Annotated in this window: 62 protein-coding genes, 1 pseudogene and 1 other annotated feature (2 of these 64 running past the window's edge); of the genes and pseudogenes, 35 read left to right on the top strand and 28 right to left on the bottom strand. The window is 40.6% G+C overall.

Translation table 11 applies throughout. The annotated features are described in order from the left end of the window. The 5 genes from C5N92_RS03865 to nfuA all read right to left on the bottom strand — a co-directional run. On the bottom strand, positions 1-450 hold the 5' portion of the coding sequence (locus C5N92_RS03865) for a TonB-dependent hemoglobin/transferrin/lactoferrin family receptor (RefSeq protein ID WP_111749545.1). It extends 1,710 nt beyond the left edge of the window; the window shows 450 of its 2,160 coding nt (coding positions 1-450); the start codon lies at positions 448-450; its stop codon lies beyond the left edge, outside the window. Positions 451-509: 59 nt separating this feature from the next. Then, positions 510-1,313 carry a heme ABC transporter ATP-binding protein gene (locus tag C5N92_RS03860; RefSeq protein WP_111749544.1) on the bottom strand — a complete coding sequence of 268 codons (804 nt, stop codon included), beginning with the start codon at positions 1,311-1,313 and terminating at the stop codon, positions 510-512. After that, positions 1,310-2,302 (bottom strand): FecCD family ABC transporter permease, encoded by a 993-nt coding sequence (locus tag C5N92_RS03855; RefSeq protein ID WP_111749543.1) that lies wholly within the window; start codon positions 2,300-2,302, stop codon positions 1,310-1,312. The genes C5N92_RS03860 and C5N92_RS03855 overlap by 4 nt, the downstream gene beginning before the upstream one ends. After that, complete coding sequence (locus C5N92_RS03850) at positions 2,302-3,138, bottom strand: heme/hemin ABC transporter substrate-binding protein (RefSeq protein ID WP_111749542.1); 837 nt, start codon at positions 3,136-3,138, stop codon at positions 2,302-2,304. Before C5N92_RS03850 ends, C5N92_RS03855 begins: the two co-directional genes overlap by 1 nt. Positions 3,139-3,321: 183 nt before the next feature. After that, positions 3,322-3,903, bottom strand: coding sequence for a Fe-S biogenesis protein NfuA (nfuA, locus tag C5N92_RS03845; protein WP_111749541.1), 582 nt, complete (start codon positions 3,901-3,903; stop codon positions 3,322-3,324). A gap of 418 nt (positions 3,904-4,321) precedes the next feature. Between nfuA and C5N92_RS03840 the strand changes: the two genes are divergently transcribed. From C5N92_RS03840 to mnmA, 9 genes are all read left to right on the top strand, one after another. Next, positions 4,322-5,668, top strand: coding sequence for a Na(+)-translocating NADH-quinone reductase subunit A (locus C5N92_RS03840; RefSeq protein WP_111749540.1), 1,347 nt, complete (start codon positions 4,322-4,324; stop codon positions 5,666-5,668). Positions 5,669-5,672: 4 nt separating this feature from the next. Further along, entirely contained in the window at positions 5,673-6,911 is a 1,239-nt protein-coding gene (locus C5N92_RS03835) for an NADH:ubiquinone reductase (Na(+)-transporting) subunit B (RefSeq protein ID WP_111749539.1), read from the top strand. Then, on the top strand, positions 6,904-7,680 hold the full coding sequence (locus C5N92_RS03830; protein ID WP_111749538.1) for a Na(+)-translocating NADH-quinone reductase subunit C: 777 nt from the start codon (positions 6,904-6,906) through the stop codon (positions 7,678-7,680). The genes C5N92_RS03835 and C5N92_RS03830 overlap by 8 nt, the downstream gene beginning before the upstream one ends. Continuing rightward, on the top strand, positions 7,680-8,303 hold the full coding sequence (locus C5N92_RS03825; RefSeq protein WP_010786252.1) for an NADH:ubiquinone reductase (Na(+)-transporting) subunit D: 624 nt from the start codon (positions 7,680-7,682) through the stop codon (positions 8,301-8,303). The genes C5N92_RS03830 and C5N92_RS03825 overlap by 1 nt, the downstream gene beginning before the upstream one ends. 1 nt (position 8,304) lies before the next feature. Then, on the top strand, positions 8,305-8,901 hold the full coding sequence (nqrE, locus tag C5N92_RS03820; RefSeq protein WP_111749537.1) for an NADH:ubiquinone reductase (Na(+)-transporting) subunit E: 597 nt from the start codon (positions 8,305-8,307) through the stop codon (positions 8,899-8,901). 12 nt (positions 8,902-8,913) lie between these two features. After that, positions 8,914-10,146: an NADH:ubiquinone reductase (Na(+)-transporting) subunit F gene (nqrF, locus tag C5N92_RS03815; RefSeq protein ID WP_111749536.1), complete on the top strand. Its 1,233-nt coding sequence runs from the start codon at positions 8,914-8,916 to the stop codon at positions 10,144-10,146. Positions 10,147-10,381: 235 nt separating this feature from the next. Beyond that, the gene (locus tag C5N92_RS03810; RefSeq protein WP_111749535.1) at positions 10,382-11,449 is read left to right on the top strand and encodes an FAD:protein FMN transferase; all 1,068 of its coding nucleotides are present in this window, start codon (positions 10,382-10,384) and stop codon (positions 11,447-11,449) included. A gap of 8 nt (positions 11,450-11,457) precedes the next feature. After that, positions 11,458-11,712: a (Na+)-NQR maturation NqrM gene (nqrM, locus tag C5N92_RS03805; RefSeq protein WP_111749534.1), complete on the top strand. Its 255-nt coding sequence runs from the start codon at positions 11,458-11,460 to the stop codon at positions 11,710-11,712. A gap of 3 nt (positions 11,713-11,715) precedes the next feature. Then, positions 11,716-12,867, top strand: a complete 1,152-nt coding sequence (gene mnmA, locus C5N92_RS03800) for a tRNA 2-thiouridine(34) synthase MnmA (protein ID WP_111749622.1) — start codon at positions 11,716-11,718, stop codon at positions 12,865-12,867. Positions 12,868-12,915: 48 nt separating this feature from the next. Here mnmA and pfkA read toward each other — a convergent pair whose 3' ends face one another. The 4 genes from pfkA to C5N92_RS03780 form a co-directional block, all read right to left on the bottom strand. Beyond that, on the bottom strand, positions 12,916-13,881 hold the full coding sequence (gene pfkA / locus C5N92_RS03795) for a 6-phosphofructokinase (protein ID WP_111749533.1): 966 nt from the start codon (positions 13,879-13,881) through the stop codon (positions 12,916-12,918). Positions 13,882-14,010: 129 nt separating this feature from the next. Beyond that, positions 14,011-15,207 (bottom strand): aminotransferase class V-fold PLP-dependent enzyme, encoded by a 1,197-nt coding sequence (locus tag C5N92_RS03790; RefSeq protein WP_111749532.1) that lies wholly within the window; start codon positions 15,205-15,207, stop codon positions 14,011-14,013. Continuing rightward, positions 15,204-15,875, bottom strand: a complete 672-nt coding sequence (locus C5N92_RS03785; protein WP_111749531.1) for a thermonuclease family protein — start codon at positions 15,873-15,875, stop codon at positions 15,204-15,206. Before C5N92_RS03785 ends, C5N92_RS03790 begins: the two co-directional genes overlap by 4 nt. Positions 15,876-15,940: 65 nt before the next feature. Next, positions 15,941-17,260, bottom strand: coding sequence for an MFS transporter (locus tag C5N92_RS03780; RefSeq protein ID WP_111749530.1), 1,320 nt, complete (start codon positions 17,258-17,260; stop codon positions 15,941-15,943). Between the two features lie 393 nt (positions 17,261-17,653). Here C5N92_RS03780 and rpsF point away from each other — a divergent pair, with 393 nt between their 5' ends. From rpsF to rplI, 4 genes and pseudogenes are all read left to right on the top strand, one after another. Next, a complete protein-coding gene (gene rpsF, locus C5N92_RS03775) occupies positions 17,654-18,031 on the top strand; it encodes a 30S ribosomal protein S6 (RefSeq protein ID WP_035492165.1) in 378 nt (125 codons plus the stop codon). Beyond that, a pseudogene (gene priB, locus C5N92_RS03770) lies at positions 18,018-18,381 on the top strand (primosomal replication protein N). Before rpsF ends, priB begins: the two are co-directional and overlap by 14 nt. After that, positions 18,356-18,583, top strand: a complete 228-nt coding sequence (rpsR, locus tag C5N92_RS03765) for a 30S ribosomal protein S18 (protein WP_005598105.1) — start codon at positions 18,356-18,358, stop codon at positions 18,581-18,583. Before priB ends, rpsR begins: the two are co-directional and overlap by 26 nt. An 18-nt stretch (positions 18,584-18,601) precedes the next feature. Beyond that, positions 18,602-19,051, top strand: a complete 450-nt coding sequence (gene rplI / locus C5N92_RS03760) for a 50S ribosomal protein L9 (protein ID WP_111749528.1) — start codon at positions 18,602-18,604, stop codon at positions 19,049-19,051. Between the two features lie 144 nt (positions 19,052-19,195). Here the strand turns inward: rplI and lolE are convergent, their stop codons facing one another. Both lolE and lolD read right to left on the bottom strand, forming a co-directional pair. Further along, positions 19,196-20,446, bottom strand: a complete 1,251-nt coding sequence (gene lolE, locus C5N92_RS03755) for a lipoprotein-releasing ABC transporter permease subunit LolE (RefSeq protein WP_111749527.1) — start codon at positions 20,444-20,446, stop codon at positions 19,196-19,198. Beyond that, a complete protein-coding gene (lolD, locus tag C5N92_RS03750) occupies positions 20,446-21,132 on the bottom strand; it encodes a lipoprotein-releasing ABC transporter ATP-binding protein LolD (RefSeq protein WP_111749526.1) in 687 nt (228 codons plus the stop codon). The genes lolE and lolD overlap by 1 nt, the downstream gene beginning before the upstream one ends. Before the next feature lie 118 nt (positions 21,133-21,250). Here lolD and C5N92_RS03745 point away from each other — a divergent pair, with 118 nt between their 5' ends. From C5N92_RS03745 to eno, 3 genes are all read left to right on the top strand, one after another. Further along, positions 21,251-21,589 carry a carboxymuconolactone decarboxylase family protein gene (locus tag C5N92_RS03745; protein ID WP_111749525.1) on the top strand — a complete coding sequence of 113 codons (339 nt, stop codon included), beginning with the start codon at positions 21,251-21,253 and terminating at the stop codon, positions 21,587-21,589. Beyond that, positions 21,589-21,960, top strand: coding sequence for a rhodanese-like domain-containing protein (locus tag C5N92_RS03740; protein ID WP_111749524.1), 372 nt, complete (start codon positions 21,589-21,591; stop codon positions 21,958-21,960). Before C5N92_RS03745 ends, C5N92_RS03740 begins: the two co-directional genes overlap by 1 nt. Before the next feature lie 215 nt (positions 21,961-22,175). After that, positions 22,176-23,486: a phosphopyruvate hydratase gene (gene eno, locus C5N92_RS03735; protein WP_111749523.1), complete on the top strand. Its 1,311-nt coding sequence runs from the start codon at positions 22,176-22,178 to the stop codon at positions 23,484-23,486. A gap of 65 nt (positions 23,487-23,551) precedes the next feature. Here eno and C5N92_RS03730 read toward each other — a convergent pair whose 3' ends face one another. Then, the gene (locus C5N92_RS03730; RefSeq protein ID WP_111749522.1) at positions 23,552-23,893 is read right to left on the bottom strand and encodes a helix-turn-helix domain-containing protein; all 342 of its coding nucleotides are present in this window, start codon (positions 23,891-23,893) and stop codon (positions 23,552-23,554) included. A gap of 154 nt (positions 23,894-24,047) precedes the next feature. On the opposite strand from C5N92_RS03730, the gene C5N92_RS03725 reads away from it, so the two are divergent. The 3 genes from C5N92_RS03725 to C5N92_RS03715 are packed head-to-tail and all read left to right on the top strand — an operon-like array spanning position 24,048 to position 26,483. Then, complete coding sequence (locus tag C5N92_RS03725; RefSeq protein WP_111749521.1) at positions 24,048-24,653, top strand: transferrin-binding protein-like solute binding protein; 606 nt, start codon at positions 24,048-24,050, stop codon at positions 24,651-24,653. A 48-nt stretch (positions 24,654-24,701) separates the two neighbouring features. Then, positions 24,702-26,009, top strand: a complete 1,308-nt coding sequence (locus C5N92_RS03720; RefSeq protein WP_111749520.1) for a porin family protein — start codon at positions 24,702-24,704, stop codon at positions 26,007-26,009. A gap of 60 nt (positions 26,010-26,069) precedes the next feature. Further along, positions 26,070-26,483 carry a DUF2251 domain-containing protein gene (locus tag C5N92_RS03715; RefSeq protein ID WP_111749519.1) on the top strand — a complete coding sequence of 138 codons (414 nt, stop codon included), beginning with the start codon at positions 26,070-26,072 and terminating at the stop codon, positions 26,481-26,483. 24 nt (positions 26,484-26,507) lie between these two features. Here C5N92_RS03715 and C5N92_RS03710 read toward each other — a convergent pair whose 3' ends face one another. From C5N92_RS03710 to C5N92_RS03695, 4 genes are all read right to left on the bottom strand, one after another. Further along, the gene (locus tag C5N92_RS03710; protein ID WP_111749518.1) at positions 26,508-27,266 is read right to left on the bottom strand and encodes an iron ABC transporter ATP-binding protein; all 759 of its coding nucleotides are present in this window, start codon (positions 27,264-27,266) and stop codon (positions 26,508-26,510) included. Then, positions 27,263-28,207: an iron chelate uptake ABC transporter family permease subunit gene (locus C5N92_RS03705; protein WP_111749517.1), complete on the bottom strand. Its 945-nt coding sequence runs from the start codon at positions 28,205-28,207 to the stop codon at positions 27,263-27,265. Before C5N92_RS03705 ends, C5N92_RS03710 begins: the two co-directional genes overlap by 4 nt. Next, entirely contained in the window at positions 28,197-29,153 is a 957-nt protein-coding gene (locus tag C5N92_RS03700; protein WP_111749621.1) for an ABC transporter permease, read from the bottom strand. The genes C5N92_RS03705 and C5N92_RS03700 overlap by 11 nt, the downstream gene beginning before the upstream one ends. A gap of 70 nt (positions 29,154-29,223) precedes the next feature. Continuing rightward, positions 29,224-30,126: a siderophore ABC transporter substrate-binding protein gene (locus C5N92_RS03695; protein ID WP_111749516.1), complete on the bottom strand. Its 903-nt coding sequence runs from the start codon at positions 30,124-30,126 to the stop codon at positions 29,224-29,226. A gap of 200 nt (positions 30,127-30,326) precedes the next feature. Between C5N92_RS03695 and adk the strand changes: the two genes are divergently transcribed. From adk to artM, 11 genes are all read left to right on the top strand, one after another. Further along, entirely contained in the window at positions 30,327-30,971 is a 645-nt protein-coding gene (gene adk, locus C5N92_RS03690) for an adenylate kinase (protein ID WP_111749515.1), read from the top strand. 152 nt (positions 30,972-31,123) lie between these two features. Then, positions 31,124-31,255, top strand: a sequence feature (His leader region). A 28-nt stretch (positions 31,256-31,283) separates the two neighbouring features. Continuing rightward, positions 31,284-32,879, top strand: coding sequence for an ABC transporter substrate-binding protein (locus C5N92_RS03685; protein ID WP_111749514.1), 1,596 nt, complete (start codon positions 31,284-31,286; stop codon positions 32,877-32,879). A 141-nt stretch (positions 32,880-33,020) separates the two neighbouring features. Beyond that, a complete protein-coding gene (locus C5N92_RS03680) occupies positions 33,021-34,616 on the top strand; it encodes an ABC transporter substrate-binding protein (protein ID WP_111749513.1) in 1,596 nt (531 codons plus the stop codon). A 104-nt stretch (positions 34,617-34,720) separates the two neighbouring features. Next, positions 34,721-35,725 carry an ABC transporter permease subunit gene (locus C5N92_RS03675; RefSeq protein WP_111749512.1) on the top strand — a complete coding sequence of 335 codons (1,005 nt, stop codon included), beginning with the start codon at positions 34,721-34,723 and terminating at the stop codon, positions 35,723-35,725. Between the two features lie 283 nt (positions 35,726-36,008). Further along, positions 36,009-36,902, top strand: a complete 894-nt coding sequence (locus C5N92_RS03670; RefSeq protein ID WP_111749511.1) for an ABC transporter permease subunit — start codon at positions 36,009-36,011, stop codon at positions 36,900-36,902. Positions 36,903-36,911: 9 nt separating this feature from the next. Continuing rightward, the gene (gene dppD / locus C5N92_RS03665) at positions 36,912-37,889 is read left to right on the top strand and encodes a dipeptide ABC transporter ATP-binding protein (RefSeq protein ID WP_111749510.1); all 978 of its coding nucleotides are present in this window, start codon (positions 36,912-36,914) and stop codon (positions 37,887-37,889) included. 173 nt (positions 37,890-38,062) lie between these two features. Beyond that, complete coding sequence (locus tag C5N92_RS03660) at positions 38,063-39,043, top strand: peptide ABC transporter ATP-binding protein (protein ID WP_111749509.1); 981 nt, start codon at positions 38,063-38,065, stop codon at positions 39,041-39,043. 147 nt (positions 39,044-39,190) lie between these two features. Continuing rightward, the gene (artP, locus tag C5N92_RS03655; RefSeq protein WP_111749508.1) at positions 39,191-39,925 is read left to right on the top strand and encodes an arginine ABC transporter ATP-binding protein ArtP; all 735 of its coding nucleotides are present in this window, start codon (positions 39,191-39,193) and stop codon (positions 39,923-39,925) included. A 31-nt stretch (positions 39,926-39,956) separates the two neighbouring features. Then, on the top strand, positions 39,957-40,682 hold the full coding sequence (locus C5N92_RS03650; RefSeq protein WP_111749507.1) for a transporter substrate-binding domain-containing protein: 726 nt from the start codon (positions 39,957-39,959) through the stop codon (positions 40,680-40,682). A gap of 5 nt (positions 40,683-40,687) precedes the next feature. After that, positions 40,688-41,359 (top strand): arginine ABC transporter permease ArtQ, encoded by a 672-nt coding sequence (gene artQ / locus C5N92_RS03645; protein ID WP_111749506.1) that lies wholly within the window; start codon positions 40,688-40,690, stop codon positions 41,357-41,359. Beyond that, positions 41,359-42,042 (top strand): arginine ABC transporter permease ArtM, encoded by a 684-nt coding sequence (artM, locus tag C5N92_RS03640; protein ID WP_111749505.1) that lies wholly within the window; start codon positions 41,359-41,361, stop codon positions 42,040-42,042. The genes artQ and artM overlap by 1 nt, the downstream gene beginning before the upstream one ends. 34 nt (positions 42,043-42,076) lie before the next feature. Here artM and nudC read toward each other — a convergent pair whose 3' ends face one another. Then, complete coding sequence (nudC, locus tag C5N92_RS03635) at positions 42,077-42,838, bottom strand: NAD(+) diphosphatase (RefSeq protein WP_111749504.1); 762 nt, start codon at positions 42,836-42,838, stop codon at positions 42,077-42,079. A gap of 190 nt (positions 42,839-43,028) precedes the next feature. Here nudC and purD point away from each other — a divergent pair, with 190 nt between their 5' ends. Further along, entirely contained in the window at positions 43,029-44,318 is a 1,290-nt protein-coding gene (gene purD / locus C5N92_RS03630) for a phosphoribosylamine--glycine ligase (protein WP_111749503.1), read from the top strand. Between the two features lie 36 nt (positions 44,319-44,354). Here purD and uvrD read toward each other — a convergent pair whose 3' ends face one another. After that, complete coding sequence (gene uvrD, locus C5N92_RS03625; RefSeq protein ID WP_111749502.1) at positions 44,355-46,547, bottom strand: DNA helicase II; 2,193 nt, start codon at positions 46,545-46,547, stop codon at positions 44,355-44,357. Positions 46,548-46,753: 206 nt separating this feature from the next. Here uvrD and C5N92_RS03620 point away from each other — a divergent pair, with 206 nt between their 5' ends. Continuing rightward, on the top strand, positions 46,754-47,257 hold the full coding sequence (locus C5N92_RS03620; protein ID WP_238138386.1) for an OmpA family protein: 504 nt from the start codon (positions 46,754-46,756) through the stop codon (positions 47,255-47,257). A 52-nt stretch (positions 47,258-47,309) separates the two neighbouring features. On the opposite strand, the gene C5N92_RS03615 is transcribed toward C5N92_RS03620, so the two are convergent. Continuing rightward, on the bottom strand, positions 47,310-47,522 hold the full coding sequence (locus tag C5N92_RS03615) for an HP1242/YdcH family protein (protein ID WP_111749500.1): 213 nt from the start codon (positions 47,520-47,522) through the stop codon (positions 47,310-47,312). 177 nt (positions 47,523-47,699) lie between these two features. On the opposite strand from C5N92_RS03615, the gene C5N92_RS03610 reads away from it, so the two are divergent. Then, positions 47,700-48,419, top strand: coding sequence for a pyruvate formate lyase-activating protein (locus tag C5N92_RS03610; RefSeq protein WP_111749499.1), 720 nt, complete (start codon positions 47,700-47,702; stop codon positions 48,417-48,419). Beyond that, the gene (locus C5N92_RS03605) at positions 48,419-49,357 is read left to right on the top strand and encodes a LacI family DNA-binding transcriptional regulator (protein ID WP_111749498.1); all 939 of its coding nucleotides are present in this window, start codon (positions 48,419-48,421) and stop codon (positions 49,355-49,357) included. Before C5N92_RS03610 ends, C5N92_RS03605 begins: the two co-directional genes overlap by 1 nt. On the opposite strand, the gene C5N92_RS03600 is transcribed toward C5N92_RS03605, so the two are convergent. The 9 genes from C5N92_RS03600 to C5N92_RS03560 form a co-directional block, all read right to left on the bottom strand. Beyond that, the gene (locus C5N92_RS03600) at positions 49,354-49,974 is read right to left on the bottom strand and encodes a LysE family transporter (protein ID WP_111749497.1); all 621 of its coding nucleotides are present in this window, start codon (positions 49,972-49,974) and stop codon (positions 49,354-49,356) included. The two genes, C5N92_RS03605 and C5N92_RS03600, sit on opposite strands and share 4 nt — an antisense overlap. A gap of 1 nt (position 49,975) precedes the next feature. Further along, positions 49,976-50,446 carry a phosphatidylglycerophosphatase A family protein gene (locus C5N92_RS03595; RefSeq protein ID WP_111749496.1) on the bottom strand — a complete coding sequence of 157 codons (471 nt, stop codon included), beginning with the start codon at positions 50,444-50,446 and terminating at the stop codon, positions 49,976-49,978. Further along, a complete protein-coding gene (gene thiL / locus C5N92_RS03590; protein WP_111749495.1) occupies positions 50,443-51,417 on the bottom strand; it encodes a thiamine-phosphate kinase in 975 nt (324 codons plus the stop codon). Before thiL ends, C5N92_RS03595 begins: the two co-directional genes overlap by 4 nt. An 18-nt stretch (positions 51,418-51,435) precedes the next feature. Then, positions 51,436-51,849 (bottom strand): transcription antitermination factor NusB, encoded by a 414-nt coding sequence (nusB, locus tag C5N92_RS03585; RefSeq protein ID WP_111749494.1) that lies wholly within the window; start codon positions 51,847-51,849, stop codon positions 51,436-51,438. Positions 51,850-51,920: 71 nt separating this feature from the next. Then, the gene (gene pilQ, locus C5N92_RS03580; protein ID WP_111749493.1) at positions 51,921-53,210 is read right to left on the bottom strand and encodes a type IV pilus secretin PilQ; all 1,290 of its coding nucleotides are present in this window, start codon (positions 53,208-53,210) and stop codon (positions 51,921-51,923) included. Between the two features lie 9 nt (positions 53,211-53,219). Then, positions 53,220-53,618, bottom strand: a complete 399-nt coding sequence (locus tag C5N92_RS03575) for a hypothetical protein (RefSeq protein WP_111749492.1) — start codon at positions 53,616-53,618, stop codon at positions 53,220-53,222. 8 nt (positions 53,619-53,626) lie between these two features. After that, entirely contained in the window at positions 53,627-54,142 is a 516-nt protein-coding gene (locus tag C5N92_RS03570) for an ATPase (protein WP_111749491.1), read from the bottom strand. 8 nt (positions 54,143-54,150) lie between these two features. Then, positions 54,151-54,663: a hypothetical protein gene (locus tag C5N92_RS03565; RefSeq protein WP_111749490.1), complete on the bottom strand. Its 513-nt coding sequence runs from the start codon at positions 54,661-54,663 to the stop codon at positions 54,151-54,153. Beyond that, positions 54,639-55,328 carry a type IV pilus biogenesis protein PilM gene (locus C5N92_RS03560; protein WP_111749489.1) on the bottom strand — a complete coding sequence of 230 codons (690 nt, stop codon included), beginning with the start codon at positions 55,326-55,328 and terminating at the stop codon, positions 54,639-54,641. Before C5N92_RS03560 ends, C5N92_RS03565 begins: the two co-directional genes overlap by 25 nt. A gap of 127 nt (positions 55,329-55,455) precedes the next feature. Between C5N92_RS03560 and C5N92_RS03555 the strand changes: the two genes are divergently transcribed. Continuing rightward, positions 55,456-55,931: the 5' portion of a penicillin-binding protein 1A gene (locus tag C5N92_RS03555; protein WP_111749488.1), read on the top strand. 2,128 nt of this gene lie beyond the right edge of the window; 476 of the gene's 2,604 nt are visible here — the first part of the coding sequence; the start codon lies at positions 55,456-55,458; its stop codon lies beyond the right edge, outside the window.

Here is a 55,931-nt window from a genome sequence, read left to right as displayed (position 1 = left end):
CGGTTCAAGGGTCGAAAAATCCACTGCCCCAGAGAGTGAACGGTAAGATCCACCATATTGAACCTGTGCAGAGCGCAGTGATGTCGGCTCTACACTGTTTGCGCCGCCAAAATCTAAACCAAGAGACGTGAGTAGTTTATTTTCTTGGGTTTCAGGTAAAGGAATGCCGTCAACGCTGCTAGCAACACGGTTGCCCTGTAAACCACGAATGTTAATGCCGTCATTGCCTGAACGAGTGCGTTGTAAGTCATTAACCTGAACATCAAGCTGATTAGCCAGCAAGTCTTTGACATCTTTGGGTTGCTGTTGCTCAATCTGCTTTTTATTGATGGTTGCACGCTCCTGTGTTCCAACAACTTCTACCGCTTCTAAGGTTGTTGGTTGATTCGCAAAGGCGTAGGCAGAACAAATGGCGGTAACAAAAATAGCGAGTTGTGTTTTTTTACTCATAAGATCTCCTTGATAAATTATGCTTAAATGTGTTTGTAACCTTCGTCTATAACCACGTTTTAGTAACAAAATTGAAACTGTGGGGTTTGGGTTGCGTAGTGGGGCAGGGTCTTAATTTCTGCCTTATACCACCGTTGAATTTGCGTTTCGGTCAGCACTTCATGGGGGGTGCCTTGCGCTTGAATCTGTTTTTCTGCCAACAGCAGAATGTGATCGCCATAAAGGGACGCAAGGTTAAGATCGTGCAAAATACAAAACACGGTCAGCCTTTTTTCATCGCAAAGCTGTTTCATCAAACGTAAACAGTGTTGCTGATGATAGAGATCAAACGCAGATGTCGGCTCATCAAGAAAAAGGAGCTTACCTTGCATATCCGCAGACCAAAGTTGTAATAAGGCTCTCGCCAGTTGCGTGCGTTGCTGTTCACCGCCTGACAGTTGGCGATAGGCTTTTTGGCGTAGCGATTGGCAATCGGTGAGCGTGATAACCGTTTCAAGCCACTGTTCCACTTCTTGCTTACGGCGGTGATAGCCCCCCATGCGAATGACATCTTCTACAGAAAAAGGGAAGTTAAGTTGGCTATGTTGTCGCATAACCGCTCGCTGATGAGCCAACTCTGTAGCAGAGTAGTGCTGAATCGGCTTTTGATGAAACTCGCATTGCCCTTGTTCTGCTTTTAAGTAGCCTGACAAAATGCGTAATAACGTCGATTTCCCTGCACCGTTCGGACCAATTAACACCGTGAGCTTGCCTTGTGGAATCGCAAAATTGAGATCGTGTAAAATCGTCTGTTGTTGCAAGCGGTAGCTCAAGTTTTTGACGTGTAACAAGCGGTCAGATTCAGTCAATTTTTTGCAAATCATCGGTTCTCTTCCTTGTAACGAATCACTAACCAGAGAAAATAAGGTGCGCCAATTAAACTGGTCAGCATACCGACAGGTAGTTCGGCAGGGGCAATAATGGTTCGGGCGATAGTGTCGGCAATCAGCAATAAAATAGCGCCACATAAGGCAGATGCAGGCAGAACCCAACGATGATCTGCGCCTAATTTAAAGCGGACAAGGTGCGGAATGACTAAACCGATAAAACCAATCGCCCCGCTGACTGCCACGGCAGCTCCCACCAATAACGCCCCGAGTAGAATCAGTTGCTTTTTTAAACGAATCACGTTAACGCCCAAATAGTGCGCTTCTTCATCGCCAAGCTGTAGTAAATTCAACTGTTTTGCCAGTAATAGCGAGTAACAAGCGGTCGGTAAAATGACCAATGTTGCAACAAGGACAGGCTTCCACTGTGCCTGTCCAAGGCTTCCCATGGTCCAAAGGCTGAACTGGCGTAGCTGTTGATCGTTGCTTAAATAGGTCAAAACACCCACGGCAGCAAAGCACAAGGCATTAACGGCAATTCCAGCCAGTAATAATTTATTCACCGAAGCCTGTGAGCGATAGCTCAAGGCGTAAATTAAACTTGAAACGATGACACTGCCGATAAAGGCAGCAACCATAGTGCTGTAAAGGGCAAATTCTTTGGGTAATAAACTCGGGATTAAGATAGATAACCCTACGGCAAGTGCTGCGCCACTGTTTACGCCGATTAGTGCGGGATCTGCCATCGGATTATGAAATAGCCCTTGGAATAAAGTGCCTGATAAAGCCAGTGCCAAGCCGACGATCATCGCCAATAAAATTCTCGGCAAACGGATATTGAGCCAAATTTGCCACTGGCTTTCATGAATTTGGCTCTGCCAAAGATCTTGCCAAGTGAGCGATAATGCGCCGATATTGGACGTAATTAGAACCGTAAGGCAGAGTAAAATCAGCGTGCCAATTAACCAAACAGGGCGGTTTACCATTATTTTTTCACCTGTTCAGCTGCTTGACGAAGAGCTAATAAGGCTTTTGGCGTAGTTAGCCCAAAGGACATAAAGGCAATATCGTCCACAATCACAAGCTGCTTGTTTTTACCTGCATTGGTGTGGGCAATACCAGGGAGATCCCAAACTTTGTCTATTGAACCTAAGCCTTTCACGCCTAAATGGGTCATCACAATTAAATCAGGATTGGCGGAAATGACGCCTTCTTGTGAAATCGGCACAAAGCGAACATGGCTACCCATCGCATTTTTTGCGCCGATTAATTTAATCGCTTCATCGGCAACGGTATCTTTACCCGCCACGGTTTGATTGGCTCCTGCACGATTTAGCACAAACAGAATACGCACATCGAGCGGTGAATTCGGAACGGCATGAAGTTCATTGGTAAATTTTTGCGCTAAAGTGACCGCTTGTGTTGGTTTACCAAGGCTTTCTCCGACTTTTTGAATTTTCTCCAACACGCTTTCGGCGTTGTATTTGAACGGAATGGTATCTACTTTGATACCTGCAGATTTCAACTGCTCAAGCACGATAGACGGCTGCGCCACTTCGCTGGTAATGACTTTCGTTGGTTTTAACGCCAAGATCCCTTCTGCATTGAGCTGACGCATATAACCCACATCAGGCAAGGCATTGACTTCTTTTGGGATCATGCTCGTGCTGTCTCTACCAACGAGATATTGTTGTGAATCTAATGCATAAATAATTTCAGTCACATCGCCGCCAATGCTCACAATACGCTCTTGTGCATTGGCTTGAACCTGAAACAGAGTGAGAATAGAACAAATTGAAAGTAGTTTTTTTGCGAATTTCATTTTAATCTCCAACTTGAATTTATGTTATTGATAATAATTCGCAATAAGTTTTTGTTCAAGATTTTTATGTTAAAAAAATGAAAAAAGGAAGTGTTGTGGAGAAAATAGGTGTAAAAAAGCGGTCAGATCTGACATAAAATTTGCAAAATTTTTGCCGAATCTGACCGCTTATAGAAAAGAAAATTAGTAGTAAGAGTGTTCGCCGTGTTGGTGCTCGGTCACATCTTTTACGCCGACTAATTCATCAGGGAATTGGGCAAGAAGTTGTTTTTCGATCCCTTCTTTTAAGGTGACATCCACCATAGAGCAACCGTTACAGCCACCGCCAAATTGTAGCACCGCATATTTGTCTTCCGTCACTTCAATTAACGTGACACGTCCGCCATGGCTTGCCAGTTGTGGATTGACTTGAGTTTGAATCACATAGTCCAAACGCTCAATAAAGGGCGCATCATCTGCCACTTTTCGCATTTTTGCATTTGGTGCTTTTAAGGTAAGTTGAGAACCCATTGGGTCGGTTACGTAGTCAATTTCAGCTTCATCTAAGAATGGTAAGCTCACATCATCAATAAAAGCAGAGAATTGCGCAAATTTGATTTCGGTATCCGTTTCTTCTACAGCGTTTGGCGGGCAATAAGAAACGCCACATTCAGCGTTTGGTGTACCGGGATTAACGACGAAAATACGGATGTTTGTGCCTTCTTCTTGCTGATCAAGCAATCTGCGGAAATGGCTCTGTGCCGCATCTGAAATAGTAATGTTCATTTTTTAGTCATATTCAAATTGTGAGTAATGTAGCTATTCTATCCCTATCCTGATTTTTTGACTAGCATCAAATTTGCTTGAATATAGAATGTTAATAAAAGGTGAGAAAATGAACGATAGATTCTATGATTAAGTAAAAAATAAGCAGAAAAAATATTCAAATTTGATTTGGTTCAAGTTTTTATGGGGTAAATGTTAAAAAAATGTGCTTAAACTAGCAATAAAGGGGCTTTTTCGGGTAGAATGCCATGTTTCTTTTATCTTGAATAATCCAAGATAAAACTCGATTTGAGAACTTAATGTAGTGGTCAAATGTAAGTGGGGGAATTCAACGTTTATATTTGATGTAGCTACGCCTCAATATAGCGATTGCAGTTTCTGCAGTCATTCTTTTAACCCAACTAGTAGTGCAAACAATATGATTACAATTAAACAAGGCTTAGATCTTCCTATTGCTGGGAAACCTGAGCAAGTAATCCATAACGGCAATACCGTTAGTGAAGTTGCTGTGCTTGGCGAAGAATATGTGGGTATGCGCCCTTCAATGAAGGTGCGTGAAGGTGATGTGGTGAAAAAAGGTCAAGTGCTTTTTGAAGACAAAAAGAACGCTGGCGTAGTATTCACTGCTCCTGCAAGCGGTACGATTGTTGCAATTAACCGCGGTGAAAAACGTGTTCTTCAATCTGTCGTGATTAAAGTCGAAGGTAGTGAGCAAGAAACTTTTGCTCGTTATGATGCTCAAGCGCTTTCATCATTAACTGCAGAGCAAGTTAAGCAGAATTTGGTTAACTCAGGTTTGTGGACAGCGTTCCGTACTCGTCCATTCAGTAAAGTACCTGCATTAGATGCAGTTCCTTCTTCTATCTTTGTTAATGCAATGGATACCAATCCATTAGCAGCGGATCCTGAAGTGATTTTAAACGAATATAAACAGGATTTCGTTGATGGCTTAACAGTATTAAGTCGTTTATTTGAAGGTCAAAAAACGATTCATCTCTGCCGTGCGCCAGACAGCAATACACCAATCGCTGAAGTGGCAAATGTAAAAGTAACATCTTTTGCAGGTCCTCACCCAGCAGGTTTAAGTGGTACACATATCCACTTTATCGATCCTGTATCTGCGACGAAAAGTGTATGGTATTTGAACTATCAAGATGTGATTGCTATCGGTAAATTATTTACGACAGGTGAGTTATACACAGGTCGTGTGATTTCTTTAGCAGGTCCACAGGTGAAACAACCTCGCTTAGTGCGTACACAACTTGGTGCAAACCTTTCTCAATTAACTGCAGGTGAACTAGCAGAGGGTGAAAACCGTGTGATTTCAGGCTCTGTGTTAAGCGGTGCGAAAGCAGTTGGTGTTCACGATTATTTAGGTCGTTACGCATTACAAGTTTCTGTGATTGCAGAAGGGCGTGAGCAAGAGTTCTTAGGTATGATTGCCCCATATTCACACAAATTCTCTATTACTCGTACTGTGTTAGGTGCGTTTAGTAGGAAATTGTTTAACTTTACCACAGCGGTTAATGGTAGTGAGCGTGCAATGGTGCCAATCGGCTCTTATGAGCGTGTAATGCCGTTAGATATTTTACCAACATTGTTGTTACGCGACTTAGCGTCGGGTGATACTGATTCTGCTCAAGCACTAGGCTGTTTAGAGTTAGATGAAGAAGACTTAGCGTTATGTACCTTTGTCTGCCCAGGTAAAAACAACTATGCACCAATGTTGCGTGCAGCGTTAGATAAGATCGAGAAGGAAGGTTAATCAAATGGCTTTAAAAGATCTTTTTCATAAAATGGAACCTGCTTTCCAGAAAGGTGGAAAGTATGAGAAATGGTATATTCTGTTTGAAGCAGCTTATACTATTTTCTATAGTCCAGGTACAGTAACTCAAAAAGATGCTCACGTTCGTGATGCGATTGACTCTAAACGTATGATGTTAATCGTGTGGTTGGCATTGTTCCCAGCAATGTTCTACGGTATGTATAACGTGGGTGCTCAATCAATCCTTGCATTAGGCGTGGGTGACTTTACCCAAAACGTAGCTCAAAACGTGGCAAATGACTGGCACTTTGCATTAGCAAATGCATTTGGCGTGTTATCACAAGATGCTGGCGTATTTGGCAAAATGTTAATCGGTGCGATTTTCTTCCTACCAATCTACTTAACCATCTTTGCAGTAGGTGGTTTCTGGGAAGTGCTATTCGCAATGGTGCGTAAACATGAAATCAATGAAGGTTTCTTCGTTACTTCTATCCTTTTAGCATTAATCGTTCCGCCAACATTACCATTATGGCAAGCAGCATTAGCAACAACCTTTGGTGTTGTAGTTGCAAAAGAAGTCTTTGGTGGTGTAGGTAAAAACTTTATGAACCCAGCGTTAGCAGGTCGTGCGTTCTTATTCTTCGCATACCCAGCACAAATTTCGGGTGATTTAGTTTGGACTGCAGCAGATGGCTTCTCAGGTGCAACAGCACTTTCTCAATGGGCAGTCGGCGGTCAAGCTGCACTTAAACACGTTGCAACAGGCGAGACTATTACTTGGATGGACGCATTCTTAGGTAACATTCCTGGTTCTATCGGTGAAGTATCAACTGTCGCATTAATGATCGGTGCTGCGATTATTGTATTTGCTCGCATTGCGTCTTGGCGAATCATTGCTGGTGTAATGATCGGTATGGCATCAATGGCAACGGTATTCAACCTAATCGGTTCAGATACTAACCCATTATTCTCTATGCCGTGGCACTGGCACTTAGTGTTAGGTGGTTTCGCAATCGGTATGTTCTTTATGGCAACCGACCCTGTATCTGCAGCCTTTACCAATAAAGGTAAATGGTGGTACGGTATCTTAATCGGGGTGATGTGTGTGATTATTCGTGTGGCAAACCCAGCGTACCCAGAAGGTATGATGTTAGCGATTTTATTTGCTAACTTGTTTGCTCCAATCTTCGACTACTTCGTGGTTCAGGCTAACATCAAACGTAGGAAGGCACGCAATGGCTAAGTTTAATAAAGATAGCATTGGCGGAACACTTACCGTCGTGGTTTTATTAAGTTTAATCTGTTCTCTTATCGTGGCAGGTTCTGCGGTGTTGTTAAAATCGGCACAGGAAGAACAAAAAGCCCTTGATAAACAGAAAAACATTTTAAGTGTTGCTGGTTTATTACCTGAAGGCACGAAGAAAAGCGAAATTAAAGATATTTATGTGAAAAACATCGAATCTAAAATCGTTGATCTTGCCACAGGTGATTATGTTGAAGGCGTAGCGAATTTTGATGCAAAAGCAGCTGCAAAAGATCCAGCTCAAAGTATCGCTATCAATCCAGCAGATGATAAAGCAGGTATCAAAGTTCGTGCAAAATATGCAGAAATTTACCTTGTAAAAGATACAAATGGACAAGTAAATCAAATCGTACTCCCATTCTACGGAACAGGTTTATGGTCTGTAATGTATGGCTTTGTCTCTGTTGAGCCAGATGGCAATACAATCAAAGGTATCACTTACTACGAACACGGTGAAACACCGGGACTTGGTGGTGAAATTGAAAACAAACGTTGGCAACAAAACTTCGTGGGCAAAAAATTACAAAATGCTCAGGGTGAATCTGCAATTCGCATTGCAAAAGGTGCTTCAGCTGATAAAGATCACGGTATTGATGGCTTATCAGGTGCAACACTCACCTCTAACGGTGTTGATGGTTCATTCAAATACTGGTTTGGTGCGAACGGCTTTGGTCCATATTTAGCGAAATTAAAAGCGGGGACTAACTAATGGCAAGCAATAAACTTAAAGATCTCTTGTTATCACCTGTTGTGAATAACAACCCGATTGCATTGCAAATTCTAGGTATCTGTTCTGCACTAGCGGTAACAACCAAGCTAGAAACTGCGGTGGTAATGGGTATTGCAGTAAGCTTTGTAACAGGCTTTTCAAGTATGTTCATTGCGATGATTCGTAACTATATCCCAAATAGTATTCGTATCATTGTACAAATGGCGATTATCGCATCGCTTGTAATTCTCGTGGATCAGTTATTGCGTGCTTATGCTTACGATCTTTCTAAACAGCTCTCGGTATTTGTTGGTTTGATTATTACTAACTGTATCGTAATGGGACGCGCGGAAGCCTTTGCAATGAAATCTGGCCCAGTAGAAAGTTTTGTTGATGGTATCGGTAACGGTTTAGGCTACGGTGCAATCCTTGTGATTGTTGCCTTCATTCGTGAGTTAATCGGTTCAGGTAAACTCTTTGGTATGACGGTATTCCAAACTGTTCAAGATGGCGGTTGGTATCAAGCAAATGGTTTATTCCTACTTGCACCAAGTGCGTTCTTCATCATCGGCTTCTTAATTTGGGGCTTAAGAACTTGGAAACCAGAGCAAGTGGAGAAATAAGATGGAACATTATTTAAGTCTATTTGTTAAGTCCATATTTATTGAAAATATGGCACTTTCTTTCTTCCTTGGTATGTGTACATTCCTTGCGGTATCTAAGAAAGTTTCAACAGCATTTGGTTTAGGTATTGCGGTAATCGTTGTACTAGGTATTGCAGTTCCAGCTAACCAAATTGTTTACGAGAACATCTTAAAAGATGGTGCATTAGTGGAAGGGGTTGATTTAACTTTCCTTAACTTTATCACCTTTATCGGTGTTATCGCTGCACTAGTGCAAATTCTCGAAATGATTTTGGATAAGTTTTTCCCTGCACTATATAGTGCATTAGGTATCTTCTTACCACTTATTACCGTAAACTGTGCAATCTTTGGTGCGGTATCATTTATGGTTCAACGCGAATATAACTTCGCTGAATCTGTGGTATATGGTATCGGTGCAGGTACAGGCTGGATGTTGGCAATTGTGGCATTAGCTGGTATTACAGAAAAAATGAAATACTCTGACGTACCTGCTGGCTTAAAAGGTTTAGGTATTACCTTTATCACCGCAGGCTTAATGGCACTTGGCTTTATGTCTTTCTCAGGCATTCAATTATAAGGAGCGTATCGAATGGATAATTTTATTTTCGGTATCGTGGTATTTACTGCCCTTGTATTAGTGCTTGCAGTACTTATCCTTGTAGCTAAATCAAAATTAGTGGACTCAGGTGACATCACGATTTCTATCAATGATGATCCAGAAAAAGCAATTACCTTGCCAGCTGGCGGTAAATTACTTGGTGCTTTAGCAAGTAAAGGTATCTTCGTTTCATCTGCGTGTGGCGGTGGTGGCTCTTGTGGTCAATGTATCGTTAAAGTAAAAAGCGGTGGTGGCGAGATTCTTCCAACTGAGCTTTCACACATCACAAAACGTGAAGCAAAAGAAGGTTATCGTCTAGCGTGTCAAGTTAATGTGAAAAGCAGTATGGAAGTGGAGCTTCCAGAAGAGATCTTTGGTGTGAAAAAATGGGAATGTACTGTTATCTCTAATGATAACAAAGCAACCTTCATCAAAGAGCTTAAACTTCAAATTCCAGAAGGCGAAGAAGTACCATTCCGTGCAGGTGGCTATATTCAGATCGAAGCACCTGCTCACACTGTGAGATATGAAGATTACAAAGCGTTAATCGACGAAGAATATCACGAAGACTGGAACAAATTTAACCTATGGCGTTATGTGTCTAAAGTGGACGAGCCAATTATCCGTGCGTACTCAATGGCTTCATATCCAGAAGAGAAAGGCATTATTATGCTTAACGTGCGTATTGCAACTCCGCCACCAAATAATCCAGATGTACCACCAGGTCAAATGTCTTCATATATTTGGTCACTCAAACCAGGTGATAAAGTCACAATTTCTGGTCCATTTGGTGAGTTCTTCGCTAAAGATACTGATGCAGAAATGGTCTTCATCGGTGGTGGTGCAGGTATGGCACCAATGCGTTCACACATTTTCGACCAGTTAAAACGTCTGAAATCTAAACGTAAAATGACCTTCTGGTATGGTGCTCGTTCTAAACGTGAAATGTTCTATGTAGAAGATTTCGACGGCTTACAAGCAGAGAACGACAACTTCAAATGGTATGTGGCACTTTCTGATCCACAACCAGGCGATAACTGGGACGGTTACACTGGCTTTATTCACAACGTGCTTTATGAAAACTACTTAAAAGATCACGAAGCACCAGAAGATTGTGAATACTATATGTGTGGTCCACCAATTATGAATGCTTCTGTGATCAAGATGTTAAAAGATCTTGGTGTAGAAGATGAAAACATCTTATTAGATGATTTCGGTGGTTAATCACTAGTCATGCAAGCGGTCAGATTTTGCAAAAAATTTTGATATTATGTAGTAGTTGCACAAACTTAAAAGTAATCGTAAAGGGATTTAATCTCTACTCTAGATATGTGTAACTGCGAAATAAAACAGAAAACTTTGAAAAAGTGACCGCTTGTAAAAATGAGTAATGGAAAATGGACAGGGATGTCATATCTTGTCCATTTTCCATTATTAATTATCTGTTTTGGGAGAATGTATGAAAATCAAAACGTTACTAATGTGGTTAATATCAGGAGTATTAGCTATTACATTATCAGCATGTAATAAAGAACCACAGCAAATTGCCTTTGAAGGGAAAACAATGGGGACAACCTATCATATTAAGTATATTGATGATGGTAGTGTTGATAATCTTGTTTCACCAGAAGAAGTTCAGCAACAGATAGAATCATTATTGAAAATGGTAAATAATGAAATGTCTACTTATCAGAAAAACTCACAGATTACAGAATTTAATAATTCTCGACAAACGGATGTTCCATTTTCTATTTCAAGAGACTTTGCTATTGTTGTTGAAGAAACGATTCGTTTAAATAAAGTAACGGATGGAGCTTTAGATGTTACTGTTGGTCCACTTGTAAATCTTTGGGGATTTGGTCCAGATAAACGATTGAATAAGGAACCAACAGCAGAACAAATTGCAGAGAAGGCTAAATCTATAGGGATTGAAAAGATTTCTGTTACTTTAGACAATAGAGAGAATAAAAATAGTAAAGGATTATTAGTAAAGAAAGATCCAATGCTCTATTTAGATCTCTCTTCTATTGCTAAAGGATTTGGTGTAGATAAATTATCTGAATACCTTGAACAATTGGGTTTACAACACTATCTAGTTGAAATTGGTGGTGAATTACGTGGTAAAGGTAATAATCTGCAAGGAAAGCCTTGGCGTATTGCAATTGAGAGACCTGAATTGGTTCAAGGTAGTGCAAGTCAAATCACGGTTCCTTTACACAATTTAGGTATGGCAACATCAGGTAATTACCGCAACTACTTTGAAGATGAAAAAGGCAATCGCCTTTCTCATATTATTGATCCAAAAACGTTGCGCCCTATTACTCATAATTTAGCATCAATAACTGTTTTTGCTCCATCAACAATGACCGCTGATGGGCTCTCAACAGGATTATATGTACTCGGTGCAGAGAGAGCGTTAGAAATTGCGGAACGTGAGAATTTAGCTATTTTCTTAATCATCAGAAATGGTGAAGGCTTTGATACTAAAATGTCGAGTGCCTTTGAAAAATTAATTAATCAACAATAGGATAAAAAATGGAAACGATTTTACTGACTTTTGGCTTCTTAGTTGCCATTATTTTTTTAATGTCAATTGGTTTTATCGTTAAAGGAAAAACATTGAAAGGAAGTTGTGGTGGTATTACCGCTTTAGGTATGAAGAAAGCTTGTGACTGTGATGAGCCTTGTGACAATTTACAAAAGAAATTGGATGCGGGTGATGAAGCAGCAAAAGCTGAATATGAAGAAAAATTTGCGAAAAAATCAGCGCAGTTTTACGAAGTGAAATAAATGATGATTTCAAAAACTTACCAACAACATTTTCCGACATTAACATCAGAACAGCTTGCTGAAAATAGTAAGAAGAAGGTCATCTGTGGTATGTCTGGAGGAGTGGATTCTTCCGTTTCTGCCTTTATTCTTCAACAACAAGGCTATCAAGTCGAAGGCTTGTTTATGAAGAATTGGGAAGAAGATGATGATACCGATTATTGTACGGCAGCGGCAGACTTGGCGGATGCTCAGGCGGTGTGCGATAAATTAGGCATTAAACTGCATAAAATCAACTTTGCGGCAGAGTACTGGGATAACGTCTTTGAACATTTTCTTGCTGAATATAAAGCAGGGCGCACGCCAAACCCGGATATTTTGTGCAACAAAGAAATTAAATTTAAAGCCTTTTTGGAGTATGCTGCCGAAGATTTAGGAGCTGATTTTATTGCTACAGGACATTATGTCCGCCGTCCACCACTCAATGAACAGCCAAAGTTATTACGTGGTTTAGACAGCAATAAAGATCAGAGCTACTTCCTTTATACCTTAAGCGAACAACAAGTTGCTCAAAGCCTGTTCCCTGTAGGTGATATTGAAAAGCCAGTTGTACGAGCAATTGCCGAAGATCTTGGCTTGGCGACTGCAAAGAAAAAAGACTCAACAGGAATTTGTTTTATCGGTGAACGTAAATTCAAAGATTTCTTGGCTCGCTATCTTCCTGCACAAGCAGGTGAAATTAAAACGGTTGATGGACAAGTGATCGGTCGCCACGATGGTTTAATGTATCATACTCTTGGACAACGTAAAGGCTTAGGCATCGGTGGTGTTAAAGGGGCAAACGAGAATGCGTGGTATGTGGTAGAAAAAGATCTCGTGAATAATGTTCTGATTGTGGCACAGGGGCAAGATAATTCTGCGTTACTTTCAAGCGGTCTGATTGCTAGCCAACTTCACTGGGTTGATCGCCAGCCGATCCGAGAACCACTACGCTGTACGGTGAAGACTCGCTATCGTCAAGCAGATATTAATTGTGTGATTGAACCGATTAATGATGAAACGATTCGTGTCATTTTTGATGAACCACAAATTGCCGTGACCCCAGGGCAATCCGCCGTATTCTATCAAGGAGAAGTTTGCTTAGGTGGTGGAATCATTGAAGAACAACTAAAATAGCTTTTTCCACATAGAAAAAACGCCGATTTTTATCGGCGTTTTTGCTTTCTAGAACAATTTACGAGATGTCTCAAAGAGTTCTTCTTTGAATGGACGACGCATATTAGTAATTGCATCGATAATGTCGTGGTGTACTAATTTCTCATTTTGAATACCAACACAACGACCACCATAGCCTTGTTTTAATAATTCAACCGCATAAACGCCCATACGCGATGCAAGAATGCGGTCAAACGCACAAGGTGCACCACCACGTTGAGTATGACCTAATACTGCTGCGCGTGTTTCGTGACCAAAGCGCTCTTCAATTTCTTTAGCAAGTTGGTGAACATCTGTCATTAATTCAGTAATTGCAATGATCGCGTGGCGTTTACCTTTATTAAATCCATCTTCAATATTACGCATAAGAGACTCTTTATCAAAGCCTTTCTCAGGGATAACAATATATTCACAACCACCTGCTAATGCTGCGCTTAAGGTTAAATCACCACAGTGACGTCCCATGATCTCAACGATAGAAATTCGTTGGTGAGAAGTTGAAGTATCACGTAAGCGGTCAATTGCTTCTAAGGCAGTTTCAAGTGCAGTTTGGAAGCCGATTGTGTAATCTGTTCCAGCCACATCGTTATCAATCGTGCCAGGTAAACCAATACATGCGATACCATGCTCTTCGGTCAATAATTTAGCGCCCATATAAGAGCCATCACCACCGATTACGACTAATGCATCGATTTCATATTTTCTTAATGTTTCAACGCATTTTGCGCGAACTTCAGGATTTTTAAATTCAGGGAAACGGGCAGAACCTAAAAATGTACCACCACGATTGATCACTTCAGAAACTGAACGGCGTTCAAGCTTAATGATACGGTCATGATATAAGCCATAGTAACCATCTTGGATACCATAAACTTCAAATCCTTCGCTTAAACCTGCTCGAACTACACCACGAATTGCGGCATTCATACCAGGTGCATCACCACCACTCGTTAAAACTGCGATTTTTTTTACCATATTAAATACCTATAACGAAATAATTAAATTTTTTAAATAAATTGAAAAACGATGCGCAGATTACCTTATAACGCCTTTACGTTCTAGCGAAAAATAAGGAAATTTACGTTTTTTTGATCTAAATAGAGATTAATTTTCCAAAATATCTAATGCAAAATCGAGCGCTTGAAAAAAGCCATCCAAATCTTGCAATGTATTGTAATGTGCCAAAGAAATGCGGAGTGTTCCTTGCTTATCTAAGTAACGTAAATAAGGTTTAGCACAATGCTCGCCACTGCGTAGCGCAATGTTTTGTTCAGTTAAAATCGTAGCGACATCCGCATGATGTTGATTGTTAAAAATAAAACTGATCGTGGGGCTTTTACTGTTTTTTGCCAAAATTTGCAAATTCTTATAAGAAAGTAACCGCTTACGAGCATACTCTGTAAGCTGATAAAGCGATTGGTTTAATGCGGAAAAATCCCATTTTTCAAGCCATGCTAATACTTCACCAAAGGCAATAATCCCTGCAATATTTGGCGTACCTGCTTCTAAGCGATAAGGCAATTCAGCCAATGTGAGCTGTTGCTCGGTAATATCTTGTAGCATTTTACCGCCAAAGAACAGCGGGCGAAGTTGCTCAAGGCTTTCAAGCTTTCCCATTAAAACGCCAACGCCTGTTGGACCATACATTTTATGGGCAGAAAATGCATAAAAATCAGCATCAAGTTTTTGGACATCAACCTGCTCCGAACAAACAGCTTGGGCAATATCAAGCACAATTTTAGCCGAACAATATTGGCGAACCAACGGAATTAACGCTTCTACAGGCTGGCGCACTCCGCTCACATTAGACACGAGATTAAACGCCACAATTTTCGTCCGTTCAGATAACGCATTTTGTAGCGTTTTTGTATCAAGCTGATAATCGTCGTTAAGCGGTAAAACGATGAGCTTGGCTTGCTTACGTTCAGCCAGCTGTTGCCATGGAATAAAGTTAGCATGATGTTCAGCTACCGAAATCACAATTTCATCACCCGCTTGAATATTTTCAGCCAAACCATTTGCGACAAGATTGAGTGAGTGTGTTGTGCCGCTTGTCCAAATAACCGCATTTTTACTTTCCACATTAAAGCGTTTGGCGACAAGCTCTCGGGCTAATTCATAGCGTTGCGTTTGGGCAAAATCATATTGGCTACGATGAACAGAGCCAGAAGAGCGGTAAAAATTCACGCTACTGTCGATTAACACTTGTGGCTTTAAAGTGGTTGCCGCTGAGTCTAAATAACGCCATTCAGGATTTTCTGTAAAAAAAGGAAAATGGGCGCGAAATTCATGGTTAATCATCGTTTTTGTTCCTTTCGATAAAGTTTGTTACAAGGAATGCCGTCGTTATTTCCGTCCAGTTCTTTCCAACCACATTGCTGAAAATAACGTTTTGCAGTTTCATAATCCGCTATTTTATTACAACTTAATTTGACATTGCAGTTCATGGTTACAAGCGGTCGGTTTTGTGGAAAATTTTGCAAATTTTTATCGGAATCTGACCGCTTGATCGCTCTCCAATCGGCAGGATTGATTGGATGTTTATCTTGCCACAAGCCGATATGTTGTTGTTTAGCGATAGCTTGTGCTTGTTCATAGATCGGCTGTGTTTGTCTATATGCCCAAGCCATACCTTGCTGAACTTGGCGTAAATTGATGTTATTGCCTTGTAGATCATAAGCCACTGCAAGTAAACGCTGATATTTGTCATAACCTGAAATTTCTAGTGTTATGTTTTTTTTAAAAGCAAGAACCGCAAGGGACTGTTTGGCTTTATTACCAAAAGCTTGGGCTGATTCTGGCGCATCAATATGTTGTAAGCGGACTTTTAGCTGGGTTCGGTTATAAAGGCAAGTTAGCGTGTCGCCATCAGAAATACCAATGACTTTGCACTGCAAATGGCGAAGTGGTGCAGCGTTTAGTGAAAAGCTCAAGAATACAAAAAGTAGCGAAAGTAGAATGTTACGCATATTTTCCCAACACAATAAAAAAGCCCTATTCTAGAGAAAATAGGGCTTAAGGGAAATATTTAAGTTTACACTTCCGTTAAATCTAAGTTTTTGGTTTCTTTAGATGCAAAGAGTGCAATTAAGGTGATGACCGCATTGATAGCAAGGTACACGCCCACGCCAATCAATCCATAAGCAGCATTGATTTTAATCGCAAAGGTGGCTGCAATAGTTGCACCGACAATAGAAGCAAAGTTATACGCAAGGGACGCACCTGAGTAACGCACTTCTGTTGGGAACAATTCAGGCAATAATGCTGCCATTGGACCGAAGGTCATTCCCATAAAAATCATACCAACAACAAGGAACGCAAATACCGTCATTGGCGTGCCATTTTGTAAGAAGAATGGCATTAATAAACCGAAAATACCGATACCTGTAGTAACATAAATCAACCATTTACGGCGACCAATTTTATCTGCATAGATCCCTGAAATACTCACAAAAATACCAAAGATAATCGCGCTTAATAAGAGCAAGCCCGTAAAGGTATTTGACGGAATACCTAGCCCCATTGGGTGACCTGCTGGCGAAAGGGTTGGTGCACTTTTTGAGTAGATTTGGGCAAAGGCTGTCATGATGTAGAACAACACATAAGTTGCGGTCATGATGAATGTACCGATAATCAATGGTTTTAAGTGATGTTTAAATACTTCACTCACAGGTGCAGCGTGTTTTTTACCTTTTGCTTCAGCTTCTTTGAATACATGGCTTTCATGTAAGCTTAAACGAACATATAAACCAACCGCAACTAATACGATAGATGAAATAAACGGAATACGCCACGCCCATTCAACAAGGGCATCTGCACCAAAGAAGTAGCTTACTAAGAAGAAAGATGAGTTGGCTAAGAACAAGCCGATTGGTGCACCTAATTGTGGGAATGTACCGTACCAAGCACGTTTGCCGTCTGGTGCATTTTCAGTGGCAACTAACGCCGCACCGCCCCATTCGCCACCTAAGCCGATACCTTGTCCGATACGACATACGCAGAGCAAAATGGTCGCCCAAATACCGATACTTTCATAGTTTGGAAGTAAGCCGATAGTGACCGTTGAGCCGCCCATTAATAAGAGTGAAGCGACAAGGGTTTTTTTACGTCCGATTTTATCGCCAAAGTGTCCGAAAAGTGCAGAACCAATCGGGCGAGCGAAGAACGCTAACGCAAGAGTTGAAAGAGAAAGCAATTCATTTGAAACAGGGTCATCGCTGTTAAAGAATTGTGTATTAAAAACCAATACCGCAGCAGCGGCGTAGATGTAGTAATCGAAAAATTCGATTGCAGTGCCGATCATCGCTGCAATCGCCACTTTACGTGGGTCGTTTCTTAAAGTATGTACTGCCATTTTGAAAAATCCAAAGGTATCCGAAAAAGAGCTTGTACATTATCATGTTAAAAAAAACAAAACAACACTATGTTTAGTATTAAAATCTGTGTTAATTTATATAAAAGCCATTTTTTGTCTCTTTAAAAGAATATTGCGCTAAATTTATTATTAATTTAGTTTTTTATACTGCTTTTAATTAAGAAGTGAAATAGAAAATTTTTATCAATTTTCATAAATTAAATGGTAGGATTTTCTAAAAATTTTAGCGCGTATTACTGTTAGTCTATTTTCTTCTTGTATAAATTTTATTTCTCCGTATAATACGCATCTTCAGTCACATCCGTTTTTAATCCTTGCTTCCAACGCTGGTGACTGGCAATCTTGGAGGCTGTTAACCCGTAAGGATCGACAATGCGTCACTACGAAATCGTTTTTATGGTTCACCCGGACCAAAGCGAACAAGTACCTGGTATGATCGAGCGTTATACCGCTTCTGTTAAAGAAGCAGGCGGTCAAGTTCATCGCTTAGAAGATTGGGGTCGTCGTCAATTAGCATACCCAATCAACAAACTTCACAAAGCACACTATGTGTTAATGAATGTAGAAGCTCCACAAAACGTAATCGATGAGTTAGAAACTAACTTCCGTTACAACGATGCTGTTCTTCGTAGCTTAGTGTTACACACTAAAGCAGCGGTAACAGAAGCATCACCAATGCTTAAAGCAAAAGATGAGCGTAAAGCTCCAGAAGCTTTAGTAGAAGTTGAAGCTGAGGATGCAGACGAGTAATTCGTCTATTGATAATTGTTTAATCCTAAGCGGCACGATTGCCACAGCGATTAAACAAAGCCTAAGCCCGATAGGTATTCCAACTTACTCTTTTTATTTAGAACATCGTTCAAGCCAAAAAGAAGTGAATTTAGAACGCCAAGCGTGGTGCAAAATCCAAGTGATTTTGGCAGGCAATCAATTTAGTTTAATAACCCAACAAATGAAGGTCGGTGGCAAAGTTCGAGTAGCTGGTTTTATCCATACTCACAAAGACTATAACGGTTTAAATCAATTAGTCTTGCACACCGAACAGATTGAATTTATAGATTAGGAGAAGCCAAAATGGCACGTTATTTCCGTCGTCGTAAGTTCTGCCGTTTCACCGCGGAAAATGTTGTTGAAATCGATTACAAAGATATCGCTACATTAAAGAACTATATTTCAGAAAGCGGCAAGATTGTTCCAAGCCGTATCACAGGTACTCGTGCGAAGTATCAACGTCAATTAGCTCGTGCAATCAAACGCGCTCGCTACCTTGCGTTACTTCCATACACTGACAACCATCAGTAATTAGAGAGGAAGAGTACAATGCAAGTTATTTTATTAGACAAAGTTGCTCAACTTGGTACCGTTGGTGACCAAGTAACTGTTAAAGCAGGTTTTGCTCGTAACTTCTTAATCCCACAAGGTAAAGCAGTGATGGCAACCGCAGCAAACATTGCTCATTTCGAAGCTCGTCGTGCAGAATTAGAAGCGAAAGCAGCAGATGCATTAGCAGCAGCACAAGCTCGTGCAGCAGCAGTTGCAAACCTTGCAGCAATCGTTATCACTTCAAAAGCAGGTGATGATGGTCGTTTATTCGGTTCTGTAGGTGCACGTGATATCGCTGAAGCAGTATCTGCAGCAGGCGTTGCAGTAACTAAGGCTGAAGTTCGTTTATCAGAAGGTGCTTTACGTACTACTGGCGAACACGAAGTGAAATTACACTTACACGCTGAAGTAAATGCAGTTGTTACGATTAACGTAGTTTCTGAATAATTTACGAGAAAATAAAAAATCCCTAGCTTTTGCTAGGGATTTTTTTATATAAAAATAGTTGGTAAGTGTTATAAGAAATAATAATCTCCTAGCAGTTCTTGCGAGTCTTATGCAACAACTGCTATATAATATTGCTTGTTTTCATTAATGCCCACTCAACACTTTCGCCGGTTCTAATTTTGACGCTCGAATTGCAGGGTATAAACTTGCCACTAAACTTAATACGACCGTAGCGAGCAAGACCCAAACAATATCAAGCCAGTGAATTTCGCTTGGTAGGAAGTCAATAAAATAGACGCCGTCTGAGAGTAGTTTCATTCCAATGATGCCTTCAAACCATTTGATGATAGAGGTGAGATTTATGGCGGTGATTACGCCTAAAATCACGCCGAACAATGCCCCTTTCATTCCTGAAATCAAGCCGTACCAAAGGAAAATTTGCTGAATAAAGCGGTTGTTTGCCCCGAGTGTTCGCTGAATAGCGATATCGCCCTGTTTATCTTTGACTGCCATTATGAGTGTCGAAATGATATTAAAACAAGCCACTCCAATCACCAGCACCATGGCGATATACATCACAGTGCGGATTAGCTGAATATCGTTGTACATATAGCCAAACTTATCGATCCACGTTTGCATATAAAGTTGTTGTGGATATGTAGCGAGTTCAGGAAAGGTAAGATTTCTTACTTGAAACGGTTGTTTTACCGCCAGTTCTACACCGCTGTACTCACTCGGCTTGAGCTCCAATAACTCTTGAGCTTTGGCAATCGGCACTAGGGCGTAGCTGTGGTCGAGCTGTCCGTCTAGGCGTAAAATCCCTGTTATCGTTAAACTAAAACGCAACGGCTGCGCCAATTTGCCGTCGTCTGTAGGTTGTGGCAGTAGCAAGGTGACTTCATCGCCAACGCTAATGTCTAAATCTCGTGCAATCCCCGCCCCTAAAATTAAACCGCCTTCTTGTTTGAAGGCTTGCCACTGCTCACTAGGGATAAATTGAACCAGTTTGCTCACCTGTTCCTGTTTATCGGGATCAATGCCTCTCACCTGTGCGATTTTAAGTTGCGTACCGTTTTCAATCAGCCCTGTAAAGCTCACAAAAGGCGACAAAGCGGTCACATTTGGGTTCTGTTTTACCAATGTTTCCAGCTTTTCACCCTGTTGAATGGTAGCCGATTTGTTTTCGCTATACGCCATAATTTCAGCGTGGGGAACCACCGACAGCACACGTTGATTTAGCTCTCGTTCAAAGCCGTTCATCGCACTCAAGCCGATAATCAACACCGCCACACCGAGTGCAATACCGATGCTAGAAAAAAGCGAAATCAGCGACACAAGGCGATTTTTCTGCTTGCCTCGCTGATAACGCCAACTAATAAAAAATGGCGTACTCATCAGTTGCCCTCACGCAAAACGCCGTCTTGCATAATCAAACGGCGGTTTAGTTTATTAGCTAGGTTTAGGTCGTGGGTCACGAGCAAAAAAGCGATCTGCTGTTCTTGGTTTAAACGTTGGATCAGCTCAAAAATGCTTTCAGTGGTTTTCTGGTCAAGGTTGCCCGTTGGTTCATCGGCAAGGACTAACGCAGGGTTGTTCACCAACGCACGAGCTATCGCCACACGCTGACGCTCACCACCCGACAAGGCAGACGGACGATGTGTAATGCGATGCCCTAATCCGACCGCTTGCAACATTTTTTCAGCACGATCTTTGGCTTCGCTTTTGTTCTGTTGCCCGATTAACATCGGCATCATCACATTTTCCAACGCCGAAAAATCTGCCATTAAGTGATGAAATTGATAAACAAATCCGAGATGTTGATTTCTAAGTTTAGCAAGGGCGTTGTTGCTCAATTTTTGTAAGGATTGCCCTTTGATAAACACCTCGCCTTCACTTGGTTGATCTAAACCACCAAGGGTATGTAACAAAGTACTTTTGCCCGAACCAGAGCTACCGACGATAGCCACTAGTTCCCCTGTATTCATTGAAAAAGAGACGTTTTTTAACACCTGAGTAGCCGTTTCGCCCTCTTGGTAAAATTTGCTGATATTGGTACAGCACAGAAGTTCGTTAGGGTACATAATTTCTATTTAGTAAGGATTTCTTCGTTTTGATCTTAAACAAAAAACGTGGCAGACGCTACTTGAAAACGTTAAAATTAGAATACTTTATATAACCTACTGATTACAGGAGATTTCTATGTCATTTCAAAATTGGACGGAACATACTGCTCACGTTAAAAAATCATTTGGCGAATTAGGCAAAAAACACCCAAAAATGTTGCAAGCCTATGCCGCTTTAGATCAAGCGGCGGCTGCTGAAGCTTTAGATGAAAAGACCCGCGAGCTAATTGCTATTGCCGTAGCCATTACCACTCGTTGTGAAAGCTGTATCAGTGTTCATGCAGAGAAAGCTGCGAAGGCTGGTGCAACGGAAAGTGAAATCGCAGGGGCATTAGCTACTGCGATTGCTTTAAACGCCGGTGCGGCTTATACCTACGCATTAAGAGCATTAGAAGCGATTGACGAGCAAAAATAATGAAAAAGCTAAGTTATCTAACTTTACTTTTAGGAGCTGTATTGGGTGGGCAACCTGTCTATGCTGAACAGACAATAGCTCAACAAACAAAAGCTCAAACACAATCTCAAAAAGCTCAAGGTATTTGGATTGATGTTCGCAGTGCAGAAGAATATCAATCTGGACATTTACAAGGAGCGTTGAACGTTTCACACGGTGAGATTGCAACGCAAATTGCTAAAATTAGTCCAAATAAAGATGAACCGATTCATTTGTATTGTCGTTCAGGCAGACGTTCTGAGTTGGCGTTAATCGAGCTGAAAAAGTTGGGCTATACTAATGTGACTAATCACGGCGGCTATGCGGAGTTAATCCAGAAAGGGCTTAAATAAGCGGTACGATTTGTCTGAACATTTGCAAAGAAGGCAGTATTTTTCAAATATTGCCTTTTCTTTTTGTATTCCGAGATAAAATGCCTTGTCCGATCAAATAAGCCGTAAATTTCTGTGATGTATGTCACTTTTTTACAAGACAAAACAGAAAAATCCCTTTACTATATGCAAGTTTTTTCAACATTAACTATTAACTCTCATAGAGGATATTAACAATGGCAAAAATCGTTAAAGTAATCGGTCGTGAAATCATTGACTCACGTGGTAACCCAACTGTTGAAGCAGAGGTTCACCTTGAAGGTGGTTTCGTTGGTCTTGCAGCAGCTCCATCTGGTGCATCAACAGGTTCACGCGAAGCGTTAGAATTACGTGACGGCGACAAATCACGTTTCTTAGGTAAAGGCGTGTTAAAAGCTGTTTCTGCAGTAAACAACGAAATTGCTAACGCAATCGTTGGTAAAGATGCGTCTAACCAAGCTGAAATCGACCAAATTATGATCGACTTAGATGGTACAGACAACAAATCTAAATTCGGTGCAAACGCAATTTTAGCGGTCTCTTTAGCAAACGCAAAAGCAGCTGCAGCGTCTAAAGGTTTACCACTTTATGCTCACATTGCAGAACTTAACGGCACACCGGGTGTGTACTCTATGCCATTACCAATGATGAACATCATCAACGGTGGTGAACACGCAGACAACAACGTTGATATCCAAGAATTTATGATTCAACCAGTAGGTGCATCAACCTTAAAAGAAGCACTTCGTATCGGTGCAGAAGTATTCCACAACCTTGCGAAAGTATTAAAAGCGAAAGGCTTAAATACTGCAGTGGGTGACGAAGGTGGTTTCGCACCAAATCTTGCGTCTAACGCAGACGCTTTAGCGTGTATCAAAGAAGCAGTAGAAAAAGCAGGTTATGTGTTAGGTAAAGATGTAACTTTAGCTATGGACTGTGCGTCTTCTGAATTCTACGACAAAGAGCGTAACGTGTACGATATGAAAGGCGAAGGTAAAACTTTCACTTCTCAAGAGTTCACTCACTACCTTGAAGGCTTATGCAAAGAGTACCCAATCGTGTCTATCGAAGATGGTCAAGATGAGTCTGACTGGGAAGGTTTCGCATACCAAACTAAAGTGTTAGGCGACAAAGTACAGTTAGTAGGTGACGACTTATTCGTAACCAATACTAAGATTTTAAGCCGTGGTATCGAAAACGGTATTGCAAACTCAATCTTAATCAAGTTCAACCAAATTGGTTCATTAACTGAAACTTTAGCAGCAATCAAAATGGCTAAAGATGCTGGTTACACCGCTGTGATTTCACACCGTTCTGGTGAAACTGAAGATGCGACTATCGCTGACTTAGCGGTAGGTACAGCAGCAGGTCAAATCAAAACTGGTTCAATGAGCCGTTCTGACCGTGTTGCGAAATACAACCAATTAATTCGTATCGAAGAAGCATTGGCAGCAGCTGGCACACCAGCACCTTTCAACGGTCGTAAAGAAGTGAAAGGTCAAGCGTAATTTGCTTTAGTGAATTAGATTAGATAAAACTGCGACAGAAATGTCGCAGTTTTTTGCTCTTAAATTTATCTCAACGTTTCCAAAAAATAAATAAACGCCCGCTTTTGTTCAACGGACAAATTATCCCATTTTTGATTAAGCTCTATTTCTTTTAAATCCCCTGCCATTAATTCTTCAGGAATGCAATCTTGAAAAAACCAGCTGATCGGTGTTTTAAAAAAGATAGCAATATCAATCAGATGATTCACATTAATTTTACTCGCACCACGTTCATAACGAGAAAGTTGTTGCTGAGATAAATTGATACTTTCCGACAATTTTTCTGCCGAATAACCAAATTCCTTCCTTTTTTGTTGAATGCGTTGCCCAATTAACTTGTCTGTGGCTGCTGCCAATAGCTGTGCCATTTTTTGCCTTTACTTAAATACTCGTTTATTCACATTTTGTCGATTTTTAAGCTTGAAAACAGAGTAATAGGTGAGTAAAATCAATCTTACTTACTCATCTATTAATAATTAGTAAGTAAAAACTTGTCTTTCTACTCATCATAGGGATCTGAAAATGAAAAAATTACTTCTTTCTGCAATTTTAGTTGGATTTTTAACCGCTTGTAGTGGTGGGGGTAGAGGTGGTAGTGGAACCGCAACGACACCAGATAACACAAAAGTGGATTTAGATAACAGTGCTAAAGGCGATATTGGTGCAAAAACCACGGACGGCGAATTATATGGTCAAAATAGTAACGATTCTTTCTACGGAATTTGGATCAACGATGCGAAGACGGTAAAAGAAGTACGTTATCAAGGAACAGCCGCAACCAATTTGCCAAGTGGTACTGCGACTTATTTAGGTGATGCTTACTGGGTAAGTGGCACAACAGGGCAACCAAGTAAGGGTGGTAAAACTACATTAAATGTGGATTTCGACAAAAAAACGGTGGATGGAAAAGTTGAGTTTTCACTACTTTCAGATGGTCGAGCGCAAGATATTACGTTACACCAAACTCAGTTAAACGGTACAGAATTTAGTGGTCGTGCGAGCACTTTGTTACAAGAAGGAACATATCAAGGTGGCTTATTTGGTGATGGTGCAAAAGAAGCGGCTGGTATTGCAACCTTTGATGGCGATCACAGCTATGATACTTCATTTGGCGGTATTCGTTACTAATTTCATTAAGCTGCCTAAAGGGGCAGCTTTTCTTTTAAATCCATATCTATGCGTAAGCTTTTTTATTCTCTTTTCTTTTGTTCAACGTTTGCATTGGCTTCTTCTAATGGCTCAACTATCGCGTTAGATGAGCAACTCAAACTAGCGATTTATCAAAATAATGCAGAGCAAATTCAATCCTTTCTTTCTCAATATCAACAACAGGCACAGCAAGATCGCTTACTGATCTCTTATGCGGAAGCTAAACTGGCGAGTTTGCATCAAGATTACGCTCTTGCGATTCTGATTTATCGTGAAATGTTGAGTGAACATCCAGATCTAACTTCTATCCGAATGGAACTTGCCAAAGCGTTATTTGCCGACCGTCAAGATAGTGCAGCAAGATTGCAATTTGATAAGGTAAAAAGTGTTAAAAATTTGCCCGCTTCGGCTTATCAGCAGGTTAATCGTTATATTGATGCACTTAATTCACGTAATAATTGGCAGATTGATGCGAGTGTTTCCTATCTTAAAACAGATAACGTAGAAAATGTGTCATCTGCGGCAAGCATTGAAAACACGGGGTTTATCAAGGGAGAGAGAATGTTGCCGCAAAAGGCACGAGGCTTTTCCTATAATCTAAGTGTTAGCCGTGATGTAAATCTTATAGGTTCTCATTATATTGGTATAAGTAATGAAACTAATGGTAAGAGTTACTGGGACAATCATCAATTTGATGAGCTTTTTAATCGCACTTTTATCGGTTATTCCTACAAGAAAAATGATACAACATTTAGGCTACAACCTTTTTATGAAAAGCGTTGGTATGGTAGCGATGCATTTCATTGGTCCAATGGTATGGAAGTCAGTTACAGTTTTTGGCTTGCAAAAAATTGGCAAAATCAGACTGTTTTGGAATATGAAAAGCGATCTTTTTTCAAAGCTAATCCACAAGGTGGGGATATTAGAACTGCTTCTACGACAGTGATTTGGTATCGAAACCCAAAGCAATTGTTTTATATAGGATCTACATATTCACAACAACGTTTGCAAGAACAGCAATATAGTTCGGATATCAAAAATTTTCGGCTAGGTTGGTTGCAAGAATATGCTTGGGGAATTTCGACCAAGCTAAATTTATCCTATTCTCATCGTAAATTTAAAGATCAAGCTGTGTTAGGTGGTATTTTACCGTTGGGTAAAGTTCGAAAAGATGAAGCTTATGCCGTTTTTACTCAAGTATGGAAAAGAGATTGGCATTTGTGGGGAATTACGCCGAAACTGAATATAGAATGGAAAAAGCAAAAAAGTAATCTAGATAGTCTCTATTCTTATAAAATGCATAATATTACAGTGAGTTTTGAAAGAACGTTCTAATGAAAGTATGATCATAAATATGTTAAAATGATGAAAATTTTCAGCTAGAAAGGAATGCATATGCTCTATTCAGTCCTAAACGATCACATTACACTTGGTACACCCTATCGCAACGGTGCTCATTCTATCAAACACGAACATTTGGTTGTGATGTTTGAAGATGACGGCGAAACAGGTTATTTTTATGCGATGGATTTACATCAAGAAGCTCAGCCTGTGGTGGATAGCTTATTTGTTTATCGGGTGAGTGATGTCAAACCAGAAACCTTAAAAGAGCCACGCCGTTTTCAGATCTGTTGGTCAGAAGACGGTTATAAAGCCTTTTTGTTGCTGAATGATTATCCCCACGCGGTGTTTGATTTCCGTGAGTTTGTCGGCTACAACCACACCAAATTCCCAGAACCTGAACTCGGCAGTATGTGGCGACATAAAGAAACGACACAGGAACTGGTTGAAAAGTGGCTAGTTAGCTAATTAGTTAGTGAGCTAGCTAGTAAATTAGATATGGTGAATAACCATTGGCTTTCCTTGATGTTGAATCACTTCGGCATCAAGGTTAAAAATAGTTTTCAAGTTGGCTTGGGTGATGATCTGTTCTGGTGAGCCAACCATTAAAATGTTGCCGTCTTTCATCGCCACAATTTTGTCCGCATAAGCACTTGCCATATTAATGTCGTGAACGACCATTACCGTTGTTAATTTTAGCTCGTCCGTTAATTGACGCAGTAAACGCATCAATTCTCTTGCGTGGAACATATCCAAATTATTCAAAGGTTCGTCCAATAAAATATGGCTAGTCTGTTGGCAAAAAATCATTGCGATTAAGGCACGTTGGCGTTGCCCGCCAGAGAGTTCACTCAAATAGCGATTTGCCAACGACATCAAATCAAAACGTTTTAACGCATCTTGTACAATCGTTTTATCTTCCGCTGAAATTCTACCTTGATGATGTGGGTATCGCCCAAACATCAGTAAGTCTTGCACAGTAATACGGCTATGAATGGTATTTTCTTGCGTTAAAATCGCTAAATGTTGGGCAATTTTCCGTGATGCTGTTTGGGAAATATCCATTTCATCAAGCCAAATTTCCCCCTGCTGTATCTGTTGCAAGCGGGCGATCAGCGACAACAGTGTCGATTTTCCAGCTCCATTTGCCCCTACCAATGCGGTAATACCGCCATTTTCAATGGTTAAATCAATGTGATCTAAAATCGTTTCATCGCCTATTTTATGGCTAAGTTGCTCAATTTTAATCATCGTTTACTTTTCCTAAGTATTAAGTAAATAAAGACAATGCCCCCGACAAATTCAATCACAACGCTTAATACACCTTGCATTTTGATGATATGTTCAAAAATCACTTGCCCTAATACCAACGTGATCGTTGAGATAAAAAAGACGACAGGGAGACGAATTTGGTGATGTACTTTTGGGCTAATGGCATTGGTTATCGCACAGACCAATAAACCGAGAAACAAAATAGGTCCTACCAACGCCGTTGAGACGGAAACCAAAATGGCACAGCAAATCAATAATTGGCGTGAGAAGGCGAGATAGTTTACCCCTAAGCTCAAGGCATACTCTTTCCCTAAAAGCAGTACATCAAGTTGGTGGCGTTGTTTCCAAATCCAGAGAAAACTGATGATCGCAACGGCAATGCCAACATAAAGTAGCTCAATTTTGACGCTGTTAAAATTAGCAAAAGACGATGTTTGGGTGATCGCAAATTCATCAGGATCGATCATTCGCTGTAACAGATTATTCAAATTACGAAACAGTACGCCGAAAATCACACCGACAAGGATCATTCGGGAGAGATCGCTGTTGCCTTTGTTCAAGGTGGCAAAAAGTAGCAGTGAGCCGACCAACATTAGTCCTGCTTCAAAGAAAAATTTGTACAGGGTATCCAACTGGGTAAAGCCAATACCGCCGACAAAAAAGACTAGAGCTGTTTGAATAAGCAGATAGAGATAATCAAAGCCTAAAATGCTCGGGGTTAAAATAGGGTTGTGGGTAAGCGTTTGGAACAACAGGGTTGAAACGCCAATGGTATAACCGATCACAATCAACATCAGCAATTTTTTACTTCTAAAAGGCAAAACGAAGTCCCAATTCCCGTTGGCGTTGTAGCTCATAAACAGGCAACAAGAGAGCAGGAACAACCCACCAAGTAGCAATAGTAAGGTTTTAGCTCGCATAACGTTTCCCTTTAAAAAGCAGATAAAGGAAAATAATCGTGCCTAAAATCCCAAATACCGTTGAAATCGGAATTTCATACGGGGCATTTAACACACGCCCTAAAATATCGCAAGCCAATACGAGATTTGCCCCTAATAGCACCACTGCAGGTAAATTTTGGCGTAAGCGATCACCTGCCAAGCGAGAGATGATATTCGGCACAACCAAGCCAATAAAAGGAATTTGTCCCACCGTCACCACCACTAACGATGTAATCATCGCCACCACAATCAACGCAATCCAAGTGATTTGTCGATAATTAATACCAAGACTGGTGCTGATATTGCGACCAAGCCCCGCAATACTCAGCCTATCTGCGATGATATAAACGAAGATCGCCAATCCAACGGTTAGCCACAGCAGTTCGTAACGCCCAGACAACACGCCCGAAAAATCCCCCGAAGTCCAAATGCTAAGCATCTGTTGGCTGTTTGTTTCATAGGCAATAAAGGTAGCAATGGATTCAATCACATTGCCAAAAATAATGCCTATCAACGGAACCATTAACTGCTGTTGTGGTGGAAGTCGTTGAAGTAGCAACATAAAAATGCTCATACCAATTAACGCACTCAGTGTTGCGACCGACATTTTAAACAGCAGAGCCGTTGCAGGAAAATACAGGCTGACCAATAAAATCCCCAAGCCTGCACTTTGTGTCGCACCAATCAGGCTCGGATCAATAAATCGGTTTTTCAGAACAATTTGGATCACCATTCCCGCTATCGCAAGAGTTGCACCAACAAGCAACACCGCTAATGTGCGTGGCAGACGACTGATGAGTAGCACTTGCATCTGTTCAGGTGAGCTAAAGACACTTGACCAATGAAAATCCGCTACTCCCGTTGCCATACTGATAGGGCAGAGAATAAGAAGAATGAGAAAGTTAATTCGCGTTAGAGAAAACATAAGCATAAAGGAAACAAGCGGTCTGATTTGCAAAAAAATTTGCCGATCAGACCGCTTGATTTAAGGTGAACTATTTTTTCTCAAACGCTTGTTTGATTGTGGTTAAATCGGTTTTGATTTGCTCAACGCCACCTGGAGCAAGATAAGACGCACTGCTTAAATAGACAATGTTGCCATTTTTCCACGCCGTTGTTTGATGAATTAATTCATTATCCAACACTTCTTTAGCAGTTTTGCCCTCCTCGCCAATCGCCGCAATGCGATCTAGCACAAACAACCAATCAGGATTTAGTTTTTGAATGTATTCAAAGCTAATAGGCTGCCCGTGTCCTTTACCTTTTAATGACGAATCCGCAAGGGGAATACCTAAACTGTGATGGATCCAGCTTAAACGATAACCTGAACCAAAGGCAGAAACTTTACCGCCATTGACTAAAATGATTAGTCCATTGCCTTTACCTTTCACCGCCGCTTGTGTTTCTTTGTAAAGAGCACCAATTTCCGCTTTAAGTTGAGTCGCTTTTTCTTCTTTGCCAAACATCTTACCGAAACTATCGATACGCTGTAAGCCACTTTCAATCAATTTGTCGCCATTGTCAGTCATATCAATGGTTTTCGCTAATGCACTTACTTCATCAAATTTCTTCGCAGTACGCGTCCCAACGATAATCAAATCGGGTTTTAATTCATTTAAGGCTTCAAAATTGGGTTCAAACACGGTTCCAACAATTTTGGCATTTTCAAGGCTTGATTTCGTATAAGGTAACACTTTAGTAACATCTGCCACCCCGTCCATTTTCACCCCTAAGGCGTGCAATGTATCAATACTCCCCGTATCAAATACCGCAACTTTGGCAGGCGGAGCGGAAAGCATCACCTCTCCACGAGCGGTCGGAATAGTCACTTCTTTTGCAATCGCAGAAACCGCAAAAGATGCAATACAAGCGAGAGTTAAAAGGGATTTTTTTAGCATACTAATCTCCATATTGATAGGAATAATTATCAACTGTATTTTAACAAGATTTGTATTTTGTGCAAATAGATGAAATAGCTTTCATTTTGCCTTTTTTCTAAAAATCACCGCGTTATTTGCATAATCAATTTGCAATTTTTAGCAGTAATCGGTAAGGTTACGACTTAACTTCATTCTTTTATTTTTTAAGAGGTCTTGCTATGAAAATTATTCTTTTAGGTGCACCAGGTGCAGGAAAAGGAACACAAGCACAATTTATGATGAATAAATTTGGTATCCCACAAATCTCCACGGGAGATATGTTCCGTGCGGCGATTAAAGAAGGTACAGAGCTTGGTAAACAAGCGAAAGCGTTAATGGACGAAGGTAAATTAGTGCCTGATGAATTAACTGTTGCTTTAGTGAAAGATCGTATTTCACAACCGGATTGTGCAAATGGTTTCTTACTTGACGGTTTCCCACGCACCATTCCACAAGCGGATGCATTAAAAGAAGCAGGCGTGAAAATTGATTTCGTGCTTGAGTTTGATGTAGCAGATGAAGTGATTGTTGAGCGAATGAGCGGTCGTCGTGTACACCAACCTTCAGGTCGTACTTATCACGTGGTTTACAACCCACCAAAAGTGGAAGGTAAAGATGATGTAACAGGTGAAGATTTAATCATTCGTCAAGATGATAAACCTGAAACAGTCTTAGAGCGTTTAGCGATTTACCACAAACAAACTAAGCCATTAATTGCTTACTATACTGCAGAAGCAGAAGCGGGTAATACGCAGTACCACCGCTTAGATGGTACACAACCAGTTGAAGCTGTGAGTGCAGAGCTGAATAAAATTTTAGGCTAAATTGTAAAATAGCTATAAGATCTGACCGCTTGTCATAGACAAGCGGTTTTTTTATTCAAATTTTGCAAGAAAACCGTTTGCGTTCTAAAATGGCTTAGGATATAGTTCAAGATAGTTCATTTTGGAGTAGCTATGAAATTTATTCTTAACCATCATCACCACCATTTACCTGAATAATCTTTCGGGCATTTGGCGTGTTCGGAAGATAACTTCCGAGCGTGAAATGGCTACAACCAAATCTCAATTTCTACCCCTCGGAAGGCAACTTTCGAGGGGTTTCTTTTTATAATTCATTATTAACAAGGGCACAACATGAAAAAATTTGCAACATTAACTGCGTTAGCTTACTGTGTAGGTATCACTTCTCTTTATGCGAATGACAATAAAACCTTCACTTATTGTATTGAATCATCGCCTGCGTACTTAAATCCCCAAATTGGCACAGACGGTGCAACATTGGATGTTGGACAGGCGATTTATAACCGTCTTGTTGATTTTGAAGCAGGCACAACAAATCTTATTCCATCCCTAGCAGAACGTTGGGATATTAGTGTGGACGGTAAAAGTTATACCTTCTATTTACGCAAAGGTGTGAAATTCCACAGTAATAAAATGTTTACACCAAGCCGTGATTTTAATGCGGACGATGTTTTATTTTCGATAAATCGACAATTTGATCCAAATAATCCTTATTTCAATGTATCAGGCGGAAGCTATGAGTTTTTCTTCGGTATGGATATGCAAAATATCATTGATAAAGTAGAAAAAGTAGATGATTACACCGTCAAAATTAATTTGAAAAAGCCAAATGCTCCCTTCTTAGCAAATTTAGCGATGGACTTTGCCGCAATATTTTCTGCTGAATATGCGGATGCGATGTTAAAAGCGGGTACACCTGAAAAAGTGGATACTGCGCCAATCGGAACGGGTGCGTTCCAATTCCACTCTTATCAAAAAGATGCCAATGTGCGTTTTACTGCCTTTAACGACTATTGGCAAGGCAAAGCCAAAATTGATCGCCTGGTTTTCGCAGTCACGCCTGATGCTACAGTGCGTTTAGCAAAATTACAGCACAATGAATGTCAAGCAATGCCTTACCCAAATCCTGCCGATGTAAAAACATTACAAACGGATCCGAATATCACCGTGCTTGAAAAAGCAGGGATGAATATTGGCTACATCACTTTAAATCAACGTAAAGCCCCTTTTGATAACCAAAAAGTGCGTCAGGCTCTCAATTATGCGGTAAATAAAGCAGCAATTTTAGAATCGGTTTATCAAGGTGCAGGAAGTGTTGCAAAAAATCCGATGCCACCCACAATTTGGGGCTACAATGAAGAAATTAAGGACTACGACTATAATCCTGAAAAAGCCAAAGCTTTATTAAAAGAAGCGGGTTTTGAAAATGGTTTTGAAACAGAGCTTTGGGCAATGCCTGTCGCTCGCCCTTATAACCCAAATGCACGTCGTATGGCAGAAATGATTCAAGCTGATTGGGAAAAAGTGGGCATTAAAACAAAAATTGTCAGCTACGAATGGGGCGAATATCTTAAACGTATGGCAGACGGCGAACACAGTGCAGGAATGATGGGATGGACGGGAGATAATGGTGATCCTGATAATTTTCTAAATACATTACTGAGCTGTAATGCGGTCAAACAAGGTTCTAACTATGCAGGTTTCTGTAATAATGAATATGATAAGTTAGTGACTGAAGCTGCTCAAATCTCAGATAAAGAAAAACGAACAGCACTTTATCGTCAAGCTCAACAAATTGCAAAAGATCAAGCAGTATGGTTACCGATTGCACACTCAACTGTCTACTTCCCTATACGTAAAGAAATTAAAGGCTATGTACAAAGTCCATTTATGGCTCATAATTTTTACACAGTAGAATTTGTGAAGTAGTTAAAATTTTGTAAAAAAATAGTCAAAAAATACCATTTGCATAAAAAAAAGTATTGCGATTCATAAAAAAACTTGTATATTCCGAGTCATTGGGTTTGAAATTATCATCCCATATAACACAACATCTTTTGGAGTGAAACAATGAAAAAATTAACACAACTCTCTTTATTAGCTTTAGCAGTAGCGTCAGGCTCTGCAATGGCTGCACCGAAAACTTTCGTTTATTGTTTGGAAGCATCACCGTCTTACTTCAGCCCTGTGTTTGGTACTGACGGAGCAACGTTAGATGCGAGTGGACGTACTATTTTTAACAAATTGACTGATTTTAAAGAGGGAGAAACAACCGTTGTTCCTGATTTAGCAGAAAAATGGGACGTATCCGCAGACGGTAAAACCTACACTTTCCACTTGCGTAAAGGGGTGAAATTCCACACAACCAAAGATTTCAAACCGACCCGTGATTTTAATGCAGACGATGTGGTATTTTCCTTTAATCGTCAGTTAGATCCAAATCACCCGTATCACAAAGTATCAGGCGGTAACTATGAATACTTTGTTGGCATGGATATGCAAAATATCATTGATAAAGTGGAAAAAGTGGATGATTACACCGTTAAAATCAGCTTAAAAGCACCAAATGCACCATTCTTAGCAAATCTTGCGATGGACTTTGCGGCGATCTATTCAGCGGAATATGCTGATAAAATGTTAGCAGCGAAAACCCCTGAGAAGCTAGATAGTAACCCAGTGGGAACAGGTCCGTTCCAGTTTGTTGATTACCAAAAAGACTCAACCGTTCGCTATAAAGCCTTTGAAGATTATTGGAAAGGAAAAGCGAAAATTGACCGCTTGGTCTTCTCTATTACCCCTGATGCGTCTGTACGTTTAGCGAAATTACAAAAAGGCGAATGCCACGCAATGCCATATCCAAATCCAGCGGATATTGCGAAATTACAAGCGGATCCAAACATTGAAGTGTTAGAAAAACCAGGCTTGAACGTGGGTTACCTTGCATTGAATATGACTAAAGCACCATTGGATAACCAAAAAGTGCGTCAAGCGTTGAACCACGCTATCAACAAAGAAGCAATTGTTCAATCGGTTTATCAAGGCTTTGCACAAGTGGCGAAAAACCCAATGCCACCAACAATGTGGAGCTATAATGACGATGTGAAAGATTATGAATACAACCCTGAAAAAGCCAAAGCGTTGTTAAAAGAAGCGGGTTTTGAAAATGGTTTTGAGACAGAACTTTGGGCAATGCCAGTTTCTCGTCCATATAACCCAAATGCACGTCGTATGGCAGAAATTATCCAAGATGATTGGAAAAAAGTCGGCGTAAATGCGAAAATCGTCAGCTACGAATGGGGTGAATACTTAAAACGTTTACGCAACGGTGAAGCATCTACTTCAATGATCGGTTGGACAGGCGATAATGGCGACCCAGACAACTTCTTAAACACCTTATTAAGCTGCTCTGCATTAGAAGCTGGCTCTAACTATGCGAAATTCTGTTACAAACCGTTTAACGATTTAGTCACTCAAGCGGCACAAGAAACAGATCAAGCAAAACGTACGGAGCTTTACAAACAAGCTCAAGTAGTCTTTAAAGAGCAAGCCCCGTGGGTAACCATTGCACACTCAACCACTTACTTCCCAATTCGTAAGGAAGTGAAAGGTTATGTGGTCAGCCCATTTGGTTTACATAACTTCTATTCTGTAGATTTAGCGAAATAAGACAACATTGTAGGGTGGGTCTTGACCCACCTTTTAGTTTAAATAGTTTAAAGTTGTGGTGGGTCAAGACCCACCCTACCTATTGATAAACGCTGAGATATTTAATGTTTCAATTTATTCTTAAACGTATTTTGATGGTTATCCCAACCTTTATTGCGATAACCTTGATTACCTTTGCTTTAGTGCATTTAATTCCGGGGGATCCGATTGAGATTCGTATGGGCGAACGGGGCTTAACGCCAGAAGTTCACGCTCAAATGATGGCTCAACTCGGTTTAGACTTACCGTTACACGAACAGTATTTTAACTATATCAAAGGCGTGTTTCAGGGCGATTTAGGCAATTCGTTCCGTAATAATGAGCCAGTACTGAAAGAATTTTTTACCCTGTTTCCTGCAACCGTTGAGCTGGCATTTTTTGCATTGCTCTGGTCGCTTATTGCAGGGATTTTATTTGGCGTGATCGCCGCAGTGAAAAAAGAGTCGTGGCTTTCCCACGCCATTTCGTCCATTTCACTGACAGGCTATTCAATGCCGATTTTCTGGTGGGGCTTGATTTTAATTCTCTATTTCTCCACCCCATTAGGCTTACCAGCGTCAGGGCGTTTGCCGGCAGAATACTGGATCGAAGCAGAAACAGGCTTTATGTTGATCGATACGTGGAACTCGGACGAACCAGGTGCTTTTGTGGCGGCAATTAAGTCGCTGATTTTGCCTGCGATTGTATTAGGCACAATTCCCCTTGCGATAATCACCCGTATGACCCGTTCTTCTATGCTTGAAGTATTGGGTGAAGATTATATCCGCACCGCCAAAGCGAAAGGGTTGAACACCACTCGCATTGTGATTATTCACGCCTTGCGTAATGCCTTAATCCCTGTGGTGACAGTGGTCGGTTTGATTGTCGGACAGCTGTTATCAGGGGCTGTTCTAACCGAAAACATCTTCTCGTGGCCAGGTATCGGCAAATGGATTATTGATGCGATTAACTCACGAGATTACCCTGTGCTGCAAGGTTCGGTGTTGATTATTGCGACTTTGATTATTGTGGTGAATTTAACTGTCGATTTGATTTATGGCGTGGTGAATCCGCGTATTCGACATACTTAAAGAAATTTCCCCCTGAGGGAGCAATTCCCTTCCCCCGTTTACGGGAGGACAAATGCGATAGCATTTGAGCGTTGGCTTTGCCAACGACCCGTAGGGTGAGCGAAGCGAATAACGTGCCGAAGGCGGATGGGGGGATTGCAAACGAAGTTTGCAAGATTTTCTGTAAATTAGACCGCTTTTAGTTGCCCTAACGGGCAATCCCCCCACCCTAGCCCTCCCCCGCAAGCGGGGGGGGGGAAATGATGCGGGGGAAGTTTAATAGATATATTTGTTGGAGTAATAAATGTCTTCTCAAGTAGAAACAACCGCCCCAGTGCCATTAACGCCGTTGCAGGAATTTTGGTACTATTTTCGCCAAAACAAAGGGGCGGTGATTGGTTTAACTTTTATTGTGATCGTGGCATTTGTCTGCTTATTTGCAGAATTTATCGCCCCTTTCGATCCTATTGCTCAAAATCGCAGTGCCTTACTGCTACCGCCAGCGTGGTTTGACGGCGGAAATTCCGCCTATTTACTCGGAACTGACGACATCGGGCGTGATATTCTCTCTCGGATTATCTACGGGGCGAGATTATCTATTTTCATCGGCTTGTTGATCGTATTGATGTCTTGTGTGTTAGGCGTGATTTTAGGGCTTCTCGCAGGCTATTACGGCGGCAGTATCGACATCGTGATTATGCGTTTTGTCGATATTATGCTCGCTATTCCAAGCCTATTATTGACTATCGGTGTGGTGACGATCTTAGGTCCGTCCCTGATTAACGCAGCGATTGCGATTGCGGTGGTTTCCATTCCAAGCTATGTGCGTTTAACCCGTGCTTCCGTGTTAAGTGAAAAAAGTCGTGATTATGTGACCGCTTCCCGTGTGGCAGGGGCAGGCGTATGGCGTTTGATGTTTATCGTGATTTTGCCAAACTGTTTAGCACCGCTTATCGTGCAGATGACAATGGGGATCTCCAATGCGATTTTAGAGTTGGCAGCACTCGGCTTTTTAGGTATCGGTGCTCAACCACCAACGCCTGAACTCGGCACAATGTTGGCGGAGTCTCGTGGCTTTATGCAATCGGCAAACTGGTTAGTTACTATTCCAGGTTTAGCAATTTTATCGTTAGTGCTTGCCTTTAACTTAATGGGTGACGGCTTGCGTGACGCACTTGATCCAAAATTGAAACAGTAAGGGGACGAAATGGCATTATTAAAAGTAGATGAGCTTTCGGTTCACTTTGGCGATAAAAAAACGCCGTTTAGAGCGGTGGATCGAGTGAGTTATGAAATCAATGAAGGTGAAGTGCTTGGTATCGTAGGTGAATCGGGTTCGGGGAAATCAGTCAGTTCCCTTGCCATTATGGGATTGATTGATTTTCCAGGACGAGTAATGGCAAATTCATTGCGTTTTAACGGGCATAATTTGCTTGATTTAAAACCAAAAGAAAAGCAGAAAATTGTCGGTGCGGACGTGGCGATGATTTTCCAAGACGCAATGACCAGCCTAAACCCAAGTTATACGGTGGGTTATCAAATTATGGAAGCCTTGAAAGTACATCAAGGCGGCACAAAAGCGTGGCGGAAAGAGCGTGCGATTGAGTTGCTGACAATGGTTGGTATTCCTGATCCTACATCTCGTTTGGACGTGTATCCGCACCAACTTTCAGGCGGTATGAGCCAGCGTGTGATGATCGCAATGGCGATTGCGTGTAACCCGAAATTGTTGATTGCCGATGAACCAACAACGGCGTTAGACGTAACCATTCAAGCTCAAATTATCGACCTATTGCTTGAGCTACAACGCAAAGAGAATATGGCGTTGATTTTGATCACCCACGATTTAGCGTTGGTAGCAGAGTCGGCTCACCGCATTATCGTGATGTATGCAGGGCAAGTGGTGGAAGAAGGTAAATCAGAACAGATTTTCAAATCACCGCTTCATCCTTACACTCAAGCCTTGCTCAAAGCCTTGCCTGAGTTTGCGGAAGGCAAATCTCGCTTGCAGTCGCTACCGGGCGTTGTACCAGGCAAATACGACCGACCACAAGGCTGTTTGCTCAACCCACGCTGTCCGTATGCGACAGATCTGTGCCGACAAAAAGAGCCAGAGTTAAGAACAATCAACGGCAGACAGGTGAAATGCCATACGCCGTTGGGGGAGAATGGGTTGCCAAGTTGATGTAAATAAACTCACAAATTCCCTTATTCCCCCCTTTGAAAAAGGGGGGCTAGGGGGGATTTTAAAAAGATAGGTAAAATGCAGAGATTATAAATCCCCCTTAATCCCCCTTTTTCAAAGGGGGAAATGTTGGCAAAAGCTGTTTCAGGGGAAAAGATAGAGTTGGACTAAATATGCAAAACAACACCCAAAACCCACCGCTTCTCAATGCGGTGGATCTTAAAAAATACTACCCTGTGAAAAAGGGAATGTTCAGTAAGCCGAAACTCGTGAAAGCGGTGGACGGTGTGTCCTTTACCCTTGAACGTGGCAAAACCCTTGCCGTTGTGGGCGAGTCGGGTTGTGGGAAATCGACTTTAGGGCGAATGCTCACAATGATCGAACCACCAACGGAGGGAGAGTTATTTTACAACGGACAGAATTTTTTAGTTAGCGACAGCGAAACAGAAAAACTCCGCCGTAAAAAAATTCAGATTGTGTTCCAAAACCCTTATGCGTCACTCAATCCACGCAAAAAGGTCGGGGCGATTTTAGAAGAGCCGTTACTGATTAATACCGATTTATCGGCACAAGAACGCAAAGAGCAAGTGCTTGAAATGATGGCAAAAGTAGGCTTAAAACCTGAATTTTACGACCGCTATCCGCATATGTTTTCAGGCGGACAACGCCAGCGTATTGCGATTGCACGTGGTTTAATGCTCAAGCCCGATATTGTCGTGGCGGACGAACCTGTTTCGGCCCTTGACGTATCGGTACGAGCACAAGTGTTGAACTTGATGATGGATCTGCAAGAAGAACTCGGGCTGTCTTATGTGTTTATTTCACACGATTTGTCGGTGGTAGAGCATATTGCTGATGAAGTGATGGTGATGTATTTGGGGCGTTGTGTAGAACAAGGGGAAACCAAAGAAATTTTCGGCAACCCACGCCACCCTTACACCCAAGCTCTGCTTTCTGCGACACCACGTTTAGAAGCAGAACACCGCCGTGAGCGGATCAAACTCACGGGCGAACTACCAAGCCCACTCAACCCACCAAAAGGCTGTGCGTTCCACGCCCGTTGCCGTTTAGCCACCGAGCGTTGCAAACAAGAACGCCCAGAGCTGAAAGAGTATGAAAATGGCACTAAAATAGCGTGCTTTATGGTGGAATAAGCTCAAATGTAATATAAGCGGTCTGATTTTGTGAATTTTTGCAAATCAGACCGTTTTCTTTTCAAAAAATTTACAAAAACCGCTTGCATAGTTATGCAATAAAATTTAATATCTATTCAGTTTGAAAATGTTGATAGGAAGTAGTTAATGGCAATTCGCATTAGTAATGTCAATTTCTTTTATGGTTCGAGCCAAGCCTTGTTTGATATTAATTTGAACATTGAAAAAGGCGATACCGTTGTGTTGCTCGGGCCAAGTGGGGCTGGTAAAAGTACCTTAATTCGCACCTTAAATTTAATGGAAGTGCCGCAGTCGGGGCAGCTTGAAATTGCAAATCATAAGTTCGATCTTACCGCTAAAACAGATGCTAAACAGGTGGCGTTATTGCGTAAAGAAGTGGGAATGGTGTTTCAGCAGTATCATTTATGGCCACATTTAAGCGTAATGCAAAATTTGATTGAAGCCCCGATGAAAGTGTTGGGATTAAGCAAAGAACAATCGGTCGAAAGAGCGAAAAGTTTGCTAGCTCGTTTGCAATTAACTGCCTTTGCCGAGCGTTTTCCGTTGCAACTTTCGGGCGGTCAGCAACAACGTGTGGCGATTGCTAGAGCCTTGATGATGCAGCCAGAAGTGTTGTTGTTTGATGAACCTACGGCGGCATTAGATCCTGAAATTACTGCTCAAGTAGTTGATATTATTAAGGAATTACAACAAACGGGGATCACCCAAGTGATTGTTACCCACGAAGTCTCTGTGGCTCGTAAAGTGGCAACCAAAGTGGTCTATATGGAACAGGGCAAAATTGTGGAAATGGGTGATGCGAGCTGTTTTGAGCAGCCAAAAACCGCACAATTTGCTCAATATCTTTCACATTCAGATTAACACAACATCATATAATTAATAGGAGTTCACTATGAAAAAATTACTTTTAGCAACTGTTTTAGCTGCAACCGCTGTTTCTGCTTATGCGAACGACAAAATTACTTTCGCAATGGAACCAAGCTATCCGCCATTTGAGCAAACCAATGAAAAAGGGGAAATTGTTGGTTTTGATGTAGATATTGCGAATGCGATCTGTAAGGAAGTTCAAGCGACTTGTGAGTTCAAAGCTCAAGCCTTTGATGCGTTAATCCCAAGCCTAATCAAAGGTCGTGGCGGTTTTGATGCAGCGATTTCTGCTATTGATATTACCGAAGCGCGTGCAAAACAGGTGGCGTTTTCTGCTCCATACTATGAAAGTTCAGCAAGCTACATTGCGTTAAACGGTAAGGATTTAGCAGCGGCAAAAACAGTAGGCGTACAAAATGGTACAACCTATCAACAATATGCCACAGCGGAAGCGAAACAGTATCAAGCAAAATCTTATGCAAGTTTACAAGATGCGATTTTGGACTTAAAAAATGGACGTATTGATTTAATTTTCGGCGACACTGATGTGTTAAGAGATATGTTAAGCAAAACCCCTGAAGCTCAATTTGTTGGCGAAAAAGTCACCGACAAGCGTTACTTCAATAATGGTTTAGGCATTGCAGTGAAAAAATCAAACACGGAATTAGTGGAAAAATTAAATAAAGGTATTGCTGCGATCAAAGCAAGCGGTGAGTACCAAAAAATTTATGACAAATGGATGACTAAATAATCATTATGTTTTTGGATTATCTTCCTTTACTTTATTCAGCAACCCTAATGACCTTAGGGTTGGCTGTTTGTTCTTTACTGCTCGGGTTGCTACTTGCTATTCTGTTTGTGGTGTTGGAAACGCACAAATGGGCAGCGGTACGCAAGCCGACCACAGTTGTCGTTGCCCTGTTGCGTGGCTTGCCTGAAATTTTGGTGGTCTTTTTAATCTACTTTGGCGCGCCTGAAGTGCTTGAAATCATCACGGGCGAATATGTTGAACTGGGGGCGTTTGGCTGTGGCGTAGTGGCGTTGTCGATTATTTTTGCATCTTATGCGTCTCAATCCTTACGTGGTGCTATTCAAGCGATCCCATTAGGACAATGGGAGTCGGGGGCGGCACTCGGTTTAAGTCGTGGTTATACCTTTGTCAATATTGTGATGCCACAAGTTTGGCGACACGCTTTACCAGGTTTGAGCAATCAATGGCTTGTATTGTTGAAAGACACTGCGTTGGTTTCGCTTATCGGCGTACACGACATTATGCGTCAGACCGAATTGATTAATACCAGCACACATCAGCCTTTTACTTGGTATGGAACCGCCGCATTAATTTACCTTGCAGTAACCTTAGTGAGCCAAGTGATTATTCGCAAACTTGAGCTACGATTCACCCGCTTTGAAAGGGGAGGTAAATAATGTTGCAAGAATACTTTATGGTGATCGCACAAGGGATCCCAACCAGTTTATTGCTCACCTTTGTTTCGCTGATTGTGGCATTTTTCCTTGCCGTTGGAATGACATTCCTACTCTCAATGGAAAATCGCCTAGTGAAAGGGGCGGTAAACGGCTTTTTAACCCTGTTTACAGGCACGCCGTTATTAGTGCAGTTTTTCTTAATTTACGCAGGTCCAGGACAATTCCAATGGATTGTTGCTAGCCCGTTGTGGTCGCTGTTATCTGATGCGTGGTTCTGTGCAATGCTCACTCTTGCCTTAAACAGTGCCGCTTACACCACCTTGCTCTTTCACGGTGCAGTTAAAGCAATACCAAAAGGGCAGTGGGAAACCTGTGCAGCCTTAGGATTAAGCAGATTACAAACGTTGAAAATCTTAATCCCTTACGCATTAAAACGGGCATTACCGTCTTATAGCAACGAAATTATTTTAGTGTTCAAAGGAACGTCTCTAGCTTCAACCATTACCATTATGGATATTATGGGCTATGCTCGCCAACTTTACGGCACAGAGTATGACGCTTTAACCATCTACGGTTTAGCTGGAGCAATCTATTTGGTAATCACTGGTATTATGACTGTGATTTTGCGTAAAGTAGAACGTAAAGTGCTTTCATTTGAACGACTAGAAGCAGAAAAAGCATAAATTTTTAAAAGAGCAACGTCGAAGTTGCTCTTTTTTATGCTTGTTTACACAGCTCTAGCGTTGCTTGAATTAGCTTTAACGCAATTGTCCCTTCGGGCGGTAATTCAGGCAAAGGCTCATCGCAGTCAAACCATTTCGCATCAAAAATCTCTTCTTCCTGCAAAACAATTTCACCACTCTCATAATCAGCTAAAAAACCAAGCATTAACGAATTAGGAAATGCCCAAGGTTGGCTACCAAAATAACGAATATTTTTAATGTTGATTTTACTTTCTTCCCACACTTCCCGATGTACTGCATCTTCAACGGTTTCACCGGCTTCGACAAATCCAGCTAACGTCGTGTAAATCGTGCCTTTATGGCGTAAATGATTCGCTAATAAAATCTTTCTACCACGTCTTACCGCAACAATAATTGACGGGCTAATCGTTGGATAGATTCGGTTATGGCAAGAAGGGCAGTGCAAAGCAAGTTCATTTTCTGCCATTTTAAAGGGTGTTGCACATTTACCACAGTAACGATGGGTATTTAAAAAATGGTTAAGTGAAACGGCTCTGTGAAGTAAGTTTAGGATTGGCTCTTCACGAAAAAGTTGAGTGCGTAGATTAACAAATTCCCTGTGATTATCTTGAGCATCAGCTTGTACAAGTAAAACAGGCTTCTGCTGATATTGCCCTACTTCAATAAAAGGGCGATTCTCTATTCCAAATTGGCTAGCCTTGCCAAAAGGGATTTCATTATCAACAAGATAGAGTTCGAAATCACGGACTAAAACCCAATAAGCTACTTGTGTCATTATATTTTCCTTCTTGTAGATTCTGATGAAATTATAAGATAAAACACAGTTTTGTAGTTTTTTTCTTTTAGCTTGGAGATAAATCCGTTAAAATGCGCAAACGTTTGCGTTGTTTTTTTTCATAAGCTGTAAGCGGTCAGATTTTGCTAATTTTTTGCAAGATAGCCTATTTCACAGATGAGGTATTCAGATGAACATTTTAATTATCGGAAATGGCGGGCGTGAGCATGCGCTTGCTTGGAAAGTACGCCAATCGCCTTTGGCTGATAACGTTTTTGTTGCACCAGGTAATGCAGGCACAGCCACAGAGCAAGGCATTGAAAATGTGGCGATTTCTGCGACAGATGTGAAGGCATTAGTAGATTTTGCAAAACAGAACAGCATTGGATTAACCATTGTTGGCCCTGAAGCACCGTTAGTGATCGGCGTGGTGGATGCATTTCGTGCTGCAGGATTAACCATTTTCGGACCGACTCAAGCCGCCGCCCAATTGGAAGGCTCAAAAGCCTTTACCAAAGATTTCCTTGCTCGTCATCGTATTCCGACTGCTGAATATCAAAACTTTACCGAAGTCGAACCTGCATTAGCTTATTTGCGTGAAAAAGGCGCACCGATTGTGATTAAAGCGGACGGCTTAGCCGCAGGTAAAGGCGTGATTGTGGCGATGACGTTAGCGGAAGCGGAAGATGCCGTGAAAGATATGCTTTCAGGCAATGCTTTTGGAGAAGCGGGTAGCCGTGTGGTGATTGAAGAATTTTTAGACGGTGAAGAAGCGAGTTTTATCGTGATGGTGGACGGTAAAAATGTTGAGCCAATGGCAACGAGCCAAGATCATAAACGTGTCGGAGAGGGCGATCAAGGTTTAAATACAGGTGGAATGGGCGCTTATTCCCCTGCACCTGTAGTGACTGCAGAGATTCACCAACGTGTGATGGAACAAATTATTTATCCAACTGTGCGTGGTATGGCGAGTGAAAATAATGAATACACAGGTTTTCTCTACGCAGGCTTGATGATTATGCCAAACGGTCAGCCGAAGGTGATCGAATTTAACTGCCGTTTTGGTGATCCTGAAACGCAGCCGATCATGATGCGCTTGCAATCAGATTTAGTCGAACTCTGTTTAAAAGCTTGTGACGGCAAATTACACGAAATGCAATCAAAATGGTGCGAACAGGCAGCATTAGGGATTGTTTTAGCGGCAGAAGGCTACCCAGGCGATTATCGCAAAGGCGATGAAATCAGTGGCATTCCGACAGAAAACCGACAAGACGAAAAAGTGTTCCTTGCTGGTGTTGAGCAGAAAGATGGTAAGTTGCTTACAAACGGCGGACGTGTGCTTTGTACAACAGCATTAGGTTCTAGCGTATTTGAGGCTCAACAAAAAGCGTTAAAATTAGCGGAACAGATTCAATGGCAGGGCAGATTCTATCGTCGTGATATTGGTTATCGCGCTGTGGAAAGAGAAAACCAAGCCTAATGAAATAAGCCGAGTAGTTAACTCGGCTTATTTGTTTTATATTCTTTCTAATTTCGCCACTTTGGCAATCAACCACTTAATCCCTTGTTGTACAAAGGCAATTTGTAAGCGTGTCTGTTCGCCACTGCCCTCTACATTGATAATGGTACCTTGCCCGAATTTTTCGTGGCGGACTTTTTGCCCCATTTTCCATACGTTGCCGTCGTCAATACAAGCGGTTGATTTAGCTTGTGGTTTTGCAAATGTAGCAACGCTGGCTGGGCGGTTGATATTGCCACGCAGACGCACTTCTCGAATATGTTCTTCGGGCAACTCGCCGATAAAACGAGACGGCAGATGTCGTTCTTCTTTGCCGTATAATCGGCGACTTTCGGCGTAGCTGATTGTGAGTTTTTTCTTCGCTCGGGTAATGCCAACATAAGCAAGGCGGCGTTCTTCTTGCAAACGACCTTCATCAAAGCTCATTCCGCTCGGGAAAATCCCTTCTTCCACACCGACAATAAATACGCGTGGAAACTCCAAGCCTTTTGCTGAGTGTAGCGTCATCAGTTCTACATAATCTTGATGTGGCGATGCTTGCGTTTCACCTGCTTCAAGGCTTGCGTGGGTTAAGAAAGCGGTCAGATCCGTCATTTCATCTGCTTCGTCAGGCTTCACAAACTGGCGTGCGGCGGTGACTAACTCTTCCAAGTTTTCGATCCGCACTTCGCCTTTCTCGCCTTTTTCTTGCTTATACATTTCATATAGCCCCGATTTTTTAATCACAAAATCGGTCTGCTCAAACAGGGGCATCTGCTCCGTTTCTTGCTCAAGGGCGTTAATCAATTCAACAAAACGAAGCAAGGCAGACGCTGCTCGCCCCGAAAGTTGTTCTTCTTGAATAGCCACTTGAATGGCTTGCCACAGAGTGATTTGGCGAGTACGAGTGAGCTGGCGTAATGTGTCCAAAGTGCGATCCCCAATCGCTCGTGGCGGCGTATTGACCACACGCTCAAAGGAGGCATCATCTTGGCGGTTGGCAATCAAACGCAAATAGGCAAGGGCATCTTTGATCTCTTGACGTTCAAAGAACCGCATTCCACCGTAAATACGATAGGGAATGTTGGCTTGAATTAAAGCTTCTTCAACCACCCGAGACTGTGCATTGCTTCGATACAGCACGGCACATTGATTGAGATCGCCCTCATCTTCTTTCCACTGTTTAATTTGCGATGCGACAAAGCGAGCCTCGTCTAACTCATTGAAAGCACAATAAATATCAACAGGATCGCCATCGCCTTTGTCTGTCCAAAGGTTTTTTCCAAGACGGTTGTCGTTATTGGCAATCAGCTCATTTGCGGCATTTAAAATATGCCCTGTTGAGCGGTAATTTTGTTCAAGACGAATGGTTTGAGCTTGGTGATAATCCGTTAAGAAACGTTGAATATTTTCCACTTGCGCCCCACGCCAGCCGTAAATCGACTGATCGTCATCTCCAACAATCATCACTTTTCCCGTATTACCTGCTAACAAGCGGATTAAATCATATTGAATGTTGTTGGTATCCTGAAACTCGTCAATCAAAATATGCTGAAAACGTTGTTGATAACGTTGTAAAATCAATGGGTTATATTTGAACAATTCATAAGAACGGATAAGCAATTCGGCAAAATCCAACAAACCTGCACGGTCGCATGCTTCTTGATAGATTTGATAAATTTGCACCAGTTTTTGCGAATGGAGATCATCGTGGCTCTTCTTCAAATCTTTGGCACGCAAGCCTTGATCTTTTTGGGCATTGATAAACCACGCCACCTGTTTTGGCGGAAACTGTTTTTCATCTAAATTATGGAGTTTCAACAGGCGTTTGATTAGGCGTTGCTGATCTTCCGTATCCATAATCTGAAAATCTTGCGGAAGATTGGCATCAAGATAATGGGCGCGTAACAAGCGGTTAGCAATGCTGTGGAAAGTCCCAACCCACATACCAAACAGGCGATGATCGCTTGCTTGAGCTAGGGTATATTCAATACGATGACGCATTTCGGTTGCAGCTTTGTTGGTAAAGGTTACCGCAAGGATATTCGATTCAGCGACATTTTCCACGCCGATCAACCACGCAATACGATGTGTCAGCACCCGTGTTTTGCCACTACCAGCCCCCGCCAGTACCAAATAGTTACCAATCGGGGCTGCCACCGCTTCTCGCTGTTTGTCGTTTAAGCCATCAAGTAGTAAAGAAAAATCCATCACTGCCTCTTTATGTGATTTTATACAGTAAATGGAGTTATTATAGCGTACAAGCGGTAAGATTTGTCGGATTTTTTACAAAAAATTAATAAAACATTTAAATATTTTGTTTAATAAAAAGCCTTTTATCTTGTGTTTTGGACAAGAAAAATTTAGTATAACAAACGGTTTTATTTTCTAACCATTTTATTATTTTTAAGGAAATTATGATGATTAAAAATTTTGCAAAATTAGCGACTGTTTCTGCAACAGCATTACTTCTTGCAGGTTGTTTCTCTGCATCAAGTGTTAACCGTGATATGCAAGCTCCGGCAGCAACACCAGCTCCTGCAGCGCCAGCGGCACCAGCACCAGCTAAAGAATATGTGTTAAGTGGCGACTTCTTATTTGATTTTGATAAATCAAATTTAACTGCTAAAGGTAAGTCGACATTAGATCGTATTGCAAAAGAAATCAAAGCGTCAGGTGCAAGCCGCTTAACTGTAACAGGCTATACTGACCGTTTAGGTTCTGCAGCTTATAACTTAAAACTATCACAAGAACGTGCAAATACAGCGAAAGCTTACTTACAATCACAAGGTGTGAAAGCAAATATCAAAGCTACTGGTCGTGGTAAAGCGAATCAAGTAAAAGCATGTAAAGGTGAAACAGGTCAAGCATTAAAAGATTGCTTGAAACCTAACCGTCGTGTAGTTATTAAAGCAGAATAATTTACTTCTTAATAAATAAAAGCGGATTAAATCCGCTTTTATTTTTTAGGGTTTATCCTTTGCTTTTCAATATAGCATAAAGCTCGTCTTTAATATGAAGCTTTTCTTTTTTCAATATTTCCACTTCTGTGTGTGTGGCTAATTCAATATTGGCTTCCATATTTTTTATTCTCTGATCTAACTCATTGTGCTTATCGAAAAGACGAGCAAAGTGCGCATCCTCAGTTTTGAGTTTGGTGATTAAATCTCGATATTCTGGGAACATAATTGACTCCTATGTTGTGGATAATTTGTCGCATAGTATCATCTTTAACAAAGTTAGCTGTGATAATATCTTCAAAATTTGAAGTTGATCACAAAATTTTCCTATAAAATCTTCATGCTAAATCTTTTCATTTAGCGGTATAATGTTAGTTAATTTTGGTTAGTTATTGTATAGCATATGCGTCGTCTTATTTTTATCTCTTTTTTATCATTAATCTTTAGTCAAGTTGCTCAAGCAACGTGGCAGAAAATTAATGATGTAGATTATGTTTGGGGCCCATTCAAAATTTATAATATTTCGCTGTTTTCAGAAACAGGGCAATACATAGAAAATATGCGTCCTTTGATGTTGACGCTAAAATATGCAAAACCTGTAGATGGGCGTGATTTTGCTATTTCTCTTGCTCGTTCTTGGTCTAATCTAGGGATTACACTAAAAGACCAAGATGATGTTGTAGATCGTTTACGCAAAATTCTTCCTAACATTAAAAAGGATGATGTATTAAGTTATATCGCTTTGGATGATAAAGGCTACTTTGTTTTAAATGATACAGTGATTCCTGAAGAGTTTAATAAAGAGTTTAGTGATGCAGTTGTCTCTATTTGGTTAGATCCGCGAGTTGAAATTGGTCGTAAATTAATTCAACAAAAAGAGCAAGATAAGACATTTGTTGTGAATACTCCGCAGGTGGTAAATAGTACGGAGAAAAATGAACAATCCGTAGATAATTTGGAATCTAAAACTTCGGAAAAAACGAATGAAAATGTTTCCAAAGATAGTGTGCCAGAGAATACAGAAAAGCCAATAGATAAGAAGGAAGAAACTCAAGACGATTCAGAAATTGAGATTATTCCAGCAAGCGATCCAATTCCAGAGAAAGCACAGCCAGCGATCTAATGAAATATACAATTAAAGATATTGCTTTACTTGCCAAGGTTGGTAAGTCAACCGTCTCTCGCGTCTTAAATGATGATCCGAACGTGTCAGAAGAAACACGTCAGAGAGTTCAGGACATTATCAGTCAAGTTGGTTTTGAACCAAATCGTAGTGCAAGAGCAATGCGAGGGGCTGCAGATCCTGTTGTTGGTATTATTGTAACACGCTTAAATTCTGTGGCTGAGTCCCAAACATTGAGTGCAATTTTGCATGAATTGTATCAAAAAGGTATTACACCATTAATTGTTGAAAGTAAGTTTCAGCCTGAATTAGTGAGTAAACACTTCCAGCTCTTTAAACAACGCCAAGTCAACGGCATTATTCTGTTTGGTTTTTCTCAATTAAATGCAGATATGATGAAGTCGTGGAAAGGTGCATTAGTTACAGTAGCACGAGAGTATCCCCAGATTTCTTCAGTTGTCTATGATGATGAAAAAGCAGTAGAAGCGTTGATGTTTAAGCTTTATATGCAAGGTCATCGAGATATTGCATACCTTGGTGTAAAAGATAGTGATGAAACAACAGGCAAACTACGAAATCAAAGCTACCTTAATTTTTGTCAAAAATACCAATTAGAACCTAATTTGGTTAAAGCTGACCTAGGTGCAGAGAGCGGTTATCAAAATGTTGGCTTACTTTTTGATAAACCTATATCGGCTTTATTATGCGCAAGTAGTAGTTTAGCAGTCGGAGCATTTAAATATATGCAAGAAATAGCGCAAATCCGACCGCTTGCATGTATTGGACAGAATGAAATGTTGCAATTTGTTGCCCCTAAATTAATCAGTTTAGATTTTGGTTATCCACAAGCGGGAAAAGGGGCTGTAACACTCTTATTAAAACAATTGGATGGCAATAAAAACGTTGAGCAGATTCGAGTTACTTTTGGGCAACTCTAAATAAATGCCATAATCCCTTCATACACCAACTTCCCACCAAACAAGATAAACACTGCTCCTGCGAAGTTATCTAAATAGCGGTTATATTTGGCGTAAAAATTGCGAATAGCAGGGCGTGAGAAAAGTAGGGCAACGAGCCAGAAATAGACAATCGCACTGCCCACTAAAATAGCTAACACGGCAAGCAGATCCGATAAAGCGGATAGATTTGCCACATAACCTGCTAATACACTACTGAAAAAGACCACGATTTTGGGATTGGAAAGGTTGATCATCAAGCCTTTGACAATCTCTTTCCACGCTGATGTGTTGTCGGTTGTTGTTTTTCCGCCTTGAATTTGGGCGTTTTGGGTGATTTGCACCATTTGAATACCGTTGTAGGTTAAGTAGCTGCCGCCGCAAATCATCAAAATAAATTGAAATGATGGCAAGGTTTTGTTTAAAAACGCCAAGCCAAATAGGGTGAGCAATGCCCAAAATCCTACGCCGATAGAAATGCCGATTGCCCCTAAAATCGCATTACGACGAGTGTCTGCCATTGCTTTGCGGCTAACATAGAAAAAATCAGGACCGGGACTAATTAAGCCGACTAATTGCACAAAAAAGATCGTCCACATTTTAAATACACCAAGAAATTAAATAGAGTGAAATGATCGAGTAAACGGCTGCTAAAATATCGTCAAACATAATGCCCAGTCCCCCTTTGAGATGTTGATCGAAATAGCGGATCGGGTAAGGTTTGAGAATATCGAACAGGCGGAAAGTGATGAACGTCAGCCCGTAATAGAGCCAGCTGTGTTCGGGTAAAAAGATGAAGATCACAAAAATAGCGACAATTTCGTCCCACACAATCCGTCCGTCATCGTGTACGCCAAGATCGTGGCTTGCTTTTTCGCACAGGTAGCAACCGCCGATAAAAGCGACAAAACTCAGTAGCACAAAAAAGGCGGTAGAAGCGGTCAGTTTCCATAAAAAAATCGCAAGGATAAGCCCTGCAAGGCTTCCCCAAGTTCCTGGTGCAGGTTTGATTAGTCCCGAGCCGAAACCAAAGGCGAAAAAGTGAATGGGATTTTTTAAGTTAATCTTCATTTGGCTGTAAAGTGATCGAAACCGATATGAGTTGGTTGTGGGTAAATTTGCCCGTTTTTTAATAGGGATAAACCACCGCTTGCGTCCGTAATGCTTCCGATACAAGTGCAGTTTAAACCAAGTTTGGCAATGGCTTGTTCCATTGCTTGTTGCTGTTCTTTTGGCACAGTGAAACAGAGTTCATAATCTTCTCCCCCAGTGAGAGCAAACTGTTCTGCTTGCTGTTGTGAATAAGTCTGCAATAATGCCGTTGAAAGCGGTAACTTATCCACATTAATTTCCGCACCACAACCGCCTCGCTCTAAAATATGCCCTAAATCTGCTAACAAACCGTCAGAAATATCAATGGCGCATTGTGAATAATTAAGAAGCAACTGTCCTAGTTCAATACGTGGCGTTGGGCGTAAATGACGTTGAATTAAGTAATGCTGTTCAGCGGTAAGTGATGTCGGTGGATTAAGTAGCAGATCTAAACCTGCGGAGCTGTCGCCCACATAACCTGACACATAAATCAGATCGCCGACTTTCGCTTTGTGGCGATACAGCCCTTTTCCTTTGGGTAAGAAGCCTTGTGCGGTAAGGGTAATGGCGAGATGTCCTTTGGTGGTATCACCACCGATCAAAGCGGTCTGATGTTGATCTAAAAATGCAAAAAGCGACTGACTAAAGTCTGCTAGCCATTGATGATCCACTTCAGATAAGGTCAAAGCAAGGGAAACCCACGCTGGTTTTGCCCCCATTGCCGCTAAATCACTTAGGTTTACTGCCACAGATTTATAGGCTAGATCCGCTGGGGAAATGGTCGGTAAAAAATGGGTTCCTAAAACCAGTGTGTCTGTCGTAATGGCGAGCTGGTTATCCACAGGCAGTTGCGTGACCGCACAGTCGTCCCCGATCGTTTGCAGAATATCATCACGATCTAACCGCTTGTGCTGATTAAAATACTGTTTTATCAGATCAAACTCGCCCATTGCTTTGCCTACTGACGTTTATTTGCGGTTTAACGCGGGAGCAAGTTTGTCCAACACGCCATTGACATATTTATGGCTGTCATCAGCACCAAACACTTTAGCCACTTCAATCGCTTCGTTGATCGCCACTTTGTACGGCACATCAAGCTCAAATTTCAGCTCGTAGCCAGCCAAACGCAAAATAGTGCGTTCAATCGGATCCAGTTCATCTTCTGCACGATCTAAATAAGGACGCAGGCTCTCATCAATCGTTTCAATGTTTTCAACGGTACTACGCAACAATTTGCGGAAATAAGGCATATCCACGCCTTGCATATCTTGATCGGTAACAAAAGCCAATTCAACTTGTTCAATACTATTTTGTGAAATATACCAAGAATAAAGGGCTTGCACCGCACACTCTCTCGCACGGCGACGGGGAGAAACTTTCATAAAACCTCAATTTATCGAAATAAAAAATAGTGGGCGATTTTAGCATAGACCGCTTTTGTTGTCGCCACTATTTACTTGCTTTTCCCTTGAATTTTCCCTGATTTCACAATGTAAGGTGTTACAAAAATAATCAATTCTCGTTTGGATATTTTCTCGTGATTTTGGCTAAACAGCGTTTTAATCACAGGGATACTGCCTAACAGTGGCACTTTATCTTCACCTTTGGAAATTAAGTGTTGAAACACGCCGCCTAGCACAATAGTCTCTCCGTGTTTAGCGAATACTTGTGTTTTTATCTCTTGTTTGTCAATGGTGACCATTGCGTTGTTGGTGGTTTGACTGTTAGGCGAGTTTTGGCTAATAGATAAGTCCAACAAAATTTGATTTTCGCTTGAAATGTGGGGTGTCACTTCCAAACCTAACACGGCTTCACGAAATTCAATGTCGGAAATTTCTTCTTTTTTACTGTAAATTGCGTAGGGAATTTCCGTGCCTTGCTTGATGCTAGCGACTTTTTTGTCGGTGGTGAGCAAGCGTGGGCTGGCGATAATTTCGATGTTGTTTTCACGCTCTAGAGCGGTGAGTTCTAAATCTAGCACTCGGCTGTTGATTGATGCAATTTGTAGGGCAACGGAAGCGGACGGATTAACAGGGAAATTTACGTTGAGATTATTGGTTGTTAAACCATTCCCTTCAAGGCTACCTGCAAATTTATGATGACTTTCTGAAGGTGAAAATAGCCCCCAGCGTACGCCAAGTTGCTGTAAATGTTCACTGCTAATGGTAACGATACGGGCTTCAATAGCGATCTGTTCTGTCGGTTTGTCGATAATTTTAAGTAATTGGGTGAAATTTTTAATAGATGCAGGACTGTCTTTAACAATAATGCTGTTACTGCGATCATCAAAATGAATATAACCATTTTCCGATAATAAATTACCTTGCCCTTTGGTTAACGTATCAATCACTTCCGATGCTTTAGAATAATGTAATTTAAATGTCTTGGTAATTAATTTAGGTGGCTTAGGTGTGAGATCCACATTAGATTGAATAGATATTTTGTTTTCTACTAATTTCTCTGCGTTTTTATGACTAATATAATAAACTTCATTTTCTTTTTTAAGCGAAAGTTGATTCGTTTTTACAATAGCATTTAAAATGCGATCAAAATCACTTTTTTCCATTCTTAAATTTTTAGTCTCTTTAATTTCATCTGAAATGATGATGTTCTTTTCGGTTTCTTCTGCTAAATAAGCAAGTACTTCAGCAGTAGGGGCGTTTTTCAGCAAAAGAGAAATTTGGTTTGCCATAATCGGAAAAACCGTAAAAAATAAAATAAAGAAATAGATAATCTTACGCATATTTTTCCCTTAAAATTTGAGTGTGAATAATTTTGGTGCTTGGCATTCTGTAACCTTATCCCAAGCAATATAACGTACAGATTTAAAATCCATTTCTTTTATCTGTATATTGTCTTTTGTTAAATAATCATCAGGAAATAAATCAATGATTCGTTTTTTACCATCAATAAATATAGCTCTGATCTTTTCATCAATTTGAAGAATGCCAACTAAGGTTAATTTATCAAAAGTAGTTTCCATATTGATTTTATTTACGAGAGAGTTAGGAAGGCAAGTGGGCAATTTTTCTGCATTTTTTGCAACTTTTTCCTCTGAAATCACCGCTTGTTCTTCATCTTTATAGAATGGATCAGCATAAGTAAAGATAGAGCTGAAATAGAGTGTGATCAAAAAGATTGGTTTTAACATAATATCTCCTATTGATTAAGTAATAATGTGACATTGATTTGGATATGCTTTTCTCTATTTAATTTTGTTAATATCATTTCTTGAAATTTTATTGTAGGAACTTGATTTAATAAGTGAATAATTTGAAATATACTTTGTGTACGTTGACTTAAAATTAAATAAATTTTCTTTTCTTCCATATTCCATTGTATATTCTCAACTCTAGCACCATTTTGAGATAAAATGGATCTAATTTGTTGATTTATATCGCTTATGTTTTGACTTTCATTATGACTAAGTTGAAACTTTTCTTGTAACAATTTAAGCTGCTGTTGTTTATGTAGATTCTCTTCTTTTAAGGTGATCTCATTTTTTTGGTGGTCGTAAGTTTGGTTTGAAATAGAAAAAAACTGAAAAATAGAGGGTGTATTTAATAATATAAATATCAAAAGGAAAATAATATGTTTATATTGGTTTAGGTAGTATAACGTACTGTATAGTGGACTATAAGGATTGTTATAAATTTTCAATATGTTGTTTTTCATAAGGTGTCTTATTTAATATAAATTAATAAACTGAACTCAAATTGATGATTTTTATTCATCTGAATATGCTCTATTTGATATTGATGGTTAGATGCTTTAATTTGATCTTCTAATATTTTTATCTCTTTCTCGTCTTGTAGTTTTCCTACAATTTTTAATATCGCTTGATTATTCTTATAAAAATGAATGGTATCAATTACACCCGATAACTGAATATGCTTCAAATAGTGAACAAATGCGTTAATTTGCTCCGATGAAATAGTTTCATAAGTTTGATTTTGATGCTGTAAACTGAGCTGTTCTATTTTTTCTATCAATTCAGCGTTATGGGCTTTTTGTTGCTCAACTTGTTTTTGTATTTCTCTATCTTGTTGATATAATAGCTGATTGTGCCAACTGATTATGGCTAAAGATGTTATAGAAATGCATATACAAGCGGTTAAAAACCACAAATTTTTTTCAGTTTGCTTAAGCCATTGTTGTTCTCGAAAGCCATTTAAATTGATTCCTTGCCATTCCATAAACAACCTCCAAGTGCTTTTAAATAAAGAAAGCTATTTTGACAATGCTCTGGTAAATAGCCATTTATATTAATTTCAGTATTTTTACTATCATTTTTATCATTAATAATGAATTGTTGATTATGGTAGTAGATAAATTGATTTTCGATGATAAAACAGTATTGCTGAATTTGTTCATTTGGTATTTGAGTTAGATGCTGAATTGCTCGAATAAGACAATGGACTTCACAATCAAATATTGCTTTTAAGCTATTTATTAATGGTTGGCGATAGTTTTTACGTAAGGCAAAAAGTGATAATTTATGAAGTCTATCTTCATTTAATTTTTCTATGTAGTAATCTATATAAAGATGTTCAGATGTAATAGGTAGATATTGTTTTAGAATTTGAGCAATATATCTATCTAAAGCCAGTTGTGAGTCGGGGGCAGGTAGAATGATGGTTTTTTTCCAAATATAGTGCTGTGGAATAGGAACAATTAACTGATAAGTAAAGGTGAGAGCATTAAGTGCTTGTTCATAATCATCAATAGTATGCCAAAGCGTGTAAATCTCACTTTCATCACTTTTGTAACATAAGCAGATGCACTGCCCTTGATGGCTTAGTCCAACATAATGGACTTTATCAGAATCTCTAGATGAGCGACTAAATTGAAAGAATTTCATCATATTTACCAAATAAAATAGATTCCAAGTTAGATTGAAACTATAATTGACTAATTTTAGTATTTCGGATTTAGGTCATCTTGACCTAGAATTTTTCTTTCGTCATTCAGTAAAAGAGAATTTTTCGATGAAGATCGTAAAAATCATATTTAGTGCTTTACTTACGCTAATAATTGTGGGCGCAATTTCTGCGGGCTTTCTTTATGTCCATTTGAAAGAAGATCTGCCAGATGTCGCTAGTTTAAAAACCGTTGAGCTTCAACAACCAATGCAGATCTTTACTGCTGATGGTAAGCTGATTGGAGAAGTTGGTGAGCAACGTCGTATTCCTGTCAAACTTGATGATATTCCTCAGACTTTAATTGATGCCATTATTGCGACAGAAGATACTCGTTTTTATGAGCATAAGGGAATCGATCCAAAAGGGATTATGAGGGCAGTTTGGCGTTCAAGCCAAGGTGATACACAAGGTGCAAGTACTATTACACAGCAACTTGCGCGTAACTTTTTCCTTTCACCAGAGCGTAAGCTTGAACGTAAGCTCAAAGAAATTATTTTAGCGTTGGAAATTGAGAACAATCTCTCTAAACGTGAAATTTTGGA

Origin of the sequence: Glaesserella australis, from assembly GCF_003260095.1 — a bacterium.
GTDB lineage: Bacteria > Pseudomonadota > Gammaproteobacteria > Enterobacterales > Pasteurellaceae > Glaesserella > Glaesserella australis.
This window is presented reverse-complemented; position numbering and strand designations above follow the sequence as displayed.

Excerpts from the sequence above, each read along its gene's own strand:
- C5N92_RS03860 (WP_111749544.1), bottom strand. The coding sequence starts at position 1,313 with ATGATTTGCAAAAAATTGACTGAATCTGACCGCTTGTTACACGTCAAA.
- C5N92_RS03855 (WP_111749543.1), bottom strand. The coding sequence starts at position 2,302 with ATGGTAAACCGCCCTGTTTGGTTAATTGGCACGCTGATTTTACTCTGC.
- C5N92_RS03850 (WP_111749542.1), bottom strand. The coding sequence starts at position 3,138 with ATGAAATTCGCAAAAAAACTACTTTCAATTTGTTCTATTCTCACTCTG.
- nfuA (WP_111749541.1), bottom strand. The coding sequence starts at position 3,903 with ATGAACATTACTATTTCAGATGCGGCACAGAGCCATTTCCGCAGATTG.
- C5N92_RS03840 (WP_111749540.1), top strand. The coding sequence starts at position 4,322 with ATGATTACAATTAAACAAGGCTTAGATCTTCCTATTGCTGGGAAACCT.
- C5N92_RS03835 (WP_111749539.1), top strand. The coding sequence starts at position 5,673 with ATGGCTTTAAAAGATCTTTTTCATAAAATGGAACCTGCTTTCCAGAAA.
- C5N92_RS03830 (WP_111749538.1), top strand. The coding sequence starts at position 6,904 with ATGGCTAAGTTTAATAAAGATAGCATTGGCGGAACACTTACCGTCGTG.
- C5N92_RS03825 (WP_010786252.1), top strand. The coding sequence starts at position 7,680 with ATGGCAAGCAATAAACTTAAAGATCTCTTGTTATCACCTGTTGTGAAT.
- nqrE (WP_111749537.1), top strand. The coding sequence starts at position 8,305 with ATGGAACATTATTTAAGTCTATTTGTTAAGTCCATATTTATTGAAAAT.
- nqrF (WP_111749536.1), top strand. The coding sequence starts at position 8,914 with ATGGATAATTTTATTTTCGGTATCGTGGTATTTACTGCCCTTGTATTA.
- C5N92_RS03810 (WP_111749535.1), top strand. The coding sequence starts at position 10,382 with ATGAAAATCAAAACGTTACTAATGTGGTTAATATCAGGAGTATTAGCT.
- nqrM (WP_111749534.1), top strand. The coding sequence starts at position 11,458 with ATGGAAACGATTTTACTGACTTTTGGCTTCTTAGTTGCCATTATTTTT.
- mnmA (WP_111749622.1), top strand. The coding sequence starts at position 11,716 with ATGATTTCAAAAACTTACCAACAACATTTTCCGACATTAACATCAGAA.
- pfkA (WP_111749533.1), bottom strand. The coding sequence starts at position 13,881 with ATGGTAAAAAAAATCGCAGTTTTAACGAGTGGTGGTGATGCACCTGGT.
- C5N92_RS03790 (WP_111749532.1), bottom strand. The coding sequence starts at position 15,207 with ATGATTAACCATGAATTTCGCGCCCATTTTCCTTTTTTTACAGAAAAT.
- C5N92_RS03785 (WP_111749531.1), bottom strand. The coding sequence starts at position 15,875 with ATGCGTAACATTCTACTTTCGCTACTTTTTGTATTCTTGAGCTTTTCA.
- C5N92_RS03780 (WP_111749530.1), bottom strand. The coding sequence starts at position 17,260 with ATGGCAGTACATACTTTAAGAAACGACCCACGTAAAGTGGCGATTGCA.
- rpsF (WP_035492165.1), top strand. The coding sequence starts at position 17,654 with ATGCGTCACTACGAAATCGTTTTTATGGTTCACCCGGACCAAAGCGAA.
- rpsR (WP_005598105.1), top strand. The coding sequence starts at position 18,356 with ATGGCACGTTATTTCCGTCGTCGTAAGTTCTGCCGTTTCACCGCGGAA.
- rplI (WP_111749528.1), top strand. The coding sequence starts at position 18,602 with ATGCAAGTTATTTTATTAGACAAAGTTGCTCAACTTGGTACCGTTGGT.
- lolE (WP_111749527.1), bottom strand. The coding sequence starts at position 20,446 with ATGAGTACGCCATTTTTTATTAGTTGGCGTTATCAGCGAGGCAAGCAG.
- lolD (WP_111749526.1), bottom strand. The coding sequence starts at position 21,132 with ATGTACCCTAACGAACTTCTGTGCTGTACCAATATCAGCAAATTTTAC.
- C5N92_RS03745 (WP_111749525.1), top strand. The coding sequence starts at position 21,251 with ATGTCATTTCAAAATTGGACGGAACATACTGCTCACGTTAAAAAATCA.
- C5N92_RS03740 (WP_111749524.1), top strand. The coding sequence starts at position 21,589 with ATGAAAAAGCTAAGTTATCTAACTTTACTTTTAGGAGCTGTATTGGGT.
- eno (WP_111749523.1), top strand. The coding sequence starts at position 22,176 with ATGGCAAAAATCGTTAAAGTAATCGGTCGTGAAATCATTGACTCACGT.
- C5N92_RS03730 (WP_111749522.1), bottom strand. The coding sequence starts at position 23,893 with ATGGCACAGCTATTGGCAGCAGCCACAGACAAGTTAATTGGGCAACGC.
- C5N92_RS03725 (WP_111749521.1), top strand. The coding sequence starts at position 24,048 with ATGAAAAAATTACTTCTTTCTGCAATTTTAGTTGGATTTTTAACCGCT.
- C5N92_RS03720 (WP_111749520.1), top strand. The coding sequence starts at position 24,702 with ATGCGTAAGCTTTTTTATTCTCTTTTCTTTTGTTCAACGTTTGCATTG.
- C5N92_RS03715 (WP_111749519.1), top strand. The coding sequence starts at position 26,070 with ATGCTCTATTCAGTCCTAAACGATCACATTACACTTGGTACACCCTAT.
- C5N92_RS03710 (WP_111749518.1), bottom strand. The coding sequence starts at position 27,266 with ATGATTAAAATTGAGCAACTTAGCCATAAAATAGGCGATGAAACGATT.
- C5N92_RS03705 (WP_111749517.1), bottom strand. The coding sequence starts at position 28,207 with ATGCGAGCTAAAACCTTACTATTGCTACTTGGTGGGTTGTTCCTGCTC.
- C5N92_RS03700 (WP_111749621.1), bottom strand. The coding sequence starts at position 29,153 with ATGTTTTCTCTAACGCGAATTAACTTTCTCATTCTTCTTATTCTCTGC.
- C5N92_RS03695 (WP_111749516.1), bottom strand. The coding sequence starts at position 30,126 with ATGCTAAAAAAATCCCTTTTAACTCTCGCTTGTATTGCATCTTTTGCG.
- adk (WP_111749515.1), top strand. The coding sequence starts at position 30,327 with ATGAAAATTATTCTTTTAGGTGCACCAGGTGCAGGAAAAGGAACACAA.
- C5N92_RS03685 (WP_111749514.1), top strand. The coding sequence starts at position 31,284 with ATGAAAAAATTTGCAACATTAACTGCGTTAGCTTACTGTGTAGGTATC.
- C5N92_RS03680 (WP_111749513.1), top strand. The coding sequence starts at position 33,021 with ATGAAAAAATTAACACAACTCTCTTTATTAGCTTTAGCAGTAGCGTCA.
- C5N92_RS03675 (WP_111749512.1), top strand. The coding sequence starts at position 34,721 with ATGTTTCAATTTATTCTTAAACGTATTTTGATGGTTATCCCAACCTTT.
- C5N92_RS03670 (WP_111749511.1), top strand. The coding sequence starts at position 36,009 with ATGTCTTCTCAAGTAGAAACAACCGCCCCAGTGCCATTAACGCCGTTG.
- dppD (WP_111749510.1), top strand. The coding sequence starts at position 36,912 with ATGGCATTATTAAAAGTAGATGAGCTTTCGGTTCACTTTGGCGATAAA.
- C5N92_RS03660 (WP_111749509.1), top strand. The coding sequence starts at position 38,063 with ATGCAAAACAACACCCAAAACCCACCGCTTCTCAATGCGGTGGATCTT.
- artP (WP_111749508.1), top strand. The coding sequence starts at position 39,191 with ATGGCAATTCGCATTAGTAATGTCAATTTCTTTTATGGTTCGAGCCAA.
- C5N92_RS03650 (WP_111749507.1), top strand. The coding sequence starts at position 39,957 with ATGAAAAAATTACTTTTAGCAACTGTTTTAGCTGCAACCGCTGTTTCT.
- artQ (WP_111749506.1), top strand. The coding sequence starts at position 40,688 with ATGTTTTTGGATTATCTTCCTTTACTTTATTCAGCAACCCTAATGACC.
- artM (WP_111749505.1), top strand. The coding sequence starts at position 41,359 with ATGTTGCAAGAATACTTTATGGTGATCGCACAAGGGATCCCAACCAGT.
- nudC (WP_111749504.1), bottom strand. The coding sequence starts at position 42,838 with ATGACACAAGTAGCTTATTGGGTTTTAGTCCGTGATTTCGAACTCTAT.
- purD (WP_111749503.1), top strand. The coding sequence starts at position 43,029 with ATGAACATTTTAATTATCGGAAATGGCGGGCGTGAGCATGCGCTTGCT.
- uvrD (WP_111749502.1), bottom strand. The coding sequence starts at position 46,547 with ATGGATTTTTCTTTACTACTTGATGGCTTAAACGACAAACAGCGAGAA.
- C5N92_RS03620 (WP_238138386.1), top strand. The coding sequence starts at position 46,754 with ATGATGATTAAAAATTTTGCAAAATTAGCGACTGTTTCTGCAACAGCA.
- C5N92_RS03615 (WP_111749500.1), bottom strand. The coding sequence starts at position 47,522 with ATGTTCCCAGAATATCGAGATTTAATCACCAAACTCAAAACTGAGGAT.
- C5N92_RS03610 (WP_111749499.1), top strand. The coding sequence starts at position 47,700 with ATGCGTCGTCTTATTTTTATCTCTTTTTTATCATTAATCTTTAGTCAA.
- C5N92_RS03605 (WP_111749498.1), top strand. The coding sequence starts at position 48,419 with ATGAAATATACAATTAAAGATATTGCTTTACTTGCCAAGGTTGGTAAG.
- C5N92_RS03600 (WP_111749497.1), bottom strand. The coding sequence starts at position 49,974 with ATGTGGACGATCTTTTTTGTGCAATTAGTCGGCTTAATTAGTCCCGGT.
- C5N92_RS03595 (WP_111749496.1), bottom strand. The coding sequence starts at position 50,446 with ATGAAGATTAACTTAAAAAATCCCATTCACTTTTTCGCCTTTGGTTTC.
- thiL (WP_111749495.1), bottom strand. The coding sequence starts at position 51,417 with ATGGGCGAGTTTGATCTGATAAAACAGTATTTTAATCAGCACAAGCGG.
- nusB (WP_111749494.1), bottom strand. The coding sequence starts at position 51,849 with ATGAAAGTTTCTCCCCGTCGCCGTGCGAGAGAGTGTGCGGTGCAAGCC.
- pilQ (WP_111749493.1), bottom strand. The coding sequence starts at position 53,210 with ATGCGTAAGATTATCTATTTCTTTATTTTATTTTTTACGGTTTTTCCG.
- C5N92_RS03575 (WP_111749492.1), bottom strand. The coding sequence starts at position 53,618 with ATGTTAAAACCAATCTTTTTGATCACACTCTATTTCAGCTCTATCTTT.
- C5N92_RS03570 (WP_111749491.1), bottom strand. The coding sequence starts at position 54,142 with ATGAAAAACAACATATTGAAAATTTATAACAATCCTTATAGTCCACTA.
- C5N92_RS03565 (WP_111749490.1), bottom strand. The coding sequence starts at position 54,663 with ATGGAATGGCAAGGAATCAATTTAAATGGCTTTCGAGAACAACAATGG.
- C5N92_RS03560 (WP_111749489.1), bottom strand. The coding sequence starts at position 55,328 with ATGAAATTCTTTCAATTTAGTCGCTCATCTAGAGATTCTGATAAAGTC.